This is a genomic window from Sphingobacterium sp. (assembly GCF_039596235.1).
Lineage (GTDB): Bacteria > Bacteroidota > Bacteroidia > Sphingobacteriales > Sphingobacteriaceae > Sphingobacterium.
The window spans coordinates 576,714-634,384 of record NZ_JBCNKE010000003.1 but is presented as its reverse complement, the minus strand read 5'-3'; the positions used below and the strand labels follow the sequence as shown (position 1 = coordinate 634,384).

General features: G+C 40.5%; 39 protein-coding genes (2 of these 39 cut by a window edge). 12 read left to right on the top strand and 27 right to left on the bottom strand.

What is annotated here, in order from left to right; genetic code table 11:
* On the bottom strand, nucleotides 1-1,790 hold the 5' portion of the coding sequence (locus ABDW32_RS09935) for a TonB-dependent receptor (protein ID WP_343561910.1). The gene continues 1,477 nt to the left of window position 1, outside the view; the window shows 1,790 of its 3,267 coding nt (coding positions 1-1,790); it begins with the start codon at nucleotides 1,788-1,790; the stop codon falls past the left edge of the window.
* Between the two features lie 392 nt (nucleotides 1,791-2,182).
* On the opposite strand from ABDW32_RS09935, the gene ABDW32_RS09930 reads away from it, so the two are divergent.
* Nucleotides 2,183-3,325 (top strand): TlpA disulfide reductase family protein, encoded by a 1,143-nt coding sequence (locus ABDW32_RS09930; protein ID WP_343561908.1) that lies wholly within the window; start codon nucleotides 2,183-2,185, stop codon nucleotides 3,323-3,325.
* A 53-nt stretch (nucleotides 3,326-3,378) separates the two neighbouring features.
* Here ABDW32_RS09930 and ABDW32_RS09925 read toward each other — a convergent pair whose 3' ends face one another.
* Complete coding sequence (locus ABDW32_RS09925; RefSeq protein WP_343561906.1) at nucleotides 3,379-4,263, bottom strand: radical SAM protein; 885 nt, start codon at nucleotides 4,261-4,263, stop codon at nucleotides 3,379-3,381.
* A gap of 656 nt (nucleotides 4,264-4,919) precedes the next feature.
* Here ABDW32_RS09925 and ABDW32_RS09920 point away from each other — a divergent pair.
* The gene (locus tag ABDW32_RS09920) at nucleotides 4,920-5,756 is read left to right on the top strand and encodes a hypothetical protein (protein ID WP_343561904.1); all 837 of its coding nucleotides are present in this window, start codon (nucleotides 4,920-4,922) and stop codon (nucleotides 5,754-5,756) included.
* Between the two features lie 162 nt (nucleotides 5,757-5,918).
* On the opposite strand, the gene ABDW32_RS09915 is transcribed toward ABDW32_RS09920, so the two are convergent.
* The 3 genes from ABDW32_RS09915 to ABDW32_RS09905 all read right to left on the bottom strand — a co-directional run bounded on the left by ABDW32_RS09915 (nucleotide 5,919) and on the right by ABDW32_RS09905 (nucleotide 10,849).
* Complete coding sequence (locus tag ABDW32_RS09915; protein WP_343561902.1) at nucleotides 5,919-7,685, bottom strand: alpha-L-fucosidase; 1,767 nt, start codon at nucleotides 7,683-7,685, stop codon at nucleotides 5,919-5,921.
* A 33-nt stretch (nucleotides 7,686-7,718) separates the two neighbouring features.
* A complete protein-coding gene (locus tag ABDW32_RS09910) occupies nucleotides 7,719-9,002 on the bottom strand; it encodes a Gfo/Idh/MocA family oxidoreductase (protein WP_343561900.1) in 1,284 nt (427 codons plus the stop codon).
* 176 nt (nucleotides 9,003-9,178) lie between these two features.
* Nucleotides 9,179-10,849: an FAD-binding dehydrogenase gene (locus tag ABDW32_RS09905; protein ID WP_343561899.1), complete on the bottom strand. Its 1,671-nt coding sequence runs from the start codon at nucleotides 10,847-10,849 to the stop codon at nucleotides 9,179-9,181.
* 302 nt (nucleotides 10,850-11,151) lie between these two features.
* Here ABDW32_RS09905 and ABDW32_RS09900 point away from each other — a divergent pair, with 302 nt between their 5' ends.
* Nucleotides 11,152-12,135 carry an aldo/keto reductase gene (locus tag ABDW32_RS09900; RefSeq protein ID WP_343561897.1) on the top strand — a complete coding sequence of 328 codons (984 nt, stop codon included), beginning with the start codon at nucleotides 11,152-11,154 and terminating at the stop codon, nucleotides 12,133-12,135.
* Complete coding sequence (locus ABDW32_RS09895; RefSeq protein WP_343561895.1) at nucleotides 12,135-13,112, top strand: cyclase family protein; 978 nt, start codon at nucleotides 12,135-12,137, stop codon at nucleotides 13,110-13,112. Before ABDW32_RS09900 ends, ABDW32_RS09895 begins: the two co-directional genes overlap by 1 nt.
* Before the next feature lie 14 nt (nucleotides 13,113-13,126).
* On the opposite strand, the gene ABDW32_RS09890 is transcribed toward ABDW32_RS09895, so the two are convergent.
* From ABDW32_RS09890 to ABDW32_RS09880, 3 genes are read right to left on the bottom strand one after another with little or no spacing between them, the layout of a single operon-like run.
* Entirely contained in the window at nucleotides 13,127-14,134 is a 1,008-nt protein-coding gene (locus tag ABDW32_RS09890; protein ID WP_343561893.1) for a Gfo/Idh/MocA family oxidoreductase, read from the bottom strand.
* Between the two features lie 41 nt (nucleotides 14,135-14,175).
* Nucleotides 14,176-14,658, bottom strand: a complete 483-nt coding sequence (locus tag ABDW32_RS09885) for a YdeI/OmpD-associated family protein (protein WP_343561891.1) — start codon at nucleotides 14,656-14,658, stop codon at nucleotides 14,176-14,178.
* Nucleotides 14,659-14,687: 29 nt separating this feature from the next.
* The gene (locus tag ABDW32_RS09880) at nucleotides 14,688-15,647 is read right to left on the bottom strand and encodes an aldo/keto reductase (protein ID WP_343561924.1); all 960 of its coding nucleotides are present in this window, start codon (nucleotides 15,645-15,647) and stop codon (nucleotides 14,688-14,690) included.
* 233 nt (nucleotides 15,648-15,880) lie between these two features.
* Between ABDW32_RS09880 and ABDW32_RS09875 the strand changes: the two genes are divergently transcribed.
* The 3 genes from ABDW32_RS09875 (at nucleotide 15,881) to ABDW32_RS09865 (ending at nucleotide 20,290) form a co-directional block, all read left to right on the top strand.
* Entirely contained in the window at nucleotides 15,881-16,921 is a 1,041-nt protein-coding gene (locus ABDW32_RS09875) for a histidine kinase (protein ID WP_343561889.1), read from the top strand.
* The gene (locus ABDW32_RS09870; RefSeq protein WP_343561886.1) at nucleotides 16,911-17,603 is read left to right on the top strand and encodes a LytTR family DNA-binding domain-containing protein; all 693 of its coding nucleotides are present in this window, start codon (nucleotides 16,911-16,913) and stop codon (nucleotides 17,601-17,603) included. Before ABDW32_RS09875 ends, ABDW32_RS09870 begins: the two co-directional genes overlap by 11 nt.
* Nucleotides 17,604-17,761: 158 nt before the next feature.
* Nucleotides 17,762-20,290 carry a TonB-dependent receptor gene (locus ABDW32_RS09865; protein WP_343561884.1) on the top strand — a complete coding sequence of 843 codons (2,529 nt, stop codon included), beginning with the start codon at nucleotides 17,762-17,764 and terminating at the stop codon, nucleotides 20,288-20,290.
* Between the two features lie 88 nt (nucleotides 20,291-20,378).
* Here the strand turns inward: ABDW32_RS09865 and ABDW32_RS09860 are convergent, their stop codons facing one another.
* The 3 genes from ABDW32_RS09860 to ABDW32_RS09850 form a co-directional block, all read right to left on the bottom strand.
* A complete protein-coding gene (locus ABDW32_RS09860) occupies nucleotides 20,379-21,089 on the bottom strand; it encodes an HAD-IA family hydrolase (protein WP_343561882.1) in 711 nt (236 codons plus the stop codon).
* Nucleotides 21,090-21,189: 100 nt separating this feature from the next.
* Complete coding sequence (locus ABDW32_RS09855; RefSeq protein ID WP_343561881.1) at nucleotides 21,190-21,639, bottom strand: hypothetical protein; 450 nt, start codon at nucleotides 21,637-21,639, stop codon at nucleotides 21,190-21,192.
* 54 nt (nucleotides 21,640-21,693) lie between these two features.
* Nucleotides 21,694-22,260 (bottom strand): cyclic nucleotide-binding domain-containing protein, encoded by a 567-nt coding sequence (locus tag ABDW32_RS09850; RefSeq protein ID WP_343561879.1) that lies wholly within the window; start codon nucleotides 22,258-22,260, stop codon nucleotides 21,694-21,696.
* A 229-nt stretch (nucleotides 22,261-22,489) separates the two neighbouring features.
* Between ABDW32_RS09850 and ABDW32_RS09845 the strand changes: the two genes are divergently transcribed.
* Complete coding sequence (locus ABDW32_RS09845; protein ID WP_343561877.1) at nucleotides 22,490-23,320, top strand: helix-turn-helix domain-containing protein; 831 nt, start codon at nucleotides 22,490-22,492, stop codon at nucleotides 23,318-23,320.
* An 86-nt stretch (nucleotides 23,321-23,406) separates the two neighbouring features.
* Here the strand turns inward: ABDW32_RS09845 and ABDW32_RS09840 are convergent, their stop codons facing one another.
* The 4 genes from ABDW32_RS09840 to ABDW32_RS09825 form a co-directional block, all read right to left on the bottom strand.
* Nucleotides 23,407-24,993, bottom strand: coding sequence for a glycoside hydrolase family 16 protein (locus ABDW32_RS09840; RefSeq protein WP_343561875.1), 1,587 nt, complete (start codon nucleotides 24,991-24,993; stop codon nucleotides 23,407-23,409).
* 160 nt (nucleotides 24,994-25,153) lie between these two features.
* Nucleotides 25,154-25,483: a hypothetical protein gene (locus ABDW32_RS09835; RefSeq protein WP_343561873.1), complete on the bottom strand. Its 330-nt coding sequence runs from the start codon at nucleotides 25,481-25,483 to the stop codon at nucleotides 25,154-25,156.
* 94 nt (nucleotides 25,484-25,577) lie between these two features.
* Entirely contained in the window at nucleotides 25,578-26,780 is a 1,203-nt protein-coding gene (locus ABDW32_RS09830) for a transglutaminase-like domain-containing protein (protein WP_343561871.1), read from the bottom strand.
* A 258-nt stretch (nucleotides 26,781-27,038) separates the two neighbouring features.
* The gene (locus tag ABDW32_RS09825) at nucleotides 27,039-28,037 is read right to left on the bottom strand and encodes a hypothetical protein (protein WP_343561869.1); all 999 of its coding nucleotides are present in this window, start codon (nucleotides 28,035-28,037) and stop codon (nucleotides 27,039-27,041) included.
* A gap of 582 nt (nucleotides 28,038-28,619) precedes the next feature.
* Here ABDW32_RS09825 and ABDW32_RS09820 point away from each other — a divergent pair.
* A complete protein-coding gene (locus ABDW32_RS09820) occupies nucleotides 28,620-31,157 on the top strand; it encodes a TonB-dependent receptor (RefSeq protein WP_343561867.1) in 2,538 nt (845 codons plus the stop codon).
* A gap of 98 nt (nucleotides 31,158-31,255) precedes the next feature.
* On the opposite strand, the gene ABDW32_RS09815 is transcribed toward ABDW32_RS09820, so the two are convergent.
* The gene (locus tag ABDW32_RS09815; protein WP_343561865.1) at nucleotides 31,256-31,444 is read right to left on the bottom strand and encodes a hypothetical protein; all 189 of its coding nucleotides are present in this window, start codon (nucleotides 31,442-31,444) and stop codon (nucleotides 31,256-31,258) included.
* Nucleotides 31,445-31,785: 341 nt separating this feature from the next.
* On the opposite strand from ABDW32_RS09815, the gene ABDW32_RS09810 reads away from it, so the two are divergent.
* Entirely contained in the window at nucleotides 31,786-32,526 is a 741-nt protein-coding gene (locus ABDW32_RS09810; protein ID WP_343561863.1) for a hypothetical protein, read from the top strand.
* Nucleotides 32,527-32,690: 164 nt separating this feature from the next.
* The gene (locus tag ABDW32_RS09805) at nucleotides 32,691-34,466 is read left to right on the top strand and encodes a family 43 glycosylhydrolase (protein WP_343561861.1); all 1,776 of its coding nucleotides are present in this window, start codon (nucleotides 32,691-32,693) and stop codon (nucleotides 34,464-34,466) included.
* A gap of 421 nt (nucleotides 34,467-34,887) precedes the next feature.
* On the opposite strand, the gene galB is transcribed toward ABDW32_RS09805, so the two are convergent.
* The 8 genes from galB to ABDW32_RS09765 all read right to left on the bottom strand — a co-directional run bounded on the left by galB (nucleotide 34,888) and on the right by ABDW32_RS09765 (nucleotide 54,261).
* Nucleotides 34,888-37,404 carry a beta-galactosidase GalB gene (gene galB / locus ABDW32_RS09800; RefSeq protein ID WP_343561859.1) on the bottom strand — a complete coding sequence of 839 codons (2,517 nt, stop codon included), beginning with the start codon at nucleotides 37,402-37,404 and terminating at the stop codon, nucleotides 34,888-34,890.
* A 65-nt stretch (nucleotides 37,405-37,469) separates the two neighbouring features.
* Nucleotides 37,470-39,701 (bottom strand): glycoside hydrolase family 3 C-terminal domain-containing protein, encoded by a 2,232-nt coding sequence (locus ABDW32_RS09795; RefSeq protein ID WP_343561857.1) that lies wholly within the window; start codon nucleotides 39,699-39,701, stop codon nucleotides 37,470-37,472.
* 73 nt (nucleotides 39,702-39,774) lie between these two features.
* Nucleotides 39,775-42,066 (bottom strand): glycoside hydrolase N-terminal domain-containing protein, encoded by a 2,292-nt coding sequence (locus ABDW32_RS09790; RefSeq protein ID WP_343561855.1) that lies wholly within the window; start codon nucleotides 42,064-42,066, stop codon nucleotides 39,775-39,777.
* A gap of 473 nt (nucleotides 42,067-42,539) precedes the next feature.
* Nucleotides 42,540-44,468 carry a right-handed parallel beta-helix repeat-containing protein gene (locus tag ABDW32_RS09785; protein WP_343561853.1) on the bottom strand — a complete coding sequence of 643 codons (1,929 nt, stop codon included), beginning with the start codon at nucleotides 44,466-44,468 and terminating at the stop codon, nucleotides 42,540-42,542.
* A 58-nt stretch (nucleotides 44,469-44,526) separates the two neighbouring features.
* Nucleotides 44,527-46,806 (bottom strand): hypothetical protein, encoded by a 2,280-nt coding sequence (locus tag ABDW32_RS09780; protein ID WP_343561851.1) that lies wholly within the window; start codon nucleotides 46,804-46,806, stop codon nucleotides 44,527-44,529.
* 37 nt (nucleotides 46,807-46,843) lie between these two features.
* Entirely contained in the window at nucleotides 46,844-49,072 is a 2,229-nt protein-coding gene (locus ABDW32_RS09775; protein ID WP_343561849.1) for a hypothetical protein, read from the bottom strand.
* 194 nt (nucleotides 49,073-49,266) lie between these two features.
* The gene (locus ABDW32_RS09770) at nucleotides 49,267-51,054 is read right to left on the bottom strand and encodes a RagB/SusD family nutrient uptake outer membrane protein (RefSeq protein ID WP_343561847.1); all 1,788 of its coding nucleotides are present in this window, start codon (nucleotides 51,052-51,054) and stop codon (nucleotides 49,267-49,269) included.
* A 12-nt stretch (nucleotides 51,055-51,066) separates the two neighbouring features.
* Nucleotides 51,067-54,261 (bottom strand): TonB-dependent receptor, encoded by a 3,195-nt coding sequence (locus ABDW32_RS09765; RefSeq protein WP_343561845.1) that lies wholly within the window; start codon nucleotides 54,259-54,261, stop codon nucleotides 51,067-51,069.
* A 285-nt stretch (nucleotides 54,262-54,546) separates the two neighbouring features.
* On the opposite strand from ABDW32_RS09765, the gene ABDW32_RS09760 reads away from it, so the two are divergent.
* Entirely contained in the window at nucleotides 54,547-55,428 is an 882-nt protein-coding gene (locus tag ABDW32_RS09760; protein WP_343561843.1) for an AraC family transcriptional regulator, read from the top strand.
* On the opposite strand, the gene ABDW32_RS09755 is transcribed toward ABDW32_RS09760, so the two are convergent.
* From ABDW32_RS09755 to ABDW32_RS09745, 3 genes are all read right to left on the bottom strand, one after another.
* Nucleotides 55,415-55,810 (bottom strand): L-rhamnose mutarotase, encoded by a 396-nt coding sequence (locus tag ABDW32_RS09755; protein WP_343561841.1) that lies wholly within the window; start codon nucleotides 55,808-55,810, stop codon nucleotides 55,415-55,417. The genes ABDW32_RS09760 and ABDW32_RS09755 overlap by 14 nt on opposite strands.
* A 139-nt stretch (nucleotides 55,811-55,949) precedes the next feature.
* Nucleotides 55,950-57,509, bottom strand: coding sequence for a sodium/solute symporter (locus ABDW32_RS09750; RefSeq protein ID WP_077436682.1), 1,560 nt, complete (start codon nucleotides 57,507-57,509; stop codon nucleotides 55,950-55,952).
* A gap of 23 nt (nucleotides 57,510-57,532) precedes the next feature.
* Nucleotides 57,533-57,671, bottom strand: the 3' end of a protein-coding gene (locus ABDW32_RS09745) for an enolase C-terminal domain-like protein (RefSeq protein WP_343561837.1). 1,034 nt of this gene lie beyond the right edge of the window; the window shows 139 of its 1,173 coding nt (coding positions 1,035-1,173); its start codon lies beyond the right edge, outside the window — the gene reads right to left on this strand; the stop codon is at nucleotides 57,533-57,535.

The following is a 57,671-nucleotide window of genomic DNA, read 5'->3' as shown; positions in this document are numbered from 1 at the left end:
TGCATTTGCCCAGTTCCCAACGCAAAATCATTCAAATCTTCCAAAAGCAAATTATTGTGCGTCCCACCAATTCGCTTATAACCGGTAGTCTCCTGATTAAAGCCCAATGTAGCACCCAACTGATGATCGCCCAATTGTTTATTATAATTGGCAAAAAGATTCAGCGAATGTTTGGGCTTGTTTATTATGGTTTCGGTATATGTATCATTACCCAAGTAATCAATTTTGCCGGGAAAAATTGACCATGGAGCCACTGTTCTCCTATTCCAATTATGAATGGGATTGTGGGTGAAGGTGTAGTTTCCTGTGACAGTCAAATCCCTTGTCAGCTGAAACACGGCTTCAAACATGTTGATAAATTCATATTTATCCTCTCCTCCTTTTGATTTCCCATGCAATAAGTCTGCATATATTCCATCACCGATATTATAATTATTCAACTCGGTCCGGTACGTTGCTGTACCATCCGGATTCATCGGTACATAGGATGGCAGCGCATGCACCGTCGTTGAAATAAAATTATTGTTATTATCCGGATTGGTAGCCCAGCCTGGATAAGTATAATTTTGATAATTAAGCTGTGTATTGGCGCTGACCTTTAACCAAGGTGTAACTTGTGCATTTATTCTCGACCGCACGTTGTAGGCATCGAATTTATCCTGATTGATTTTCATCAGCCCACCTTTTTCATAGAGCCGTCCGGAAATGTAATAATCTATTTTTTCGGTCCCACCTGAGAAGTTTAACGAATGCTCCATTGATGTCTGTGTCTTACGGTACATCTCGTTCCACCAGTCTGTATTTCCGTAGTATACATATTGATCTTTGCCCTTTCTGTTCTGAATCACAACAGAAGGCAAGGATGGATCGGTTTTTCTCTTTAACAGTTCCGCATAATCCTCTTCGGTATATCCAGTATAGCTATTACCTGTAGCCCGGATGAAAGCCTCGTCATTTAATCTGGCAGCGTCGTATCCACTAGTGATAAAATCGGTCCTGACAGTAAGTCCCGACCAACCGAAATTATTGCTATAATTGATATTCATTTTCCCAGCTTTTCCTCTTTTCGTTGTCACCAGCATGACACCGAATGCGCCTCTTGCACCGTAAATTGCCGCTGCGGATGCATCCTTTAAGACGGAAATTGATTCGATATCCCTGGGATTGATGGTATTGATGTTACCCGGCACCCCATCAATAAGAATAAGTGGCTGTGCATTCGCCGAATTGATCGAAGCGAAACCACGGATATTTACATTTCCTTCACCACCAGGTCTTCCGTTCGTAAATGTAATGTTCAAATTCGGAATTGCCCCCTGCAAGGCTTGCGTTGCATTCGCAACAGGTCGATTTTCAAGTATCTTTGAATCAATTTGTGTCACAGCACCTGTGAGGTTGACTTTCTTCTGTCTACCGTAGCCCACAACGATCACTTCCTCTAGCGATTGATCCGTCGATACCATTTTTATCGTCAATGCCGTTGATTCAATTTTCAGTTGCTGCGTTTCAAATCCGACGATTGATACTTTTAACAGTTGTCCAATTTTTCCTTGAATAATAAAGGCACCACTAGCGTCTGTCTGGGTAGATTTTCCTGTAGACGTGTTCAATATTGAAGCTCCAGCGATAGGTTCGCCCGCTCCATTTTGTACAAGCCCACGGATGGACTCTTGAAATTTAGTGGGAATTTCAGCCGGAGGAAAAGCTGTCAGGAGGAGAGGCCTGCTCTTCGCCCATCCACTCAAAGACATTCCGATCATTACCGGAAGTAATAAATGTTTCGTTTTCATGGTTTTGGTTTTGTTTTTCTTCGGTTACAAAGAAAGGTTATTTAATATTTGTAAATTATTAATAAAGTATTACTAAACAATTAAATGACAATTAGTTATATAAATGTTAAGATAATATATTTTTAACACAAAAAAGAGCACTGTTTTTTTTATTTATCTCGATAAAATTTACCTAAAACAGCTAATAAAAAACATAACCACCTTAAAAACAGATACATAATTAAAATAGAACTCATAACTTAATGACCTATATATTCAAAATAAAATGTAACATATTTGACACAAAAAGAAATAAATACAAATAAAAAACAAACAAATCCGAAGCTATTAAAAGTATTAACAAGGGACTTAATAAGACATTTATTTATTAACTTAGAATAAATAATCAAATTATGAACAAGCTCTTATTTGTTTTTACTCTCACCTTTCTGGCAATCAGCAATAATTATGGCCAAAATATTCGGTTAAAATTTAGAGTCTATGCTGATACCTTACCCATATATAGTTACCTATTGATGGATGAGGATGTCTTCAAAACGGAAATTAAAAATGGAACTGGCGAGTTTGTAATAAATAAGATTCTTGATAAAGGGCATTTCAATTTCGCACAACTAGCCCTCTCAGACAGCACATTCACAAACCGAGAGGATTTCTTCAGTTTTTTCCGTAGACATCAAATTTCTCCAACAAACTTCTTTTATTCTCTTATTATAGATTCCAGTGATCTAACGATGGATATAAATGTAAAGACACATCAATTAGACGTATATGGAAGCGATTTGAACAAGCAACGTATTGAATTTGAAACTATAGCGAAGAGTTTCGATTTAAGCCATATCCCAACCATGGAGGAACAGGTTGAAGGTGATAACAATAGAATGTCCCGATTCCTAAAAATTCTTGCAAAATATTCAGCAAATAAGCTCAGTGAAGAGTATCTAGCACATCTCTTAGGTAACCCCAGTTTTTATTTTTATAATTCTAGTACTGTATTTCAACATAAAGATTCAATTTATCAGCTTATTCAGCAATTAAAAAAAGAAAATTCACCTTATTTTGGTAGTGGACGGATCTTAAAAAAATATCAGGACATGGTTGCACTATACGAACCAAAAGAAAATGTGCCTGTCCCTAGTTTTCTTATAACAAATGCAAGTGGGCAATCAAAATATATGAAGGAACTTTACAGCAGTACCGATTACCTAATCATTGATTTTTGGGGTACATGGTGCGGCCCCTGTATAGCTCAGCACCCTGAACTACAGCGTATTGCCAATGAATATAAAGATAATGGAAAATTTAAATTTGTAGGGATAGCTGTTAATGACAAATTTGCAACATGGAAGCAGTATTTGGAAAAACATGCGTTTACCTATGAAAACTATATATTTGAAAACAAAGATTACCCCAACCTTCGAAAGGAATTGGGTATATATTCATTTCCACGATATGTTATCGTCAATACAAAGGAAAACAAGGTTGTACGATCCAATTTTCAGATTGATCAACTGCGTGCTATCTTAAATACGTTGTAGCAATAGTTATGGGAAGCAATAAAAATGGAAAGCAAACTATAATAAATAGATCATCAAGACAGACTATCCCGTAACCCATATTGCACACACAGCGATTTAGCTTTTTCTGCAAAAGCTTGCCGATAATAGTCCGGTAAATGGCCATCTGCGCCAAATAGTCGCTGATATTTTGGTAATAAATGTGGATAATGCTTTTCAATCGCCCGCAAGACCAAGGCTCTGTTGTCCGCCGGATCACTTCCATACAATGCAAGAGTGGCCGGAAAGACATAATTGGCTCCTATAGTCTGAAAAGTCTGAAACAACTGTTCCAGGCTCGCTCGGGTATCAGATATATACGGCAGCAGTGGCATCAGGCTGACTCCGCTATGGAGCCCCTGTTCACGTGCTTGCGCCAATGCATTCAATCGCAACGAGGGTGATGGAGCTCCAGGCTCAAAAATTCGCGCGACATAATCGTCTATTGTGGAAAATGAAAAGGTGACAAAGGTCTTATGTGTTAATTTTGACTGGAGATCTTCAGGAAGTATTGCTTCTGTATCAATCCGTTTTAACAAATCAAAATCTCGGGTAACTAAGTCCGATTTCGTAATAATATGTACTGGGAAACGATAATATAGGATTACTTCCAATAACTGCCTGGTGAGCAATTCAGTACGTTCCATTTGGAGATAAGGATCTGTTACAGAAGAAAGAACAATAATGCCATATTGCTTTTTGCGCGCACGTAATGACAACTGCTTTTCCAGTAATTCAACGGCATTGCTCTTCATACTTAACTTTTCAGCCATGTTGATCCCATACTTGCTTCCCCTGATATAACAATATAAACAATTAAAAGAGCAACCACTATAGGGATTCAAGGTATAATCATCAAGAAACCAAGGATCTCTTCGTTTTGTCTTATTGAGGATTGATTTCGCAGTGATACGGTGCATAATAGCCTATTCAATTTACAACTTTAGACCCATGCCCCTCGACATGGGCCACACTTTCTTAAAACCATTGCACGTAGCGTTGGAACGCAGGACCATCAGCGATCAAACTGACATAACAACTATCGGGCAAGTTTGAATTCATGTATTCATCCAGTTTTTGCACAATCAGTTATCCAAACCACCTATTCATACCCACTACTTCATTATTATTATCCCCGTCCAAAATAGCCACACAGCAAAGGGAATTTTCCATTCCTGGACGCGCAACCTATTCGTTTTTGGAGATAATCCTGACTATTCTCTCAAAAATTGATAGCGTTTATAATCTATCTTCTGAAATACGGCTGGATAATACATCGTAAAATGATGAGTTTATCCCGCATGAAATTATTCATAATAATACATTTTTCAAAACAGCATTAATTATACACGAACAAAAGCCACATAAATAGTCTTAAAATACAGATTCCAGTTAGGAATCAACATGCTATTGATCAATAAATCACTTCAATTGCCTGATTTCTCGTTGTATCTTAATAGTCAGAACATCATTTTATATTACCAAATATGCCAAACGGCCATTTTATCCATTGAATAATCGCAAATATTTAATTTTCAATGCCTAATAAATATTTTAATTCACTACCTTTATAACATTGAAACAAAAATTAACATCAGCCATGTTTATCGGCGCTGTCAAATGGTTCGACAATAACAAAGGATTTGGTACCCTTGCGTTACCTTCCGGAGAAGAACTCTTTGTGCATATACGCAGGTTTAAAATTCCTCCAGAGCATATTATCCAGCCCGGTGAGGTTATAGTCGGAGACAAAAAACCAGATCCCAAACGGAATGGTTACTTAGCCCATAACTGTAAAATCCTCAAAAGGACCGAAGATTGGAAATTTGTCATCTCCCTTCTTGAACAGGATCATATCGTACTCATCCCCGATAGCCACGGGCACGAACAAAAACACAACCTTACCTCTTTAGCAGCAAGACAATTACTACGAACCCAAGGCAAAGACAATGTAGTTTCTATGTTGACTTCTCACTTTGATTTCCGATTCAACTGTTCCGTTTTCATGGCTTACGCCGAATTACTTGACAAAAGTATTTCAGGTACCTTCGAAAAAGAAACAGCAACTATGCTTCTTTCTCAGGTATATAAATACTTCGGAGACCATGTCTCCCATCAAATTCTATTTCAGGTATGGAAGGAAAGAATGTTTAGATATATAGGATATCCAGCTGATGGGGACTATGAGATCCCAGAAGAAGTGTTGAATCTGAACGCAACAGAAATCAACTATGATGATTTAGCGCGAATCAAAGACTACAGTTTCGGCAAATCTTTCTGTAACGAATTTGTTGAAGCATTATTTGATGATTTAGAAACAATGGACAAAGAAGATATTGAGCCGCTGATTCCTTATATTGATTTCCTGGAAAACGAAGACTCTATTGAGAAAATCAATCTGATCTTGCAATAGTAAAATTGAATTGGGGCAGCAATAATATGGCTATTCTAGCTGGTATTGGCCTAGGGATTATTTTTGGTACAGGTTTAGGTTTACTTGCCTTTAAAGCAACGGCTGGACTTATCCGTTTTTTGACGAGCAAGTACAAAAAAGAATAGCTAAAGTAATGTCTTCCTATTCCACATATTTAAACCGAAGAGCAGTCAGGCTCGCCTTATCACCATTGCCTTCGATCAACGAAACGGTTATTTTATATCGTCCGGCATGTTCAAATTTCATCCAGCCCCAGGGATACCAGTTATAGACATGGGCCGACTCTTGTTGGTTTTGAACAAACGCGCCAGCTGAATTTTCAATACGCCATACCATCCTTCCTTCGCCTGCATAATTCATGTCTATCTGATAATAACCAGGCTTTTTGACAGCAATTTCATAGGAGAACTTACTTTTTTCTGTCCATTTACTGACCTGAGCAACATGCTTCCATTCCCCAAATTTCTCCATCCACGATTTCCCTTCTTTATTACAGCTCTCCACCGCTCCAAAATCAACTGGGATAACGGTTTCCAGTGCTGGATCAACCCCCAGCATTTTTTCGACCTGAGGTGTACCATTTAACTTAATCTCGATGACAGATACCATCTTTTCGGGTGCGATCTTCGGAATGTCAATTTTAAGCCAGTCCTTTTCAAGCGTATAGTTCAATTTTCCTTGTCCTTTCGAACCCCGGAGTTTAACGGACTGAATTCCTGTTGTCAACCCCGGAACATATAAGGCACCATCAGTAGGCCAATGATAGACCAGTAAGGAAATTCGATTCCCTTGTACGGTAGCATCTCCCCAAGGCAAAGCATGCTTCCAGGGTGATGCCTGCGCGCCGTAAACCGTTTCGGGATAACGCTTGATCCAAGCACCTGCATTGCGCAGGGCCAATCCTGCCTGATCCGGAATAGAACCATCCGGCTTAGGTCCCACATTCAGCATATATGTCCCTCCACGTGCAACAGTTGATAACGTACGCTGCAGTATCTCCTGGCTACTCTTCCAATTATTTTCATACCAGGCATAACCCCAGGAATCATTGGTTACATCAACAGTTTCCCAAATGCCATCCACATTCTCCCGAGGTACTTCCATGTCCCCGAGTGTAGAATAATCTCCCAACCCATGCCCTACCCTTCCAGATACATATGCTCCCGGTTGATTTTTATGCACCAGTTCAACAAGCTTCTGTGCATACTTTTTATCCATTCCACCCGGTGTATCAAACCACACCAGTTCTATAGGACCATAACCTGTTGTAATTTGCTGTACCTCAGGATAGCATTTCTCCCAAAAGTAATCGTCAAAAGATTTCTCTTTGCCCTGAGCATCCACCTTTGGCCCACCCTTTCCACCGGGATAAGTCCAATCCTGATTTTGAGAATAATAAAACCCAAAACCGATACCACCTTCTTTACAAGCTTGTGCCAATTCGGTCATTGGATCGCGTTTAAAATCTGTCGCATCGACAATATTGAACGGGTTGACTTTCGAATGAAACATTGAAAATCCGTCATGGTGTTTACTGGTAATAACGATATAACGCATTCCGGCATCTTTTGCCAGCTGCACGATCGCTTTGGCATCAAAGTGATCCGGATGAAAGGAAGCTGCTGCTAACTTATATTCTGCCGGCGGAATATTCGCCATGCTCTTGTTCATAAGCCATTCTCCGATTCCATAAAAGGTTTTTCCCTTCCATTTATTTGCTAATTGGGAATAGATACCCCAATGTATAAATAGCGCGTATTTCCCCTCTCGAAACAACCTTCCTCTATTTTGTGAGACAGCACTTTTCCCGCCTGCACCATCCCACATCTCTTCCATACGTTGCGCAAGAGCCTCATGCGCGCATAGCGCACTGACCAATACCCCCAATACAACCGTTTTAAAACTCATCTACAAAAACTTTTGATACATCCAGTTATGAGGTTATACTTTAGGCATGCTATACCCATTTTGATAACTTTTGGCCAGATAGCGGTCTGCATCCCTATCGTTGAAAGTTCGTTTATCTTTATCCCAAAATAATTTTTTCTTGCTGCGATAAGCAATATTACCCATTTGGGAGAAAATGGCAATATGGGCACCTGCTTCGATCGGCGCATGCAGCCCTTCACTTGATTTATTCCGAACTGCTGTTATAAAATTGACCATATGTTTATCGAGCCCATTATCTTTTGAAGGTTGAAAAGCAACAGCTTCCATCCGTCCTTTTTCAGGAATGACTTCCCAGCCTTCACGATTGACGACCAGAGTGCCGTTATTACCGATAAAAGCGACACCATGTGTTTTTCGATAAGGGCCAAGATCGATTCCTGTTGCCTGTTCCCATTGCACATTGAATCCGTCAAACTCATACACTGTTGTTAAACTATCTGGTGTTTCGGCTGCATCGTCAGGATAAGCAAATTTTCCTCCGGCAGCCATAATGGATACCGGATCAGAAACCTTCATCCCGATTAAGGCATAATCCAGCATATGGACTCCCCAATCCGTCATCAAGCCACCCGCATAGTCCCAATACCACCTAAAATTGAAATGAAAACGATTGGGATTAAAAGACCGCTTTGGAGCAGGTCCGAGCCACTTATCATAATGAACCCCTGCAGGCACCGGTGCATCCGTCAGCACAGGAATACTTTTCATCCAACCTTGATAAGCCCAAGCTTTAACCAAACGGATTTTACCAAGTTTCCCCCCATGCACAAAATCCATTGCATCTCTAAAATGCTGTTGGCTACGTTGCCACTGTCCCACCTGCACAACACGTTTATATTTTTTTGCAGCGGCAACCATCACTTCACATTCCCGGATGGAATTTCCGATAGGTTTTTCAACATAAACATCCTTGCCTGCTGCAACCGCATCTACCATCTGCAAGCAATGCCAATGATCGGGTGTGGCTATGATAACAACATCCACATCTGCTGCTTTGAGCAAATCTTTATAATCAATATAGGTTTTGACGGTAATATTTCGTTTTTTTAATTCCTCTACCCGGCTGCTGAGTATATTTTCATCGACATCGCAAAGTGCTGTACATTGGACACCGGGGACTTTCAATAGCGCATTTAGATTGGACCAGCCCATACCGTTTACACCAATCAGTCCAACACGGATAAGTTCAGATTGAAAACCGAAAACACGCGTATTGGCAAATAATGTTGAGGCAGTAAGAATCCCTGCATTACGGATAAAATCTTTTCTTTTCATTGCTTAGTTTTGGTTTATTTTGATTTTGCTCTACTATCTTTTTAGTAAAGACGATTCATGCAGCACTTTCCCTAGAAATAACTAATATAAGATTTAATCTTGAAGATTAGGCAAAATAATGACAATCCATATTTCAACTTTTAAGGTTTTGGGAGCATTAACGAGAAATTATTGGATTATGGTCGATGGGCTTTTCCAGCAATATGCCTTCCCGCTTTCATGCCGGAAAAAATGCAACCACCCAGAAAAGTTCCCTCCAATGCACGATAGCCATGCATACCCCCACCTCCAAAACCTGCCACCTCGCCAACCGCATACAATCCTTCGATAGTTTCATCGTTCGTCGTTAAGACCTGCCCATCAAGATTGGTCTTAAGCCCGCCCAATGTTTTACGTGTCAATATATGTAGCCGCACAGCGATCAATGGCCCATTTTTCGGATCCAATATTTTATGTGGAGACGAAACCCTTCCGAGCCTATCACCAAGATATTTCCTTGTGCTGCGTATATAATTGACCTGCGTATCTTTAGCGAAATTATTATCCAATTCCCGATCGCGCGCGATGATCTGCGATTCAATAGACTCGTAATTTAACAGATTATCTCCGGTCAAAAGGTTCATTTTGTGCACCAATTCCGATAATGTATCCGAAACGATAAAATCCACTCCATTTTCTTTGAACGCTTCCACAGGGCCCGGAGCCTTTTTACCAAAAATTCGTTTGAGGAAGAGTTTATAATCCCTATTGGTAATATCTGGGTTTTGTTCGGAACCGGAAAGTGCAAATTCTTTTTTAATGATTTTTTGTGTCAGAATAAACCAAGAATAGGAATATCCGCTATCTTGTATATGCTTTAGGGTACCCAAGGTATCAAACCCCGGTAAAAATGGTGCTGGAAGTCTATTGCCTTTCGCATCAAACCAAAGTGAGGATGGACCGGGCAAGATACGGATACCATGATTTGGCCAAATCGGATTCCAGTTCTGAATCCCCTCTGTATAATGCCACATGCGATCTTTATTGATCATGTGTGCTCCGACTGCTTCAGCTATACCGATCATGCTTCCATCGACATAGGCTGGAACGCCTGAAATCATATGTGCAGGTGCTTTCCCCAATCGTTCCGGCCAGTTCTTCCGAACTAGCTCGTGATTGGCACCAAGTCCACCGGAAGCAATAATAACATCCGGGGCGTGGTATGCAAATGTATCGATAACATTTCTATTGGTCTCAGCCCCACGTTCCTGATCATCATCTTCGAGAATATCACCCGACACTCCTGTTACAGTGTTATTTTTCGTTATTAGCTTCGTAACACGATGCCTAAATTTAAACTGTAATAGCCCGTTTTTTTCTGCTGCATAAGCTTTCTCTATAAATGGTTGAACCACACCTGTACCTGTTCCCCAACTCACATGAAATCTAGGTACCGAATTACCATGACCATGAGCACTACCGTCTCCACGCTCAGCCCAACCAACCATAAACATGAATTTAATCCCCAACTTGGTAACATAGGCGTATTTCTCATCGGCTGCGAATTTCAAATAAGCTTCGGCCCATTGGCGGGGCCAAGAATCTTCGGCTCGATCAAATTCAGCAGTACCAAACCAATCTTGTCGCGCTAACTCAAAAGAATCCTTGATTCCCATACGGCGTTGCTGCGGTGAATTGATCAAAAATAGACCTCCAAAGGACCAGAAGGCCTGTCCACCAATATTTTCTTTGGTTTCCTGATCCAGCAAAAGCACCTTCTTCCCTGCATTGGTAATTTCCATTGCTGCTGTTAATCCCGCCAGACCGGTTCCGATAATGATGGCATCAGGTTTAAATTGTTCTTCCATAGACATATTTTTCACGAGTCAAGTGTCCTATTTTATTTTGCGGCTTATATATCCACTGCAATCCAGTTTACTTGGCTCTTCTAAATTTACCTTTTCTTATCTGTTGTACAAAGGAAATAAAGATCAACTTATGAAAAGGCTTCTATATATAACTACAATAATACATTGCCCTAATTTAAATTATTTTAATAATACAAAATACCCCATTACCTTTGTAGCGTCATCATTCAAATAATCATATTGAGCGGTTTACACCACTGCTATTGATGTACATTTTCAGGAAATAAAATTAAAATAACAAGATGGAATACAGAAAATTAGGAAAAACGGATTTAACATTATCGGCAATCACTTACGGTGCTTTCGCCATTGGTGGAAATATGTGGGGTGGCAATGAGAAAAAAGACTCTATCGAATCGGTACGCGCCTCTATTGATCATGGTGTTACTACCCTTGATACAGCGCCCTTCTACGGCTTTGGTCTGAGTGAGGAGATGATAGGCGAAGCGATAAAGGGTTACGATCGATCTAAAATTCAGTTATTAACCAAATTCGGGTTAGTATGGGATGGCAGCAATCAAGGTAGAGGTGAATTTTTCTTTGATGCAGAAGAAAATGGTAAAACTATTCCCGTTTACAAGTATGCCTCCAAAGCTAGTGTGATCAAAGAAGTCGAAGACAGCCTAAAACGCCTACAAACGGACTATATAGACCTATTGCAAATCCATTGGCCAGACAATACTACAGCTATTTCGGAAACAATGGAAGCCTTAGATCTGCTTTTACAACAGGGAAAAATTCGTGCAGCGGGTGTCAGCAACTATAGTGTTGAACAAGTTTCGGAAGCCCAGCATTCGATCCAAATCGCAAGCAATCAGGTCGGCTACAGCATGCTAAACCGTGGCATTGAGCAAGACCTTGTCCCTTATGCACTTCAGCATGATTTGGGCCTTATTGTGTATAGCCCAATGGAGCGTGGTCTGCTTACAGGTAAGTATTTTGAAAAAGGGAAATTAAAAGAAAATGATCATCGCAATGGTTACTTCCAGCAATTTGATCTCGCCAAAGTAAAAACATTCTTAGATACCATTAGCCCGATTGCTGCCGACAAAGGTGTCACTCTTTCACAGCTTGTATTACGATGGACTAGCCTGCAGCCAGCAATTACCGTTGTATTAGCCGGTGCCAGAAATGCAGAACAGGCCATAGCAAATGCACAGGCTACGGCAATCGATCTGGCTCCAGATGAATTATCATTGATCAACGACGCCTTATCGAAAATATAATGAAAAAAATAAATCCGATCACAGCATTCCTTTTAGGAATGCTGTCCCTAGCAGCCTTGCAAGGCAAAGCTCAAAAACACTCACTTCTCGTAGATCCCAGTGATCATAGCTGGCAGACATCTTCCTATGGCAAAAGCGATGAAATAGGTGCGGCAAATTTAATCAGTAACGCTTCCGTTCTTCAAGCGGTTAAACTCGTCAAAAAAGGGATTACAGTACCTCTAGCTGTACCTGTTAGTAAACAACTACCCGCTTTTCGTCACCGCAGTTTTAACTTGTACAACATTCAACCCGGAGAACAGGCCGGCACAACATTGGGTCCCAATAAATTCAGTTTCAATGATGAATTGGTTAATGCCTGGACGGGAGTAGGAACCCAGCTGAACGGCATCGGACATATCGGCATCGACAATGTTTACTACAATGGAAATAAAGCCCAGGATTTTGTTTCGGTAGAAGGAGTAAAAAAACTAGGTATTGAAAAAGTTCCACCACTGGTAACCCGTGCAGTTGTATTGGATATGACGAGCTATTATGGAAAGAAAATTGTGCCGGGTGGTACTGAATTTACTGTTTCTGATATTCAGTCCGTATTAAAAAAACAGGGAATCCGTATCGAAAGAGGTGATGTTGTGCTATTCAATACCGGTTGGCTCGAGCTCATCGGACATGACAATAAACAATTTTTAGAGACTGAACCGGGTATTGGCATGGAGGCCGCAAAATGGTTAGCGGATCAAGGCATAATAGCATTCGGCGGAGACACTTGGGCATCGGAAGTATACCCTAACCCAAAAACCAATGAAGAATTTCCAATCAATCAATTCTTACTGGCCAAGTGCGGAATATACAATCTCGAATTGATCGATACGAGGCCATTGGTAAAAGAAGGCGTATGGGAATTTTTATTTGTACTGGGTCAACCTCTTTATGTTGGTTCTACACAGGTAAACGTAAATCCCGTAGCCATCTACTAATAGTGTCCTTACATTTATTTTCGGGTATGAAATGACTTAATTTCTTTCTTTGAGAAACAATCCATTATTTTCATTAGGGTCAAAGCCTCCTCCATCGGAGCAGGGTTTGGCCCTTTACCTTCAAAAAAGTCTACTGTACTCGCGATCATGGGGTATTGTATATGCTCAGGATGGTCAAATACGAATTCTTTTTCCCCCTGATCAGATCTTAATAAGATGGAATTGCCAAATATCGAAAAGCTGATTTTTCCTTCGCTCCCTACAATTTCACAACTGTCCATATTATCTTGCGGTTGGACATTAAAAGCCCAGCTTCCGTTAAAGATGATCTGATTCTCAAACAAGATGGTCCCAGTCGTGTGATCAACAACATCACTCGTCCCGTCCTGAACTTGGCTAAATCCATTGTAATAAAGAGGGGTACCAAAGAAATACAGCATCAGATCCAATTGATGTGGTGCAAGATCAAAAAAATATCCGCCTCCAGAGATTGTTGGATCTGTACGCCAATCTGCAGCGCGTTTAGTCACCAATTCTGGTGATCGGCTCTGCCATAGTCGAAGCTGAACGGTTCGGATAGCTCCAATTTGTCCGACCTTCAGCAATTCTTTTACTTTAAGGAACATAGGCAATTGTCTGCGGTAATGCGCAACGACGAGTTTGCCATTTGTTTTTTTAACAGCCTCCAACAGCAATGTAGCCTCATCCGCATTTAATGTAACAGGTTTCTCAACATAGACATTTTTCCCAGCTTTTAGCGCCTTCAACGCATAATCTAAATGCGAAGACGGTGGGGTCGCAATATAAATCGTATTCAACGATGGATTGTCCAACAAGTCCTCAACCTTCGAATACCAATCAGGAACCTGATGTCTCCGGGCATAATCGGCAGCTTTAGCGGCGTCTCTGCGCATGACAGCAAGCAATTGACTATCTTTAACTTTATTGAACGCAGGTCCGCTCTTTTTCTCTGTAACATCCCCACAACCAATGATCCCCCATCTTACCTTTGCATTTTCCATTCTATTTTTTTTAACTACTCCGTCAACATATCCCTTTTTTATCAAGGTTTTTCCCGCCCAATAAATCGGTTGTTACCAAGCAAAAATCCGATCGCCTTTTCAATATTTTTACGCCGGCTGTCATCGGTCTTTAAAAAAGAAATATAACGGATAATCTCTTTTCTTTTGGATGGTGCCAAACGGTCAAAGATTGTTTTAGCTTCTTCATTTTCTGCCAATGCCCGCTCTAGTTCGGGATGCGGGAGCAGACTTCGGTCTTGCGGATCAAAAACAACAGATAATTCCAATATTTCACCGATTCGTTTAGGTGAATTTGGCAATATCTCCGTATTGATGTACAATCGCCAAGCTCCTTGATAACGCAATAAAGTCTGTTTATAATCTTTTCCATTTACTTTCCCCTTAATAGGGATATACCCTTTATTTATACCGGACTCTTCAAAAAGTAGTTCCAACACATTCTCAGGAACGAAAACAAAGGGATTAATTCCTATGAGCTCTAATTTGGCTTTGAAGACCGACATGCACATTGCTATTTATTATTCATTAAAAATTAAGCTTTATCAAGTATATGCGCTATCCTGTTGAGTTCCTCTACACTAAAGTTCAAATTATCGAGCGCCTTTAACGAATCTGTCAGTTGTTCACTGTTGCGTGCGCCAACCAAAACCGAAGTCAGGCGTTCATCCTTCAATAGCCATGCAATAGCCATCTGCGCCAGCGATTGGCCTCGTTGCACTGCGATTTCATCCAAAGCAGACAATTTTGAGATCAGATCAGATGTAATGGTAGTACTCTTCAAGAAATGTTCTTTTGAAGCCCGGGAATCGGTTGGAATATTGCCTTGTAAATATTTATTGGTCAATAATCCCTGTGCCAGCGGAGAAAAAGCTATAATGCCCACCCCCTCTTCATCCAAAACATCTAACAGTCCCTGCTCCGGCGTACGCACCAACATGGAATACTTGGGTTGATGGATCAAACAAGGACACCTCAGATCACGTAATAGTGCAATTGCCCTCCTCGCTAAATCCGCAGGATAGTTTGATAAACCGACATACAGGGCTTTTCCCTGCCGCACAATATCACTTAAGGCAGTCATCGTTTCTTCTAAAGGCGTCTGCGGATCAGGTCGGTGATGATAGAAAATATCAATGTAATCAAGTTTTAGCCGCTTTAAGCTCTGATGAAGGCTTGCCATTAAATATTTACGGCTTCCCCAATCGCCATAGGGACCATCCCACATGGTATACCCCGCTTTAGTCGATAACAAAAGTTCGTCCCGATGCCGGACGAAATCGGCGTTCAAAATAGCACCAAAATTTTGTTCTGCACTCCCGGGAGGAGGGCCGTAATTATTGGCCAGGTCAAAATGTGTGATACCATTGTCAAAAGCCGTACGTAAGGTCTGCCTAAACACTTCTTTTTGATCGATATCCCCAAAATTTTGCCACAGTCCCAGGGAAATAGCCGGTAATAAGATCCCGCTTTTCCCACATCGCCTATAAGGCATTTTATTATATCGATTTGGATTGAATGTCACCTGATCAAGTTTATGTATGCAAAATACAAAACTATTTTGAAGAGTCTATACAAACGCAATAACCTATGTCCCGAAATATTTCGAAACATAACAATGTAAACTAAAATTTATACTATTCCGTGCCATAGATGCCGTACTACAATCGCAAATATTTTTATACTTTTGATTACATTCCAATAATAGCACAACTTAAAGAACGCATCATGATCAGTAAATTCCTTAGAAAATTCTATTTACACCTAGTGATATGGACCATCCTGCTATTACTCCCTTTTATTACTTACCTCTATCAGCCCGATAAAATCGCAGATTTCAAAATCTACTCCGCGCTATCACATCTCAGCAATATCGTTTTCCTCGCAAGCAACTTTTATCTGCATTGTTATGTTGTTGCACCCAAGTACTTCTTTGGTCACCGAAAGATTTTTATCCTCTTCATCGCACTAGGTTTTGTGGCCTATGTCATGCTCAATTATGCAATCGTTTATTTCAACCCAAATGGAGAATTAGCACATTTTAAAAAAGAGAATATACTATCTGTACGACTCGTTGTAGGCCCAGGGATTATCTACTCACTTTGTATGATCACCTCGTCCATGATCTTTCTTTATAATGAACAGGCCAGACAAAAGGAACTTAATAAACAAATTGCGTTAGAAAAAACAACAGCTGAACTGACTATTTTGAAACTTCAGATCAGTCCACATTTTTTATTCAATACGCTCAACAATATTCGCTGGCTGATCCGCAAACAGTCACCCGACTCCGAGGGGACAATAGTCAAGCTGTCTGAAATGCTGCGCTACATACTTTATGAAGTTGATGGACCAAAAGTTGAACTATTCAAAGAAATTGATCATATGCGCAATTTCGTTGCTTTACAGACATTAAGACTTCCCATTGCTGGTGAAGTTGACCTACAAATTGAAAGTTCCCTCAAGAATAGAATGATCCCCCCGCTATTATTTATTCATTTTGTAGAAAATGCGTTCAAATATGGAGTGGATAGCAAAAATAGCCCTTACATTCAGTTTCAATTCGTAGATATTCAAGGTGGACTTGTCTTTAAATCCGTTAATAAAATACTACAGTATACCGAGCCCCCAACCAATGAAGGCATTGGATTGGCGAATGTGAAACGTCGATTACAGCTGCTTTATCCCAATCGTCATGATCTCTCTATTAATAGGATAATGGATGATTATTTTGAAGTTTCACTCAGACTAATGACAGATGAAGATTAGATGTATACTTATTGATGACGAACCATTCGCGCTTAATTTGCTGGAGGACGATCTGTTGAGTTTTGATCAAATTGAAATTCTAAAGAAATTTCATGCCCCTGTGGATGTTGCTGACTACCTAAAAAATCATTCGGTGGATCTCATTTTTCTGGACATCCAGATGCCGGAACAATTAGGAACGCAGTTTGTCCGGGACCTCGCAGAGCCTCCATTAATTATTTTCACAACAGCCTATCATCAATATGCAGTTGAGGGATTTGAATTAAATGCGGTAGATTACCTTTTGAAGCCTATTTCAAAAGAACGGCTCAAGGCTGCGATTCGAAAAGTAGAAGATATCATTACCTTACGCAAAAGACAGGTTATTGAAAAAGACCATATTATGGTTCATGTGGAATATAAAAAAACCAAGATTTTTCTCAACGAAATCAGTTATATCGAGGGGTTAAAAGATTATGTAAAAATCTATTTGGTCGACCGGCCGGCACCACTGTTAACCCGGAGCAATTTACGTGGTATGGAAAAATTGTTGCCACCCGGTGATTTTATACGGATACACAATTCCTTTATCGTTAACAAAAATAGGATCGAACATTGCACGCTTGCAAAACTTACTTTACCGGAGGTGGCCCTGCCTATCGGCAAAAAATACGTCAAAAACATGGAACAATTTCTGACATAAGGCGAAGCAGATAAAGATAAATTTCCGATAACAGCCATTTGTCTACACATTCAGTTCGTCGGTCTACAGATAATTGTAAAGTATAAAAATCATTTTCAAATTTGATTGATATTAAATAGCCATATACCGGCTAGTTGTTAATAATGCTAAAGAAAAAAATGAAAAAAATCATAACTGTACTTTTAATGGCGACAGCAGTTGCTACATTACATGCCCAATCTGCTTCAGGAATTCATCCTGGTAGTTTCTCCGTTGCTGAAGGTAAACTCTCGGGGCAACTGATAGACCTCCAGGGCAAGCCAATTGCGCAGGCTTCCGTCAATTTACTACGCGTGATCCAGGATCAGTCTACGGGCAAAGAGCGGGAGATTTTGTTCAAAAGCACAAGTTCACTGGAAAATGGAAAGTTTAACTTTACAGCGCTCTCCACCAAAGATAAATGGATACTAAAAATAAGCTCAGTGGGTTACGTTGCCAAAGATATCCCCGTCGAATTTGGATCCGACAGCAAAATGCTGGATAAGAACCTTGGCGCAATCACCTTGGAGAATGATAATCGAAAGCTAGCTGAGGTGACGGTTACCGGCCGTAAAGCTTTACTTGAAATGGATATCGACAAAAAGGTATATAATGTAGAAAAGAATATTGTAGCGGCGGGCGGTACAGCTATTGATGTCATGCGTAATATGCCTTCTGTACAAGTCGATATTGACGGGAATGTCAAACTCCGTAATGCTGCTCCGACAATTTTTGTAGATGGTAAGCCAACAACACTAACACCAGACCAGATCCCTGCAGACGTCATCGAAAAGATTGAAATCATCACCAATCCTTCTGCCAAATACGATGCCTCGGGAAGTATGGCCGGAATTTTAAATATTATCCTGAAAAAGAATAAAAAAACAGGTTACAATGGTATGGTTACGCTTGGAGCAGATCGCTTTGGCGGAACCAATTTTATGGGAAGTCTCAACTTGCGCCAGAACAAATTCAACATATCCCTTACGGGAATGAATATGCGTATGCGGACAAATACCGAAGGTGATAGCTATCGGGAAAGCACAATTGATGGCGTTAGGTCTACCGTTAACCAGGATATCGAAGGCAAAACAAAGGGAATGATCAGCTTCGGAAGGCTCGGATTAGACTATGACCTTAGTCCCCGTACAACTGTGTCTGTTGCTGGTGTCCTAGTTCAGGGCAAATTTCGCCCCAATGAAAACACCATGATAAAGACGGAATCACAAGGCAATAGCAATAGAATTTCCGAATCCGAACGCAGTTTCAAACCAAGGGGATTACAGGCAGGCCTTGTTCAGAAATTCAAGACCCAAGGTGAAGAGTTGACCGTAGACTTTAATTATTTCGGTGGAACAAACAAATCTAATGGGACCTACACCACCAATTATTTAGAAGATAATAATGGAATCATTGGTTCTCAAATTCAAAAGAACATTGGATCTGGCGACAATAAATTTATGACCATACAGGCAGATTATGTTAAACCCTTCAAAAATGGGATGAAACTTGAGACCGGAGTTCGTGCACAGATTAATAAGCTCAAAAACCTGAATAGCAACAGCCTAAAAGCCCGCGATGAAGATGAGTATAAAGATATCAGTGCTGCGTCAGCCAATTACGATAATAAAAATTCAGTTTATGCGGCTTATGCCTCACTTGGTGGCGACCTCAAGGACTGGGTATCTTATAAAGTCGGTTTACGTGTAGAAAATTCTACCTATGACGGTGAATTAATCAACACTAACCAAAAATTTCATAATAAATACCCACTTAGTCTCTTCCCCTCTCTATTCCTGAGTAAGAAACTAACAGAGAAAGATCAGCTACAGATGAGCGTCACCCGTCGTGTCAATCGCCCTAACTTCTTTCAGTTAATTCCGTTTGTAGACTATACAGACAGCTTAAATATCACACGTGGTAATCCTGACCTCGTTCCAGAGTTTACAACTTCGGGCGAATTGTCTTATAGCCGGACACAGGGTAAAGGTACCTTCCTCGCCTCGTTTTATTATAAAAAAACCACAAACCTGATCACCAGGTACCTGACACAGGAACTCAATCCCATTACAGATAAAATGGATTTCATCAACACCTATATTAATGCAAATTCTAGCAGAAACTATGGTGCAGAGTTTACCTATACCAATAATTTAAAAACATGGTGGGACCTAACAGCAGATCTCAATTTCTACAATTCAAAAATTGAAATCGATGACAAGACAGCGACAGAAGGTATGTGGACCGTATTTGGAAAATTGAATAATACATTCAATCTGAAAAAGAACTGGAATCTTCAACTTGCTTTTGAATACCAAGGGAAAACAAATATGCCGGTCACACAAAATCAAACCTTTGGTCCACCAATGAACCAGGCCCAAAGTTCCTCACAGGGATATATTAAACCTTTTTATGGAGTCGATTTTGCGATCAAAAAGAGTTTCCTGAAAAACCAGGCCGCTTCTGTGACGTTGGCAATAAACGATATCTTTAGAACACGTGGGAATACCATAGTATCTTCAGGTGATGGTTTCTTCCAAGAATATTATCGTCTCTCCAATCCGCAGCTTGTCAAACTGAATCTATCTTACCGTTTTGGCAAAATGGATATGAATATGTTCAAGAAAAATAAAAACCAAAATTCCATGGAAGGTATGCAGATGCAATAGATGTTTATTTAGACAATATAATAAAGTAGAAAGAGACCACCCAATCGGTCTCTTTCTGCTTTATTTCATGTTGTATTATCCCATATCTTTAAAGCACCTGACTTGGGATATTATATTTTTCTATAATCGGTAGGATTTCCAAAAGATCGTCAATAACATAATCCGGATTCGCTGACTTCAATTGATCAGCATGATGGGCCCCTGTCGTAATGCCAATGCTTAACGCACAGCCGGCATTCTGACCTTCTTGAATATCAATAATTGAGTCTCCAACTTTCACTACCTGCGCAGGATCTGTTATTGCAAAATTTTCTCTTGCCCGGTCAATCATATCTGGATAAGGTCTATTGTTAGGCACATCAGATGCTGTAATCAATGCATCAATGTCCGCGCCGACAACCCAGTTAAGCTTTTTCAAAAGAGATTCGGCCGTTTTCCGGTCGTAGCCTGTATTTAATACCCGGAGTATGTTCATCTCCTTCAAACTTGTAAAAAGTTCATTGGCATGTGAGCTCGGATAGATGTCAGCCACTTCATAGGCCCTTTCAAGCAAGTTCAAAAAGGATTGGAACATCCGCTCGGCCAATTGATCGTCAGTTAAATCCAAACAACTTTTTAGAACGGTTTTAATAGCCTGTAACTTCTCTTTACCCGCTCCATGCTCCAACACTTCCGTCAAGGTAAGTTGATAACCACCGACCTGATTTATCGCCTGCTGGAGGGTTTTATAAACTATATTATCCTCATTTACAGTAGTACCTGCCATATCAAATACTACCATCTTAATCGCTTCTCTCATTTATTCACCTTTAAATGTTTAGCAAAAATAAAATATTGTTAAATAAAACTAAACAATCCAATATTAACTTATTGCTATCTTTAGGTTAAGAGCAGCATACTTAACGTAGCACAAAATAAAAAGTCCAGCCGATCAATAGCAATTGAAAAGGAATTCTAAACCATAGATAACCCAGACCTTTCCCATCAAAAGTCGCAGTTTCATAGTTCAGGTGCCTTATACTTGCATATATATTTGTTGGTAGGATCAATATAAAAAAGACAATTAAAAGAATCCCGGTAAGGCGACTTACCGATGGTATAAATAAACCAAAGGCTGCCATGACCTCCAATAGCCCTGTTGCATAGATTATTTCCTTCTTTAACGGTAAAAACTCAGGAAGCATCAACACCATGCCTTTGGTGTAAATGAAGTGCCCAAGTGAAGTGAATAGTAATGTTATGGCAAGGGCTATTTTTCCAGCCAAATGGTAATCCATATCGCCCTTATACTGTCTTATAACTAAATTGCTGATGAGAAATACTGTAAGCAAAACAAAAAGTGGTTTCATAATCTTTTTTATTCAAAGTTATGGGCCTTTCGATCTTCAATCAATGAACAATTGTTAAGAAATTTCCCTCCGTATTCTGCTTAGCGATTGTGGTCTAATTCCAATATAGGACGCCAGGTATTTAAGGGGGATATTTTTAATTAACTCAGGCTGTTCCCGCATCAGATTGACATATCTTGTTTTAGCAGAATCCTCCAATAAGGAAAATTCGCGTTTCATTTTTTTCAGAAAGATATCTTCGATTGCCTTCCGTCCGATAAAATTCCCCACCTTTGTCGTGTTATAAACAATATTTAGATCATCATAGGATATCCGCCACAAGACACAATCTGTAATAGCTTCAAGATTATAGGACGATGCTGTTTGGGTGAGGAATGAATCATAGGCACTCACAAAAGAGTTCTCAAAAGCGAAACCAAAAGTAAAATCATAATCCAATTTTGGAATATTGAACCGCACAATACCACGCTCAATAAAGGACAGATAACGCTCTGTTTTACCCATTTCTAAAATTAATGAACGTTTTGGAAAAACTACTTTGGTAAGTTTTGAAGAAAAAATATCCCAGTCCTTCTCCTCCATCACAATAAGCGAAGCGAAGTACGCCCTGATTTTATCCATGCTGTTCATATTTCAAAACAAGACAAAAATTTCCGACGAGACAAGAAAAACAACTTCGAAATAACCGTTCAAATTACAACGCATCAAATCAGTATTCAAACTTTGATAACAATCAACTTTTTTATAGCACTAAAGTTAGAAAAAATAGTACAAAAGATATATTCTCATTTTCGTTATTCAACTTTTTTATATACTTGAACAACACATAACCATATTTAACCTCAAAATAATGTTTGATAAAGGTATCATCAGAAAATGTGGAGATCCAATAAAGGATAACGAAACCTGCTATACCGAATGGGAGGGTGTATGCCATAGTACGAAAAAACTCCAGAGCAATGACTTTATTATCACGCTTTCCAAATCAAGAAGAGGTGCTCACTGTATCGATTCAGATAATTATGTCATGCAGGGATATCAACTACATCTTGTTTTTCCGGGACAGCAAAGTCATTTCAGTATTTTGGATTATACAGTTATCTATCAACTACGAATTTCCAAAGTAAATTTTGACAAGATTTGTTATGCTTTGCGTTTTGGCCAACATTTATACCGAAAATATCCCATACAGGATCTGACAAAAACGGAATTTGAAATATTTCGCTATGAGTTAACAACTATTGGGAATGAATTAGGAATGGATCGACCGTTACTTGAAATTATTTGTTCAAGGGCAAGAATTGTTTTACAGGAAATCAGTAGGATTATAGAAAAGCGTGTTCGCGATATTAGCTTATTTAGAATACCCACTGTTTTAGCTGATTTTTTGCGACTTGTCGAACTCAAATACAACCAGGAGCATACTGTTACATATTATGCAAAAAAATTAAATGTGTCTTCAGATTATCTGGCTATTTTGACGCGATGCCATCTAAATGTGACGCCAAAACAAATCATCAGAGATCACATATTGGTAGAATCCATGCGCCTACTGGCTGTTGTCCCCATGACAATCAAAGAAGCCACCTATCAACTTGGATTTCAAGATCAGGTCGCTTTTACTCATTTCTTTAAAAGCTTAACAGGCATGTCACCGAGTGAGTTTCAAAAGAGGCAATAATATTTTAACAAAAAAGCCCCTTGTAGCGATTTCTATTCACCTAAAGGAGCCTTTTTATTATCCAGTATAATAAGCCACTGTCGCTCTTATTTTCTCTTTAAGGTAATATTGTCTAAATATGCCATTTCTTTACCTGTGTTTGTAAAGGCGATTCGCAGTATTTTTTTATTCGGTTTGATTTTCTGGCCGGTCACAAAGCTTATTTCGTGCTTTTTACCCTGCTTACCTAAATACTGGCTCTGTTGCTTTAGAGTTGACAGTTTCCCAGTCACGACCGTCACATCGTCCACTGCTACCGCTATACGATCACCTTTCCCCCAATAGGAAAGGTTAAATTGTTGCTGTGGATCTAGATAAACATATTGTTCTACCTTTTTTCCCGGAGCGAGCACGAGGGCTTTGCTTCCCTTTTCACCTAAGCCGTCTCCAATCGTCCCTTCACCTTCCCAGGGCATAAGACCAGACTTTCCTTCAAAATCCGGGTTCGGGAGTTCATTCCCTTCACGCAAAGGCCAGTTGTAGGCGCGAATATAATCGACCTCCATATTCACCCCACCTTCCGATCCATATGCACCTAAAAACACATTCATAAAGTGATTGGGTGAGTAAATCTGGTTTTTATTGTTGTATTCTTTAATTAAATCACCATTGATATAATGCTTAATACTCGTTGGAGTCCACAGCACCCCATGGGTCACCCACTGACCGACATGTTCATAGCCCTCAGCAATATGAGTGGCTAGATTCCGTTGAAATACACCTTTCGCATCAACATGACCATGAATGACAAATTGTGCCGTGATATATTCAAACACATCTATTTCAAACAATTGCCCTTTTGGGCGTATTCCTTTTATTCCGTCAACCTCGGTTCCTTCTTGAAGATAGTAACGAATATCTGGCCCAGGGGAGTCGAACCAAAATGCAGTATTTGTCCCCTTCGGATTACCTTGGCGGTTACGCCGTACTTTTACCTCAAAGTATCCTCCTTTACTATTGTCCAGCAAATTTTCATTCGTTTTCCAGTCATAAGTCTGAATGGATGAAATCTTCTGGTTTCCACCTTCCGTAAAAATTCGCTTTGGAATGGTATCGTTCACGTAAAGATTAATTGCTGATCCATTAAGCGTATAGGCAGGTTGGGGTAATTTATCCTGCAACATCTCCTGCTTTGATTTCTCGTTTAAATAATTAAGCGATGAAAAATAATTAGTGGTCCATTTATTCCTGTTCAGCAACTGATCATTAAACTCATCCTGCCAAAAAATTTCCATGCCGGGAGGAACAACTCCTGAACTAGGATTTCTTTTTACTTCTTGGAGCTCGGTCTCATCTAATACCCAACTTTTGGAGGTATATGACTTTCCTTGAGCCAAAGGCTTACCTGCTGCTGATTCTACCCAAACGTAATAGGTAGTTTCAGGATCCACATGCTGTATATAATAGCGCTCAGCGCCGTCGTTCAACACCTCATTGGCTACAGCAGGCTTTTTATTTGTTTTTGACCAAAAAATCCTCGCCCCCGAAAGACCCTTGTCACCATCTTTCATATCAAGCCGGATCCAACTTCTGGTGCCCAACAATTGCAGGGATACATTGGATTTCGTCGTTTGTGCGGACAAGAATAGAACGGACAGCATTTGAGCCGCCGTAATTGATATATATCTTTTCACAGTTTATCTTGTTTAATTACTCATTTACTATAGTATACGATAATAATGAGAATTATTAGCATTGACAACTCTGATCAAAACGCAACCGTTTGTTCAATTTATTACTATGTACCGGTTTACCCTTGTTTCAAAAACAGGTTTGATTTTCATGCTTTTCGCTTCATTGGGTCGCAACAGTATACTGTTGCCCAGTCGTAATTTTTAAGTCGATATAGCTATAAACGACACCATTTTTTTCTAAAATGCTGCTTTTTACTTTCCTACCATTAAAATAAAGATAGGGATGAGAACCAACAAATCCTGCACGCCAGGATGACATCTGCTTTCGTCCTGTATAGGATAAAATAGATCTATGTCTGCCCTGTTGTTCCAGCTCATAAACCAAATTACCAATTTTGACATTTGACACTATAATATGGCCTATCTCCTCTGGTAAATGAGAATAGGTCTCAATTCCGTCCCGGTCTGTTATCGGATTTATACCAGCCATATCCTGTATGAATAAAAAAACTCGCTCTCTTATCGGATGAGCTATTGATCTGATAAGAGAGCGAGTGCAATAAATACTTAAAAAGACGTTGTCTTTAGTCAAGGAAAATAGTTACCGTCGTAGGCTCATTATCTACTTTCACCTGCTTTTCCACAGTTCCTTGTTTATTATTATATTTAAGCGTATATATTTTGTTTTTTTCCACTGCAAACTGTAACCTGTCATTTGCATCCTGTCTTGCATCTTTGGTTGAACCTCCCCCTACTTGATCCTTCCCTTGAAAAATATCGACATTACACTTTTTCCTATCTTCCGGCGTCGTTTTGTTCTTACTCTCATAAGCAATAACATAAATTGCCGTATGTTTATTATCTATATTGATTTGTTGCTGTTGCTCCTTATACAAAGCGGTATAAGTCTGGGTTACATTCACCCCGTTCACATATTTTAAATCCGTATCCCAAGCTAATGGAAAGTAGGTTTCTGCCGCTTTGAAAGAAGAAGCATAAATAGCATGCTCCCGGTTACTTGCATCCGCTTTGCCCGCATCCGCCAAGAACCAAGAACGATTCAATTCTTTGTCGGGGTAATACTCTGTAAAATACCATTTCCCATCGATCCAGACCTCACACCAGTTATGATTTCCACGATTGTCAAACCAATTTAGGGTTCCCGCCACCCGGGAAGGGATACCGACTGCGCGAAAGGCGTCAGTCAATAGAATTGACAAGCCACTACAGGAAGCCATCCCCTGGTCAATGGATTCGGAAGGAGATTGATCAGGTCGTTTTCTTTGTGTATTATAATCCACCCTGACTTCGTCCCGAATATTTTTATTAACGGCGGCAATAGCCTCACGGAGCGTCTTACAAGATTCCACATACTTCGAAAACCTATTAAAGAGTTCTTCACGCCATTCATCCCGGTTTTCGTTAAGTACGGCATAAGGCAATACCTCATTTAAAAAAATCGAATCCGGCAGTTGTTTCGTCCAGGGGAACTTCTCCTTTGCCCGATAAGCTAATTCGATATTGCGCAATAAGAAATCACTACTCAAAGACTCCAAATCACGTTGTGGCATATAGGAAATTAAAAAAGCTGCTCCTTCCTTCATATTTCCGGGCGCATCGTTGAGCACCTTTTCCAGGGAGGCCCTATTTTTTCCTGCTTTAGCAAGGGCTATTTCAAGTTTTTTCTCATATTGCTTTGCAAAGACTCCAGTAGAACTAGATTGTGCTAGACATAAATTCAAAAACGATACCGATAAGGCAAAAAATAAAGCGTGTAGTTTCATCATGATTCAAAAAATAAAGCTACTAATTTTTACGGAGCTATTGTAATTCACAAACGATTTAAAAATAGAGCGAAATTTAAGTATGTTGTTGCAATAATCATACGGAAATAGTTTAACATACTCAAGGAATGAGCATAGTAGCAAAGCTGTCCAATAAATTATAAAAAATAGATTCTGAAAAACAAGTAGCAGTACTCCAAATCAAAAGGATAACTTTATGGAAAACAGGGTGAAATAAACTTTTTTTTTGGACTTTGCTTATTAATTGCCTTTTTCCTCACGAACAAGAAAATCATAGGAATACCAAAATTTCAAAATTGAAAAATCCGTTAAACTTCTGAGCGAATAGCTAATGGGGAAATCAAATGAATTACTTTGTTTTTCAAATTCTTTTTTAAATTCTGTTATCAGATTCTTTATTCCTTGCAATCCACTTTCACGTTTGATAAAACTTTCCCTTTTACCACCACGGAGGTAGACAAGCAGATCCGAGGCGCTCAAGATAGACTCTTCCTTTTCAGTCAATAGCTTACCGTCCAACAATTTATCGAGCGCATTCTTGAACTCGATCCGGGGATAATCGCTTTCTCCCATCATAATCAAATGCGTACCGTAATTCACGATATTGGTATAATAGGGATTAAAACCAGCTTGTTTTAGCTGGGCCAAATCTTTGCCGTCAAAGGCGGAAGAAAACTCATTAAATTGTGCTGTCAATGAAAATGCTATATTTTCACTACGCATCAAACAGCTATATGTCCTTTTGATTGTTGTTGAATCATGGTGTTCAACAAGCTTTAAAACACTATCTACGTCCGAGCTATTATTAAGATGATAACGGATAGATTCATAATCAAAGAAATCAGTTATGGAAAAACCTGACATCGTGCGCTCAGTACTTTTATTTTTACGGGCATACGAACGAATACCGTCAAAACTTGGAAGGATCTTCGCATTTGAAACTGAGGAAGTCGTCGGTACAATTGTAATTTTAAACGGCTTATAATGGCTACGTAACGGCATTAATTGTACAGTAGGTAAAGTATCTTTTAATCCCCATACTGTCCCTAGATAGAAACTTTTGTCTATAGTTTGATCCACATAGATCTGATTTACCGAAAAACCTACGGAACGACCAATAAATTGAAACTTCTTCGCTGCTGCAGAACTATCAATCTCCAAAGCATCAGGATCAGCTTCTTCCTTGTCACAACTGGACAATAAGAGCAAACCGAGCAATAGTACAAAAAGATATTTCATAATTCAATAATTACCCGTTCCCCAAAAGTCGAAATATCTCCATGTTAACAGCGGAAAGGCTAAAGGCTTTTGGTTCTTTATCAAAGATAAAGAAAAATACCTTTTCAAACTATATAAAATTCAGAATAACAACGCGATAAAATAAAACGATCATTATTTTGAGAAATCGGGACAGTACCGTGTACACATTGCCCGATAATAGAAAGGGGCATTAGGTTATAAATTGATAAAAAATAAAAGCCGTTGGAATGGGGAATTCCTAACGGCTTTATTCTAACCTAATGAAAAACAGCTATACCCTGATTGGTACATATGTTGATCTCCTAATTCCAAATATATAAAGTCAATTTCTACCAGTATATCATCCATTTACAATCCGTACTTATAATTTACGATTCGTAAATATAAAAGCTATAAAAGCCCCAACCATATGCTCAAAATAACCTCATCTTGCAGTGATCTTACTTCAACAATGATCCTATAAAATCAAAGCATTATTTTTTTATTTTAAATGAGTCTAAATAACTGAAAATAATTGTATGTTTGCACCGATAAATAATTTAGACTAATTCAATATTAACAATGAAAAGATCTTTTCTGGGACTTATTTTAAGTCTGGGATTGGTAGGAGCGGTACATTTAGATGTTTCAGCTCAAAGTAAAGGGATATATGGTCGTGTCAAAACTAAAGATGGCGCAGCAATCGAGTCAGCTACAGTAACGATTCCCACTCTTGGCAGATCAACGTCAACTTCCCGCGATGGCAGTTTTCATTTTTCTAACCTTCCGGACGGCACCTATACCATCCGCATCAAGAGCATAGGCAACGCTGTTGAAGAACAAACAATAACCATTAAGGATGGTAAAGCCCAAACAGTGAATGTTGCGATGAATATTTCAGAGTCGCAATTGGAGCAGGTTGAAGTATTCGGGTATAATTCCCATAACAATAAAACGGTCAATGTTGGCAAAGCTGGCATTATAGATAAAGACTTGCCACAAAGCGTACAAATTATTAATAAACAGATTATCACCGATCAACAAGTCAACAGATTGAGCGATGCCCTCAAAAATGCGAACGGTGTGGCGATGGGCGCAAATCGTGGTGGTGTAAATGAAAACTTCTATGCAAGAGGTTACAGCTTGGGGGCAAACAATATTTTTAAGAATGGTGCACGCACAAACAATGGTGGTTCTATAGAAGCCAGTACCTTGGAATCCGTTGAAATTCTTAAGGGAAGTGCTGCTTTACTATACGGTGGTGTTTCCGGCGGTGCAGTCGTTAATCTGGTTACTAAAAAGCCAAAGTTCTACTACGGTGGAGAAGCTTCAATGCGTGTAGGAAGTTATGACTTTTACAAACCTACAGTCGATGTTTATGGACCGATTTCAAATAAAGTCGCATTTCGCATGATAGGCACTTATGAAAAAGCTGGAAGCTTTAGAGATCAGGTAAAGTCAAAACGAACTTATGTAAACCCATCGGTATTGTACAAGATTTCTGAGCAAACAGATCTAAACTTTACATTTGATTACCTGAAAAGTTATTTTACACCAGACTTTGGCATAGGCACCGTAGACGGCAAATTAAATCAATCTGTCGGAAGAAGTACGTTCTTAAATGTACCTTGGGCTTATAATAATACAAATACTTCAAATGGGCAAGTCAATTTCAACCATAAATTTAACGAATCCTGGAATTTAAATGCGATCGCAAGTTATCAAACCTATGACCGTGACTATTATGGATCTGATCGGATCCAGGCTGACAAAAATGGTATTGCGCCAAGAAATTTGACTAGATCCAAATCAAACGAATTTACGGCCAACCAGCAGTTAAATTTAACAGGTACTGTAAAAACAGGTGCTATTAAACATAAAATTCTGGTCGGTGCCGATGCAGACCAATCACATGCAAATGTGTACGCATTTTTTATGGAAGGGATCAATTATTACGATAACAAAAATGTATTAAAGGCGAATCCCTACGACTCGATTTATGTTTTCAATCCGGGTCAAACAGCACAGCATATGACTACAGGTCGTGGATTGAGATCTGATATCCCTGGAGCTGATTTGTTGACAAAAACCACAACAGACATCTATAGGTACGGTGTATTTTTGCAGGATTTAATCGAACTGAATGAGAAGTTTAAAGTTTTGGCCGGAATACGGTATTCATATCAACGCACGCCTTATTCCGAGCTATTTACTTATAAGGACAATAAAACGGATGAAATTATTACAAAAGATGGTCAAGGGAATCCAATGGGAGCCAAAATTGATAAAGCATGGTCACCTAAATTCGGCTTGATTTATCAACCAATCCCCACATCAAGTATATATGTAACCTATGCAAATAATTTCACCTCAAACTCCGGTTACGATAGCAACTATCAACCTTTGGCGCCATCCATAATCGACCAATATGAAGCCGGTATCAAGAATGATTTTTTCAATGGTCGTCTATCGGCGAATCTAGCTTGGTATAGAATCAATAACAATAAATTCGCTCAGCAGCTGCTATTGAAACCAGATGGCACCGAAAACGGTGATGCCAACATGAAGGAGTTCTCGGGAAAAACAGCTTCTGATGGTGTCGAAGCTGAGCTAACGGGAACATTATTACCTGGCCTAAATGTAACAGCCGGTTATTCATATAACTATATGCGCTATACACATACAAATCCCATTTCAAGCTATACAACAACAACTGGAAATGAAACAAAAGTTGTTGAAATTTCAGGAAATGAGGAAAACGTACGCTTGGTCGGAACCACGGCACATACCGCAAATGGAACAGTATTTTATACCTTTCAACATGGAACTGTCAAAGGATTAAAACTGGGCTTTTCTACCTTTTATACGGGCAGACGTAATGCTGGATGGAACAATACGAAATTAAATATCCGCGACGGCGTAAATCGTTTGATTTCTGTCAGTCCATTTACCACAATTGATTTTTCTGCTGGATACAGCTATAAAAATTGGAGTATACTTGGAAAACTGTCCAATATCAACAATGCATTTAATTATTACATCCACGAAAACTATAGTGTAAACCCTATCCCACCCCGCAGTTTTATGGCAACACTTTCGTATAAATTCGAAAAAAGATAAGGTGAATTGTTCTATTTATACACAAAAAGGGAGCTTTTGGAGAAGAAAGCTCCCTTTTTCGTTCCCTCTAAAACGATCTAATTTACATCTATAGCGTATTAAGCTTCATTTTTTTTGTTTTTCGTCAGATCAGCGGCAAGTAAAGCGGTAATAGTTGCGGCAATTAATGCCGAAATCCCCATATTCATCGTGCTAATTAACAGGTTGTCAGCAAGGGAATGCTTGATGCTATAATAAGTAATCAGGTAGGTGACCAGATAAGTGATAAATGTTTTAATAATTTCCATAAATTAATACATGGGATACAGCTAAAATAATTTCTCCGTACAAATATAAAGTACCGCTTATAGCTGTCTTTCTTCCGCTTACAATTCGTCACAACTGATTTATGATTCGTTGTTCCGGTAGCGTTTATTGCATATAATTTTAACCTTACGAGTAAATAATATAAATATAATACCTATTTTCAAGTTAAATTAGAAACAGAACGATGAGGTCCTTCAAATATCAATATTCTCTTTTGTTATTGCTGTTAGCATTTGGTATGACTGCACTTTCTCAGAGCCGTTAGAGACAGTCCTATTTGTTGGCTGGCCAGAGAAAAAGGAAGGGAAATAAATTAATGAAAATGATACGAAAAAAGTTACTTCTGCTTGCGCTGATATCATTGACAACTTTCTGCTATTGTCAACGACAGCTTGAAGATGGGGGATTAGATGTGGAAAAGGTTAATTTTAATAGCTTTAACACAAAAAGTTTTTATGGAACAGCGTTAAAAGCCGAATGGTCGGATTATCATAAAAAGAGAAATGCTGGTGTAAAACCTATCTATTTTTTTAAGGCAGAAACGGATACCATAGACCGGACAGGCCAAAACTTTAACATTGACACGGCATTTGCTATTCAATATCGGCAAACTGGTGTTGGAAGAAATGGTTGGGAAAAGGATTATACTGTGGGTTTTTTCCGAAATTTAAAGTTCAAGGAAATAAATGCCATTACTGACCTCGACAATAAACTGCTGCTTTTGTCCGGGGCAACAGACAGGATAGAACCCGAAAAATTGAACAGCTTTATTGGCGAATTAAATAAAGCATTTGGAAACGCACATTTAACAGATTTATCAAAGGGCCTTTCTTCTTATCAACTACGAAAATGGGAGCTTGAAGATCGCATCATCTTATTGGCCTCTGCTGGTGTAGTGGATTACAAAGGACTTGTCTTAACAGAAAAAGAGAAGGAATTTATAAAAAGTATCGAAAATGACAACTTACAATCCGCTACCCTTTTCAGCTGTAGAAAAGATGTCTACGATACTTTCAAACAGATGAGTATGCGTACGGGGTTTATGACATCCTTTGAAAAATGAAGAAGATTAGCAAATACGTCTTTTATATTTTCGTTTGATCGTTTTGATAAAAAGACTTTAGGGATAAAATACCAAAGATAGCCATCTTAAGAGATGGCTATCTTTGGTATTGGGAGATTTAGGGAAAGCCCCCTTTCAATCGACTTTATTAGAAAAGGAAAATTATGCGAAAGCCAGAATATCTTCCCATGCAATATCTAATTGCATCTCAGAATAAAAATAAGTTCAACAAGATTATCAGATCAGTACTTCTCCTTCTATTCTTTTGGTCTGGGCTTATCTACGGGCAACAATCCTCAAAAATCACCATCAATCCCCTAGCGCTCGAGTACCGTTTCATGCCAGAAAGTCCAAGCCGACGTGAAGCAGCAGACCCTGTCGTCCAACTCTATAAAGGTCAATACTATCTATTTGCTTCCAAATCTGGTGGATATTGGCGCTCTTCAGACCTAAAAGACTGGATTTACATTTCATGTAAAACTATCAAAAGCATAGAAGCTTATGCACCAACGGTACTGAGTTATGATGGTGCACTTTACTTTCTAGCATCAGGAGGAAAACCTCAGATCTATAAAACAGTCAATCCGGATGAGGATCAATGGGTACCTGTACCCACCAAATTTACCATAGGAATGACTGATCCCGCCTTTTTCATGGATGACAACAAAAAAGTCTACCTATACTGGGGATGTTCCAACGTAGATCCCATTATGGGTGTGGAGGTCGATCCAAAAGATGGGTTCAACCCCATTGGTGAGCCAAAAGCATTGATCCAACATCATGAAAAACAATATGGATGGGAAGTACAGGGGGAGCACAACGAACTAGGGGCTCCAGGCTGGAATGAAGGTCCCTCAGTAATTAAATACAAAGGCATATACTATCTCCAATATGCATCTCCTGGGACTCAATTCAGGAGTTATGCCGATGGAGTATATACGTCGACATCACCCTTAGGACCTTTTCGCTACGAAACGAATAGTCCCTTCTCCTATAAACCGGGAGGATTTATTGCTGGAGCAGGTCACGGTCATACATTTCAAGACAAACTTGGCAATTTTTGGCACGTTGCAACCATGAAAATTTCGGTACGGGACTGGTTCGAACGTCGCATCGGTCTTTTTCCGGCATTTTTTGACAAGGAAGGTAAACTTTACGCACAAACAGTATATACTGATCTCCCCTTTCAGATTCCCATTACTAAAGTTAATCTCGAAAAGAAGAACCTTTCTCTTCCGTATAATCTGTTATCTCGCAATAAGCCCATTATCGTATCCAGTGCATTAAGTAAATTTCCACAAGGCAATGCGAATGATGAGCGTGTAGAGAGTTGGTGGTCAGCAAGATCAGGAGCCATCGGTGAGTACCTTCAAATCGACCTCGAGAAGAAAATGGCCATCAACGCCCTTCAGGTTAATTTTGCCGATCAGGACTTCGAACTTAAAGCTCCACAATCTTATAGTTATCAATATTTGATCGAATACTCCCTAGATGGAAAAAAATGGTCTCCCCTCATTGACCAGCGAAAAAACACACAAGATCACCCACATGAATTGTTCTGCTTGGATCACAAAATTCTTGCACGTTACGTACGTATCACCAATAAGAAAAAGATCCCCGGAAAATTTTCACTCTATGATTTCCGCATTTTTGGCAATGGCCTTGGACAAAAAACAACAGCGATCAATGGTTTAGAAGGACAACGGGATACAAAGGATCCTCGTCGGATAACCTTACAATGGCAAGCAAGCCCAAATGCTAAAGGCTATATCCTACGTTGGGGCGTTACTGCCGAAAAATTATATAATGCCACCGTGATCTACGACAACAGATTTGAAGGACGTATTTTCAATAGCGCTCAGGACTACTATTTTTCAGTCGAGGCTTTCAATGAAAATGGGCATTCAAAGCAGAGTAAAAAATTGCTCCATATTGAATAACATATAGACCAAAATATCCCATTAAGTAGACGTCAAAAGAAATCCGAGAAGATAGGTGCTGGAATCTTTTCAATCATGCACAGGTACACCACAAGCAGCAAATAAGGCTGGGGGCAAAACAGAGGAGTCTTCTCACCAGCATGACGAGAAGACTCCTTAAAAATTAAAATCTCGATCCGAGACCTTTACCAGACGGCTTACTTAATCACAAGCCAAGTTTGACTCTTCACCGGTATATGACCTCAAAATTGCTTCTGATGTGGCATTTAATGCTACTGTCCTACTATTTTGATCCTGTTCCAGCACTTCCCCATTTCCTTTCGGGCTGCTATAGTATAAGTTGGGCTTGATTTTTCACTTTATCTGTCCTACCATCGGCTAGGCACAGGAAATAGATCTTCTTTTTAAGTATTTTGTCTTTTTATTTTGACAATACATTTACGGACGCGACTTTCAACCCCTTGCTTGATGCCTTGATCCGGATTGCACCCTGCTCTCCTTTTTTTGCCTTTACGATGACCAATGCCATTCCATTATATGCTTTACGCGAATGACTTTGGAACGAAGTAAAATCAATCGCATTCCCATTATCGGTAGAAACAATTTCACCCGCACCTTCGACCGAAAAATCAATCAACGCGTCCGATTGAGGCACTAAGGTTCCTTTTTTATCAGTCACTTTTACCGAGACAAAAACTAGCTCCGACCGTCCGCCATCGATTGTAGCACGATCCGCTTCCATCTGGAGCTTTTCGGCCTTTCCAGCGGTTTGAATTTCTGCTTTGGACCATTCCTTGCCGTCCTTATAAGCAATTACCTTTACCGTTCCCGGTTCGTAGCGCACACTATCCCATTGCAATCGAAAATCCTGTCCCGCAACCTTCTTCTTACGTCCTTGACTTTTTCCATTGACGAACAGTTCTGCTTCTGTACCCGAAGTATACACATGCACCGGTGTAATCTCCCCTTTTCTGCTTGCCCAGGTCCAATGTGGCAGGATATGCGTCATTGGCAATTCAGGTCGCCAATGGGATTGATATAGGTAGAACCGATCTTTTGGAAAACCGGCAAGGTCGATAATACCAAAATAGCTGCTTCTTGAAGGCGGATTCTTCTTCTTCAATTCTTCCAATGCAGCTTCCAGTTCAGCACGTTTTGCGGGATCCGTTCTAAAATTCAACAAATTGGTCTCCGCTGAATTATACGGTGTCGGTTCGCCCAGATAATCAAAACCTGTCCAAACGTATTCTCCCAGCAGATTTGGATATTGAGCCAATATCCGGAACTGTGCATCCGGTGAGCAGCCCCATCCCGGAGCAGCACGATCGTAAGAGGTGACCTGCCAGCCATCGTAATCGGTTCCAAAAAAATATTCTCCACGGGAAGAAACACAGGAAGAAGTTTCGCTACCAATCGTCGGCATGTTCCGATAACGCGCATCTTTATCCCAACGACCTTGTTGACTGAAGAAATAATTTACACCCATGATATCCAAAGCAGTTGCAGCCCCCGATTCGCGGCCGCCATCCGGGTCATTATAACCATTGGAAACTGGTCGTGTTGGATCTGCCCGGCGAATAATATCGGCCAGATGCCGAGTCATGTTGACATCCTGTTGTTCAAGCACCTCATTACCAATGGAACAAATGAATACCGACGGATGATTTCGGTCGCGATGCACCATAGCCAATAGATCGCGCTCATGCCACTCATCGTATAATTTATTGTAATCTTTTGCGCGCTTACCTGTTTGCCAAGCGTCAAAAGCCTCGTCCCAAATCAAAATCCCCATTTTATCAGCCAACTCCAATAATTCCGGTGCTGGTGGATTATGTGATGTACGCAGGGAATTCATCCCCATGGTCTGTAACATTTTGAGCTGACGTTCCAAGGCTGTTTTATTAAAAGCAGCCCCCAATGATCCTAAATCATGATGGTTACATACCCCCTTTATATCTACACGACGGCCGTTTAACTTGAAGCCCTCGTTCGCTGTAAACTCGATTGTACGAACACCGAAAGGACTATAATAAGTATCGCTAAGTTGACCGTCAACGATGACTTCAATTTTTTCTACATAACGGTTGGGCGATAGAATATCCCAGTGCTTCGGTTGATTGATACGCGTTTCAAGATTGAGTTTGCCACTTGCATTGGCGTGCAGATCAACAAATCCACGGGCAGTAGCCACCTGTTTTCCAGGCTTATCTTGCGCATCCACCTCGAAATAAGTAGCTTTAACCTCAGCGTGTACCGGAAGAAAACGGAAGTTATCCAATGTTACTTCATTCTTAATCGTTGCGTATTGGTCGTTGATCACCGGAGTTGTAATCGAGGTTCCCCAATGTGCGACATGTACTGCAGAAGTACGAACCATCCATACATGACGATAAATTCCGGCTCCGCTATACCATCTTGATTCCCAATTTTCCGTATCCAAACGTACCGCCAAAACATTCTCAGCATCTTTTTTTAGATGGGGCGTCAAGTCCATACGAAAGGAACTATACCCATATGGCCAAGTGCCCACATAGCGGCCATTTAACCAAATTTTGGCATTCGCCATGGCGCCATCAAAATCCAGATAAACCCGTTCTCCGGCTTGAAGATTTTCCAGTTTAAAATGCTTTCTATACCAACCTATCCCTTTATAGGGCAGCTTTCCAGATTCACTGGCCAATTCAATACGGAATGGTCCCTCAATAGCCCAATCATGCGGCAGATCTAATTTACGCCAGGAATCATCAGTAAACTCGGTCTTATACACGTCATTCGGTTCAGCCAATTGATTACCGTCCGCTTGCAAACCAAAGCGGAAAAACTTCCAATCCCGATCAAAAAGTTCAACACGCGCATTTCCCATGCGTGTAATTTCCTGCTGTTGTCCAAATAAAGAGAGGGATAACATGGCTAGGATCATTCCAAAAAGTACTTTCATTTAGTATTGTTTATTCATTGATTAAATAAAGTTATGAATCTATACAAGCCTTTTTCTATTTTGTCTTAATAAGGTCGATACGCTGTTCCATGCATTGTAATTTCACGCTCGACACCCACAGATTTCCCTGGCTGACCACCACCAACATATATTTTGACAGTCCCACCTTTTTGTATCAGCTCCCCCTTTTCACTCACTAGGGCAAGATCTTCAGGTGTCAGTGTAAAAGTTATCTTTTGAGAATGTCCTTTTTTAAAAAATACGCGCTGAAAACCTTTTAATGCACTATTAGGCACCTTATAGTTTCCTTCTTTTGGATGAACAACATACAATTGAACGACCTCATCACCATCACGCTCGCCGCTATTTGTCACCTGTACCGTGACCTCAAAGTCAGTGCCTGTTTCGACGGTCGTAGGTGCCTGCAATTGTTTATATTCAAAATTTGTATAGCTTAGTCCATAACCAAATGGATAACGTACCTCACCCGTAAAATAACGATAAGTCCGGTTTGCCATGGAGTAATCCTCAAAATCGGGTAAGTCTGCATCCCGTTTATACGTTGTCAACGGCATACGTCCTGCAGGATTATAGCGACCAAATAGCACATCTGTAATAGCATCTCCAGCCGCCTGTCCGCCATACCATGCCTGTAATAGGGCATCTACATGCTGGGATTCCCAGTCGAAACTCATCACCGACCCCGACATATTGATCAAAACAAGTGGTTTCCCTACTTTTTTCAACTCTTTCAGCAATGCGGTCTGTACTTCCGGAGAGGCCATCGTCGAACGGTCGCCATTGACAAACGCACCATAACCTGCCGCTCCGGCATCGCCCGCTTCACCTTCATAGTCGGCGGTTATACCACCAACGAAAACAATAACATCTGCAGCAGCAGCCTTTTTAACAATTTCTTCAAATGAAGGGCCGCCATCAATTTTTTTCATAATTTCGGTTCCCGCAAGATAGTCAATCGCGATTTGCTTTCCATAACGTTTCTGTAAGCTGCTCAGCGGTGTGACAATTTCTGAGGGCGTACCAAAATAATTTGCTAACTGCGCATGTCCATTATTGGCATTGGGGCCGATCAAAGCAATTCTTTTTATTTTATTGGGATCCAGGGGTAGAATGCCATGCTCATTTTTCAACAGCACCATAGATTCCTGCGCCATTTTATAAGCATGGGCCTTATGCGATTTACTTTCGATCGCTTCGCGACCTATCTTTGCATAAGGTACCAGTTGTTGTGGATCGAACATGCCCAATTGAAACCAAATCTGCAAAAGTCGGGCTAGTGAAACATCTATTTCCTTTTCGGATAATGTCCCTTGTTTTACCCCCTGTTCCAGCAATTGATAGAGATTACCACATTCCAGATCTGTTCCGGCCAAAACTGCCGCACCGACGGCCGCTGTATTATCCGGATGTGTATTATGTCCGCTAGCAAAATCATTGATACCCCCGCAGTCCGAAGTTACATAGCCTTTAAACCCCCATTGCTGCCTCAAAATATTATTAAGTAGCACATTATTCCCACAACATGGCATCCCTTCCAAACGGTTGTAGGCACACATGATCCCATGCACTTTAGCCTTGGTTACCAATTGCCGAAATGCAGGGAGATAGGTATCCCAAAGGTCATAAGCTGATACTTCCGCGTTAAAAGAATGTCGATTATGCTCGGGACCACTGTGCACAGCGTAGTGCTTGGCTGCTGCTACTGCTTTCAAATACTGCGGATCATCACCTTCTAGTCCGCGTACGATAGCTGTTCCAATCTGACCTGTCAAATAAGGGTCTTCACCATAAGTCTCCTGCCCCCTTCCCCAACGTGGATCGCGAAAGATATTGACATTCGGAGTCCAATAGGTCAGGCCCCGGTAACGTTTACCTGTTTTTCCAGCTTTGAGATCTTCATTGAATAATGCGCGACCTTCTGTTGCCGTGAAGTCCCCCATCTGTCTGACCGCAGCCGTATTAAAAGTAGCCGCCATTCCTATTGCCTGTGGATATACCGTGACTTTTTCTTCTGTCCTTGCAACACCATGCAGCGCTTCATTCCACCAATCGTATGCCGGAATGCCCAATCGTGGAATGCCCTTAAACTCGTGCTTCATCATCTGCACTTTCTCCGATAAGGTCAATCGCGCAATCAAATCTTGAATACGTTCTTCCCGGCTTCTTTTCACATCGCGAAAAGCGTAATCTTTATTTTGAGCTGTCCCCTGTTTTCCTCCACAAACAAACAGCAGAAGAAGAACATTCAGCCTCAAAAAACATCGGTTAACTTTCATTTCTATATTTATTTTTATCAGGTATATTTTCTATATCCAAACTTCATCTTGGCCAATAGCCTGTTATAATCTTTTAAACGCCAGCAACCAAGTAAACACGGTCGCCCTTTGTTGTCTTGATATGCAGACGATTTCCCTGCATTGTTTCCTTCATTTTACCATTCTTACGACAAGATACCTTTTGTCCAGGCCAAGGATTATCCAAGATCAAATTGCGGCCCTGTTCGCTTAAAATTTCAACATAAGCAACAGCTCCATTTTCAAGTTTTGAGGAGACTAAAAAAGCACCATCTACACGCAGATTGGCGAATTGTGCAGCTTGCTGTTTGTTCCATACCGGAAATAATTTTATCACCTGATGATGGACACCACACAGCATCTGGTTGATGGTTGTCGGTACAGTACTACAATTTTCAATACCATGTGGGTTATTCAGTTGAAATCCATTCGGGTAAGTATGCCGACTATATTGGTTCAAATGATACAAAATACTATCTACGTTATAACCTACGCGAACCGCTGCCGGGAAAAAACTATTGGTACCATTATTATCAGTCCAGCGCCCCATTTGACTGATCGTATTACGCGCAATGTCAATCCAATATTGGTCACTGCCGAGGTCAAGCTGCATCGCCGGAAAGATATGTTGTATACCCAGTGAATTATCGTTCCACCAAGCAGGCCCCTTTTCAGTATAACGGAAGACTGGTTGACCATCTCTTTCCTGAACCGGAAAAGTGGCAAGATTCTCCTTTACCTGTATCCAATTCGCCGCCAACTGACGGTCCAAATCCAAATAGTCACTCAAATCGGCAGCCAGCTGCAGTGTCTGCCTTACCAGTCCAAGACTTAGAATTGGATTACTATCCCCAACAGTACCTTCATGAATTGCATCGTTAAAAATCACATAACGCCCTTTTGCGTCTTTCTTTACATAATTGCTCCAAAACACAGCTGCGCCGCGCACATAAGGGTATATTTTTTGTGCATAATTGCGATCATAAGTCGTGTAAAACGCCGTTGCCATATTGGTTACACCATAAGACACATTACTTTTTTGACCAAAGAACAAACCTTTATGCTCCACCTGTCCTCCTTGGATATAACCACCAAATGCACTTTCCATGATGGCATTTTGACGGGTTGTTTCCATTCCTTTCGGACCTATTCCCACTGGATACAGCAATCCATCCGAAATCCCAGTTATTTCTTTTGAATAGAACTTTCCGCGTTCCATGAAATCGAGCAAAGGTTGCTCATACGAACCTGCTGCACCAAGATGATTGGAAGAGTAAAGTCCATAGTAAGGCGCCATATAGTTATAATTCAAATGATAATCACCATTCCAATTGGGAATCTCCTGGGTAATCCATGTTCCAAAAATGGGTGGGGCAAATTGCGGATCGCGGCTACAGGATCCCATCACATAGTGAGACAGGTAATATTGTTTTTCGATCACTTTATCAGGAATTTCAATATAAGACTCGGCCCAAAAATCTGCCCACCATTTTTTATGTTCGCGTTCGAGCAGTTTTACATTTTTTAGATCTAAACTAGCTATGGTCTTAAGCACCTTTTCTACACAATCTTTATTTTTGAAATTGGAAGATAAAGCACATACATAGGTTAGCAATTCGCCTGCATCTAAGTTGAAAGCAGGTTGCTGCTGTGTGATTATTTTTCCAGCGGCAGCAGCCTTTGTCGGAATATCTACCAACTCCTCAAAGCCCCTACTGATCAATATTGTTCCATTTCCTCTCGTCTCCTGCTGAGTGACAGCTGGAAACAGTGATTCAGCTGGTGGATTATTTTTAAATTGTTCATCGGCTGGGAGAAGCAGATTTATCTGCCCACTGATTTGTTGCTTCCCTTTGTTTTGAAATTGTAAAATCAAGCAGTCATCTTTCTCGGAAACAAATGATCGGATCTCCAGCGCCTTATCTCCCGTCTGAAAGGTTGAGGTTGCAACTGCTGTATAGAGATCTAAATCAACCTTGTAACTAGCCGTCTTTAACATTGGAATGGCGACTTCCACCTTACCCAATACAGCAGGATAAGATTCATTAAATCCAGATTTTAAACGCCAAAAATCATTTCTTGCCAGGTAGTAGGTCTGCCTATCGGAAGTACCACCAATGGCAACTCCTGTACTGCCGTTCCCCAACAAAGGGGCATCCACAGCTACTTGGGATGGTATCCGTACCGCTGGTCGATCGAATTTAGCCACATATTGCGACACAATAGCTTTACTTTTTTGCAATAATACTTGTTGTACGGCGTTTTGCTGAGCCTGACCTGGTAAATAAGAACTTAAACCAAGGAAACAAGTAAAAAAAACTAGCTTAAGATTTGGCGATTTCATCATGATGCTTTTATTAAAAGACGACTCACTACCACCGTTCCCTAGAACAATTGTAAGAAAATGATTCGGCCAGCTTTTTAGAAGAAATAAAAGTAATTCGGCTTAATCTACTACCGCACAACAGTTATTTTTTTGTTACATAAACGCAGTTCCTCCCTATTTCTCTTTTTAATTTTTAGTGGCAGCAAATTGAAATCAAAGAATAACCAAATTCGTCTTCTTGACATTACTTATTCAGTGCTTGTTCAGTGATGACTCAGTAACAACTGAATAACTAGTGACTGATTACTGTCTAATAATTGATTGAAAATTGTAATTAGATCAAAATTGGTATTAGGATGTTTCCCTTTTAATGTTTATCTTGATTATTTGTTATCTTCTGTTGGCCTATCTAACTGTCTTGCCCATATCCGGACAAAACGCAAAAAAGGATGCTCAACAGCATCCCACACGACTTTAATTGTATTATTAGATTTCTATTCATAAATCAACCTTATTTTTTTATTCTTTTTCCCAGTATATTCAAACGGACCTGGCGACGGATTGGATTTTTTTCGAGCATGACCGAAATAGTCCCGGTCAATCCGGAAAGGTTGCCCATTTCGATCTTCAAATGGCAGACTTGGTATAGCAGTAGCTTGCAATGATCGTGATGTCACCAAATCTCTACTATGTTGCAACCAATTTGCTTGAAACGGAAAGTCCAAATAGACCTTACCTAGCTTTTCCACTAAATTGACTAGAACCGCTTCATTTGTGTCGATCAATGCATTTTTTTCAACCGCACCTTTACTGGTATATGCTTTCATGCGCTGTTCGGCATCAGCATGCACCTCACCCATACGCGCATTCTCCTTGTGTGCTGAAATGCCGACACTACCTTTTAAGTAAACATTGCCATTCAACAATACTGGTAAATAAGCCTTACTATAATCACTAACATCCCCCCCTTTTGCAAAAATATTATTGATAAATTGTACATCTCCACCCGGATTATCCTTTAATGCCGTAATCCTCGTTCCATGCGGTTTCAAATAGGGTGTCAATCGGCTATCGTAGGCAACCACATCTATTTTTCCGGCAAAAAGGTTATGGGCAAAAGCAGCCCCCTGCGCGTTCATTAACAAACTTTTAGGAGAAAGCATAATATTATTGGCAACGAATGCCGGCCCATGTGTCACTTCAAGAAATACATCAAGATCGTTCTGATACAATAAGTTGCCCATAACCTCTGCTCCCTGAGCCATCCAGTCCAACCAGATTGCCTTATCTGTGCGAAAGATTCGATTATTTCGAATGCTAACATCTACAGCGCCATGAAATTTAATCCCTGCCATTTCCGCTCCTGTAAACAGGCGCTCGATATGGATATCATGGATGGTATTCTTGTCTATCGTACTGAAAGAACAGCCCATACTGCCCACAATACCGGCCTGCTCACAATAAGCAACCTTATTGTTGCCCACATAATGACTACCGACACTGTCCTTGTTCCATCCGAAAGCCAAGGCTCTTTTTATCGTACCGACATAACCTTCAGCCGACTCGGTATCTTTATTATCATAGGCATCACCATATTTTCCTAGCGCAATCCCGACACATTTGGAATATTGTATGGTATTATTAATAATTCGCCAGCCCTTACTCCAATGTGTTCCTAAGAGTCCTTCCTGCTCTGCAGTCGGTGGAGCCCAATTGGTAGCGGCCTGTTCCATGACGAAACCATCGACCGTGATAAAATTGACAAATGGACGATCGGGATAGAAAACCCTGCGCCGTACATTGATTTCGACATTTTCCTGATTGGGGTTGACCTGTGGAAATCGCGCCCATATAACGGTATTTTCTTTGTCTACCGAAGCCCACCACCCTCCTTTTGGGGAACGGTCGGCCAACAACTGCTCTTTAGATGCAGCTTCCATTAGCCAATGACCATTTAGATAGACCGCGCCACGATGATATTTCCTTTCTTTAGGAGTCGGCCAAAACCAATCCCCACGGATCTCCTCAGCAAAGGGATTAAATGTACCAAAAAATGTATTGGGTAAGTCCAATTGCCAAATATCGTCATGCACTAACTTCCAGCCCCTCACTTCTTCGGAGCCTTTAATAATTACTTTCTCACCCTTTGCTGCACGATAGGTAATGGGCTGTTTTACCGAAACGCCACCGCGTGGCGGAACAACACTTTCCCGGTATACCCCCTCATGGACTGTAATAATATCACCGGGCATCGCAAGCTTTGCTGCAGCCATAATGCTGCGGAGGGGTTTTGCTGGAGTGCCGGCCTGCGTATCACTTCCAGTGATCGCAACATGGTATTCCCTAGGCTTCGATTTAATCTGTGCCGACAAGGTTCCAAATCCCAAAAAGAAAATACAGGTTAGAAAAAAAGTAATTTTCATTTTAATCAATTTAATGCCATAAAAACTATATCCGGCCTAAATGGGCCGGATATAGTTTTTAATATCCTTTTGCTCTTGTCAATTTTGTTAATAGTTGCTTACCCGAACCATCTTTGTTGATCCGATAAAGATTCCAATGATCTTTATCCAATTCTTCGAGTCTAAAACTCTGCGTAGGATCCACTAGATATTCTTTCACCCATCGCGGGAATGCATTTGCCGCACGGGCATTTTCCCAGGTGCGAATCACCTTGAAAATAGCGTCTTTCTGCGGACAGCTTTCCACCTGTTTTTGATTCAGTTTTAAACTGTAGGTCGATCCCGTCCCCACGGACATGGCCTGGATATGCTCATATTCTTCTACAGTAGACTTTTCTGTAATAGGGAAATTCCCACCCATTCCTACAGGAAAGAAATTGGCTTGGCACACATCCCTTAGATCCTTCCCTTGACTTGTTGTACTACCCCATTCTCTTGTTTGCGCATCATATAAATTTTTTCCCCCACCTACATTCCAGATACTTTGATAATGCCATGACCCCTCGGACAAAGTAGCCCCTGTAAATCGAATGTCAGCTAGGCCATGCTGCTTCGCGCGATCAAACATCTTACGGAAAAAGCGTTTGGCCGAATAGTAACCATGACCATTATTGAACAAGAATTCCTGACCGTCAAAATCATAGTATCCCAAACCATTGATTGCGCACACATCGGCATAATATTCGGCTATTTTATCTTGCAACTGAATATTCGGAATCAGACCATCATAACCATAGTCAATGGTAACCTGTAGTTTGTACAAAGTATCCTGTGCTTTATGCGCAGTAGCTGTTGTTTTCCAGTAGCCTCGTTTCACATTGAGTAAACGATAAGGTTTGGTATCGCTCACACCTAAATAATGGATAAGCTCTTTCCCGATTTTAATAATATTCAGGCTTTTAACGTGTCCTTCCCAACTGCCTATTTCATCCAAATGCGTCGGATCATCCACATAGATGAGTGTATCTGTAGCACTAATAGCCTTTGCTAGCGGACGTTTTTGTTGATACCAGATACTATCGCTTGGAACCGGACTTGCATCTTTCGTGCCCGGAGCCAGGGCATTCGTTATCGGGGTACGACCGATAACAAGATTGTGCTTGGCTGCCAGCACCGCATATTCCTTATGAGAAAGTGCTTTCCCATCGGAGAATTTCAGCGGCTTATGCTCAAAGTTTTTACCGTCAATATAGCCTGCATTTCCGCGATCAGGCCGTAAAAATCCTTGATCATACAAGCTGATAGCCTTAAATCCCAACCGGTCAGCATATCCTATCATATTGTCATATTGTCCACCCTCGGTCAATACATCAGGTACAAAGACTGCTGGATCTTTGATCCATTTTCCATTGACGGTCGGATATGGCAAGCCCTCTTTTAGGACAATATCTTGAATCACATCCATCAAAGCCGTACTATCGGGACTTCCCCAAAGGGCTATCGACGAACCGATATAATCGACACCGGGCAAGGGTTGAACCTGCAAATGGTTGGGCTTGTTTGAAGGCATATTGGGAATCAACGAATAATACACCTCACGCGGACTTCTACGGTCCCGAGATTGGTAGGTAATGGATATCCGTCCATTTTTATCCACCTCAGCTGCATTGCCGTACATAATCCGATAATAAGGTTCTTTGTGCGCATAGAAGGCAACATCGCTGATACCATTTCCACCTAAAGTAAATATTTGACCTTCATGCAGGTCATTTGGCAATGGAAAACGCGCAGCGTCCGGTGAATGGATAATATACTGAAATGGTGCTGCATCGCCTTGAATATCTGCTGTTCCGCCCAATGTATTGTCATTGAGTGCCAGCATACCAATCGCGTAGTTGACTGCCTTGCTCGTATCCCGGCTGACACCAATAATCTCGCCCAGTAAATTGGTTATATTGGTATGATATGATCCCCATTGTATAGCCTCAATTTCTTTCGAGTTTGTCAAAGAAAGAAGTTTCATCTTGAAGTACTTCGACTGCGGTAAGATGCTGATGCGTGCGGTGGAACCGTTAGGATAAGCCAGAGTCATGATTTTATCGCTTGCAGAGTAGTTCGCCCGATTTGGATAGGTATAAAGCCTTTTCTTCGCATTATATAGTACCATCAACGGGGATGGTTTATCAGCGGGACTAAATTCCGGACTCGATTTTTTTGTAATGTTCTGCATGCTCGTGATGTAACCTTTTTGGTCGATCACAATTTTAAAATAATTGGTCTTTAATGTCGTTTGGCCATACCCCACCGTTGACAAGGCAGTCAATCCGAGACATAGCAGTTTAGCTTTTAGAAATTTCATTCCCTTTAATTTTAAACGTATCGTATTTAGTTCTCATTTATAGGTCAACAGCCAGGGATTCCCCTGCTTTTATGTTGACCTTGTTCTTCCAATCCCAAAAAGCATTCTCTCCCAGAGGCCGAGCCGCTTGGGCAGCATCTTCTGCCAATATTGTGATATGAGCGTCGTAGGCAGTTGGATTTTGAAGTGTCAAAGACAAGCCCCGAGCTGTTTTCTTTATCGTCTTGATAACAATATGATCAAAGGCATAAGCTGTCCCTTTGTCCTTGCGGACGTAAAGTCCTGGTATCTCTAGCGCCATCAATGCGCCATTGGTTTCATTCCATCCTGTTTTACCACCATCGCCACGTGATCCCCGACTATCTGCGTCACAGTAGGTTAGACGTTCGGTGATCTTACCATTGGGTTGTACACCTTCGGCATGCGCATGGATAACGTCACGCATCAGGTCAGCATACAAGCTTACGCCGGTTTCCCGGAACAACTTGAAGAGGACGTCGCCAGACTGCGTACAGAATCCCGGGGCACCATGTTTGTTTTGTGTACTCGCCCAAACTGCCCCTGTGAGGTTGGCACCCAATTTTGCCAAGGCTGTATTTTCAGGCAGCCGATACGGAAAAGAGACTGTCCAGGACGCCGTATAATTCGCTAGATTTCTAGCCTGTTCCAAGTATTCGCGTTGGCCTGTTTGTTCAAAAAGTGTCATTAACGAAGTCGTCAATGCAATTGCAGTTTCGGAATCTGCATTCTGCAAAATATCGCCACAGGCTCCCGAAGTAAATCCGACAAGCGCAAACTCATCGTAATATTTTTTTGCAGCCTGCTTTGCAATTGCTAGATAATTATCATTATGAAAATAGGAAGCGGCCAATGTCAAACCAGCAACAGCCATCGCTCCGCCTGTTGTATTATAAGCTGCAACTTTACCTGATTCAACAGCCAAATAATTACCCCAGGTTCCTTCTTCTTGCCAAGTCTTTACAAATGCATCCGCAAGTTGCCGGGTTGAGTTTTCCCATTCTTGCGAAATCAAAGAAGATTTGCCCTGTTTTTTTAATAACATAAACTGTTTCACCATCCAGTACAGTACATCAGCATTTTTACGCGTCAATCCGATCCCTGGATTTAGTTTGGCACCATCACGGTAAATAACCTGGCCATCTGCTCCCAATACATCATAGTAGTATCCGCTTGCTCCGCGCCCCTGTGGCAAAGCAAAGTTAAACGTATGACTTACGCGATTGAAATGGGCAGTATCTGCCAAAGCCAACATAGGATAGGTATTGATCAATCCGCCTACCCAACCATAAGACATCCAATCGGCATTTTCAGGACAGTAAAACCCAACCCCATCTTTTGCATAATAGCGTTCATCAATATTTTTTGCCATACGCTTAAAAACCTCGCTCATGGGCATCAGATTACGCGGAGCTGTTTCCATGACATGCGATTTTCGTTCTTGCATAAAACGTGCGTACAACTTTGAAACATCATCTGCTGGAAACACAATTCTTGTCACTCGGATCTGTAATTCATCACCTGGAGCTACACTTATCCCACGGTCAGGACTTTCACTAAAGCCAATAAACTCGGGCTTACGTGACCTTACTCCGGGAGCGCTAATGACAAAGCTTGCAAGACTCCGATCTCTGCTCTCTTCAATAATGAGTGCATGATCTTTCACTTCATCCTTCCATGTAATCCCTTGATCGGTAAAAAGAAAAACTCCCTTTTGTTGCTTCCGATCCAAATAGGCCATCAGTGGTGTGCTGGTATTACTGATGTTTACTTCTAATCGAGAATTAGCACCAAATTCCGGAGAAAGCTGTGGTATGGGGTTAGACGTAAGGGCCAGATCTTTGCGGTAATAATCTGTTTTGTCCAAACCCGTTGCATATTCCCGATTAACGATCCGTTGGCGATTGCCATTATAAACAACCGCGGGAATCATCACGAAATTGTCGCTCGACCAATCATAAGCATCAAACGCAACCGCCGCCCCCACATCTTTCATGGCCTTTTTCGCCTTAAAGGTAAATCGATAGGTCACCACATTGGTCCCCTTCTTTTTTAGGACCTCCTGCTTAATATCCCAATTGTCCGAATACGATCCTATAGCTGAACTCCGTACCAATTTCGCGCCCTCGTATTGGCAATCCAACAGACGGAATAGAGATTTCCTATCCCGACGCTCTGGGAGCCAATCCTGCGAAAAGCTATTCAAAGCCAGTACACAAAGTAGAAAACTTCCTACTATTTTTTTCATTCCTTTTATTTATTTAGTTTGACAAACGATTCTTTTTTTAAACTCGAAAAAATCTGTTCTCAAATATTTTACTTACCCCTGTCCTTCAAATGTAATTACTTTATAGAGCAAAAGAGTTGGACTGGCTATGCAGTCCAACTAAAAAACATTAATGGATACACCTAAACCACGCTATGTTAATTTTCAAATTATAGTTATTTTAAAGGGTCAAAAGTTCCACCCCATTCTGTATTTTGTTCAATTTTTGAGTTTCTATCGATAACTTCTTTATGGATTGGATAAAACCAATGCTGTAGATCCACTTTAAATTGATACTGGTTATCACCATCTAAATTTTCGACATATTCGAAACGGAATAGCTTACGCACCGCCGGATCATACATATCTTTGGTCCAATCGAAACCTACTAAACTGCTTTCATTTTTAATCACAGCATTTAATCCTGAGCGATATTTCAGATTATTTAAAATATCATACCGCTTCCACCGACGTAAATCTGCGAACCGCTTCCCCTCGTAAGCGAATTCAATAAAACGTTCATCCATATAGGCTTGACGAATATTTGCCTGCGAGCTAGCTGTTATACCATAATTTCCGCTGCCTGCTTCGATTCCGGCCCTTTTACGGATATCATACAGAACACCCAGCGCCTCCGCTGACTTTCCTGTTTCATTGGCACATTCACCATAATTCATTAGCACCTCCGCAAAACGAATTTCAATCCAGTCGGTTTTCCCTTCATAAACTGTAGGAATTGTCAAATCTCTATCCACTCCTTTTAATTGAAAATAACCTGATGAACTGCCGCCAACACCTTTTCCAAGCTCATTAAAGATCAAGGTTGAATACTTAAATCCAGTAGGTGAAGTTGGGTCTGCTATTTTTTTCCAGGCATTCCAATATTTCATTCCACCAGTCAATACATCTTTTGCGGGATATGCGGTACCTGGACTAAAAATAGTTGCGTAGAACCGTGGATCACGTCCAACGTAAAAATCAGTCATAAATTGCTCATTATATACTGGATCATTAACCAAGCGATTGAGATCCAATTTTAACGGCGTTCCGTCCTTTTTAGGATAGGCCATTAACAGAGGAAAAATCGTTTGATTATCATTTGCACCATCCTTCGTCAGTGGTTCGGGACGAATATTTTTTTGATCAAGCTTATGATCAGGCATATAATATTGGTTTAGCATAATCACTTCTTTATTGCGTTCATTATACCAAATATCTTCAAATTTACCTTCATACAAGCCCTTACCCATTCTCTTTAAGAAATCAACAGCATCCTTATTCGCCTTATAGGCGGCTTCCCATCTCTTTTGATCGTTATTCGGGTTGAACAAAGGACTAGCATAACGTAATAGTACCCTGCCCTTAAATGCCATTGCCGTCCCTTTATCTATGCGACCATAGTCATTTCCCGTCCAAACATCAGGAAGATTTGCGATGGCATCATCAAGGTCCTTCAAAATCTGTGTCATACATTCCGTTGTTGAATTACGGCTTACAAATAACGAGGGTACATTCGTTACATCCTGAAAATGTAGAATTAAAGGAACTCCCCCTACGTTCCAAACTTTACCCCAATAATCCCAGGCTCGCCAAAAGAGGGCCTGACCGACCATTTGCTTCTTTTCAGCATCGGAAAGTACGCTTACAGTTTCCATTTTATCCAAGAAAAAGTTGATCCGGTCTATATTGGCATAATCCAATTTTTGACCTTGGTTATCGATAGTAATCAATCCCCGTGCAAAGTCTCCCATACTTGTCGGTCCATTCATACCTTCATCGGTACCGTTGGCCGAAGGAGACCATCCCGGCATCATTTTTCCATAAACATCTGTCAAATAGGAATTAATCATGGTCTTATCCATCCAGACATTGTCCGGATTGATTGCACCCGTATTTTTATAATCTAAACTACAGCTGGTCAAAAACGCCAGACAGATTCCGTATATTAGTTTTTTAGATTTCATTTCTCAAAACATTTAAAATTTAACATCGATACCAAAATTGTAGGAGCGCAGTACAGGGAACGCATTTCCACCACCAATCTCCGGATCATAGTATTTATTAAAAGGACTGATCACAAAAAGATTCGTTCCCGTTGCGAAAATCCTTACGTTATCAAAAACTTTGCTGTAAAATTTTCCCTTCGGTAAATCATAGCTCAAAGTCAGGTACTTCATTCGCATAAAACTGCCATTTTTCAACCAGTAGGAACTATTTGTTTGATAAGTATTGGAATTATTGGCACTTACGCGTTTTGGCAATGTCGCATTCGGATTTTCTGGTGTCCAGCTGTCCGAATACCATTGATCCCACATGCGGTTCCACTCTACCCCTCCAGCAAGATCGTTCATCCACTTTTTCTCGCCTAAACGTCCAGAAAGCATCATATCAAGATGAAATCCCTTCCAACTTCCGCCTAAATTAAGTCCATAGACAATGGGATAATTATTTGGTTTTAACATTACACGATCCCAATCATCAATATTTCCATCAGGTTTGCCATTGGGCCCACTTAGATCCTTATAAACCATCATACCCAATGCGGGTGATAAACCATTGTGTTTATAATTCGGATTGGCCTCAACAAACGCATCCACATCAGCCTGGGTACGCAAAATACGATCGAATTCCCAACCTTTGATTGTGCTTAGCGTCTTGCCCACCGGAATATCGATCCATTGCGCATTTTGCGCATAATCTTGTGTAATTACTTTATTCCAACCATAGGACATCGTTAAATTAGCATGATAAGAAAAGTCCGGCCGATCTTTACGGTACCCTAACTGCAGATCGAAACCTTGGGCCTTAACTTTTGCATAGTTTTCGGCTGGCATAGATAAACTAAATGTTGATGGTAAAGTCGTTTGACGATTCCTTAAAATGTCATAGGAGTTGCGATACCAATAATCCAGTGAAATATTCCAATTTTTCAAGAAGTTCATATCAACACCCGCATTGTAGCTCAATGCTTTTTCCCATGTCAGATTAGGATTAACTACGCTACCATAGCCAAGCCCTACGGATTGTGAAGGACTTGTACCAAAATAAGCCGAACTTCCAGCTTGATAAGATTCTTGCCATTGCCAGCCGCCAACAGCATCATTACCTGTTAAACCGACTGAGCCCCTAAATTTTAAAAATTGGATCAATGATTTATTGAAGAATTTTTCTTCTGACGCTACCCAGCCCACTGATCCAGCAGGGAAGAATCCCCATCGCTTGTCGGGAGCAAAATTCATCGAACCATCTTCACGGAACGAGAAATTAAATAAGTATTTATTTGCATATGTGTAGTTAAACTGTCCAATATAAGACATCCGACCACTGACCCAATCAGTATCTCCATTGGCCCATCCATCGGCACGCGCGCTGCTGGCTGCCCAGAACTGGTCGGTTAAGTAAACTGGAAAAGTTTCTCTTCCTCCAGTAATACCAGATCCCGCGCCTTCATACCATTCTGTCACCAAAGCCGCAGAGACGCTATGCACATCATTAAATACATGGTCATAATTTAACTGGACATTGAATTGTTTGTCATCACTATAGGTTGATTTTCGCTCAATATAATCCTTCCCAACCCAGCTTGACTTTCTCATGCTAATGATGTCCGCGTCCGCTGTAGAAATAATACGGTTATTCGGACCGCTTCTTTTCATTGAAAACACGGGGTAATTCTTGTAAAACTTCCTATTTAGTTCGTTCGCCCAACTTCTTGCATAAGATACTTTAGCTTTTAATCCTTCCAAAAATGGGGCTTTATAGGTTCCGCTCAAGATTAATTGTGGTTTCAACATTTGAGATCTATTGTAACCTGCTGTACCGTCCACACTCGCTCCCATATTAGCGATCCATCCATAATCCACATATTGACCGTTATCTGTATACACTGGCTGATCGGGCTGCCAAACTCTCAACTTACCATAATTAGCCTGAGCATCTTCAAAGACAGCATTGCCCGTAAAATTATTATACAATGCAAACCCCGAAAAGATTTCCAGATCTTTGGTAATATCTGCAGTTACGTTCATCCGAATATTATACTTATCGTACTTCAACGGATCCAAAAATCCCGTTTGCTTAACATAGGATGCCGCACCGAAATACCGAACCTTATCGCTACCACCATTTACACTGAGGTTATGTGTCTGTGTGGATGGATTACGCCAGACTGTTTCCAGTTGATCGTACCCCCAGCCATTATTAATCGTTTTATAATGATCTAACTCCTCCTGTGACCATGCCCACCCAGCAGGGTCAGCTGCCCCATTAATACGATTATAAAGTTCACCGGCCTGTACAGCACTCGTCAGGTTTACATTTTTAGTTCGCGTATCAACGCTATAGCCGGTAGAGTAATTAAATACTGGTTTGCCTTGATTCCCCTTTTTTGTAGTTACCAGGATTACCCCTCCAGCAGAACGTGAACCGTAGATCGCTGCCGATGCAGCATCCTTTAATACCGAGATCTCATCGATTTCATTTGGACTTAGGTTATTAAAATCGCCTGCACCTCGAACGACGCCATCAATCACATAAGTAACATTCTGGTCATTGAGTGAGGACCTAGTACGAATGCTAATACTTGGTTGTGATCCCGGAATAGCATTTACTGTACTCACATTCACTCCTGGCAATCTACCGATAAGAAGATTTCCAGCAGAAGTTGTTGGAATAGCATTCATCCGCTCATCGACCTTCATTGTCGAAATCGCCCCTGTGAGCAGTGATTTTTTCTGCGTGGTATATCCGACTACTACAACCTCATTCAGATCGCTCCTTCCTTCTTTCATTGAAACATCGTGCGTCCGTTGTCCTCCAACAGCTCGCTCCACTGTTTCATGTCCAACATAGGTAAAAACCAATACTCCGGATGAAGATACTTTGATCTGATAACGACCATTTTTATCCGTAGTCTGTTGATTTCGCTTCCCCTTTTCAGAAACGGATACACCGATCATAGGTTGTCCATCCTTGTCAACTACGCGACCATTTACAATGATGTCTTCTTGAGCATGATCAGATGCAACTATTTCCTGATGCTCACCCTCCATTAAAATTGCTCTTGCTTCCGCTTCCATGGGACTGGAGGCGACAGCCAAAGCACAAAAGAGCACGACATTCTTTGTGCTTTTGTGCCAATTTTGAAACTGTGTTAATTTCGCTTTTTTCATAATTATCTGTATTCAGGGTCCCCTAGTCTCAAAAGAAAAGACAATAGTGAACTTGGTTATTTATAAGTCTTTATTTTTCATAATTGATGACAGGAATAAATCTCAGGATAATAAATAGCGAGAACCACCAGTAATTTGCTCTTTTGTAATGTTTTTTTGCATTAAACATTTTACATACAAGATGCGCTAATTTTATACTTTCATATTTTTTTTTCTTACCTTTAACTACATTATGCAACCGGTTGCTACAAATTATGATTTTTAAACCTATTTGAGGCTTTTATTATGATGCAGCATATTTATGAAAACTTTACTTTCCCCCCGGATCAGTCGTTTACTGTCCGTAGTGAAGAACTGGAAATCAAAAAATACACTTCATTAAAGTCACATCTCAACTTTGAGATTGTCTTACTGGGCAACTGTATGGGGAAACGGTTTATAGGCGATCACATTGAGGATTTTGAAGGTGATGAATTGGTATTGTTAGGAAGCTATCTTCCGCATTGCTGGCAATATTACAATACAATCGATAAGGATAAACCCGCTACGGCATCCATCGTGCATTTTTATCCTGATTTTTTGGGTAAAGATTTTCTGACCAAGCCCGAAGCAATTCTTCTGAATCAATTGTTTATCAATGCTGCAAAAGGAGTGCTATTTTCTGGACCAATAGTTAGACAGGCAAAAGATATTCTCAATGAGATGTTGGTTGCCACAGGGCTGTCCCGCGCAGTATTGATGCTACAGCTCCTAGACAAACTTGCCTTATCCAATTCCTATAAGACATTATCTTCACCATCTTTCAATATCATTGAAAATTCGACAGATGCCAATCGTATTAACCGGGTTTTCGAGTATATATTCAAGCATTTTAGAGAGGATATAACGCTACAAGATGTAGCCTCTATAGTGCCCATGTCTTCCTCAGCCTTTTGTAGGTTCTTCAAAATGCAAACCAACAGAACCTTAGTGGATTTTATCAAAGAAATACGCATTGGTCATGCGGCAAAATTATTGATGGAAGGAAAGTACAATATTACGGAGACCTGCTACAAAAGTGGGTACAATAATATTTCAAATTTCAACAAACATTTTAAAGATGTTAAGGGGAGTTCACCCCGGGATTTTCTAAAGCAATATCGCACACCAGAAGCTATTTATGTTTAAATTCATAAAATAGATTCGTTGCGGCCCATTTTTGTCCGGCTGCGGTACCGCTGACACCTTGTTGATAGGCATCCATCAACGCGTTCCATTCGGCGCATTTAGGACTGTAGGATTCAGCAAGCTTACCCATCTGATCAAGGTTGGCACCCACTGGGACACGAACTGTCATGACAATGAGCTTATCGAAACGATATAATGCGATCCGTTCATAGCCTGCTTTCTTAAAACCTGCCTCTACTTCTGGCCAAACATGACTGTGGTAAGTTAGATATTCCTTTAATTTTTCTGGATTGTCGACAATATTGACAACAAAGACATGCTCTTCATATTGCGGCGGTACATTGGGTTTTGACCCCTCCCCTTTGCACCTAACAAATGCCATTGAAGTGCATAATATAATTAAGCGAACCAACATTTTCATCTTCACTTTCGTTTAATATTTTTACTAAATGAGCTTTCTTCCATTCAATCTTTACTTCGCCATGTTATTCATTGGCTAGTGATATTTTCCACGAATAAGGTCAATTAAAATAAATATAAATCATGATCATGACGAAGGCCAATCCAGCCCAAGTCAACCAAACTGAGCGAGATTGACCAGACTCTTTTGCATTCGATCCATCGAATAAGGTCGGCAGCTCCGAATTTACAGTGGATTTGGTCAAGAAAGATACCACCACAATGATCAGACTCAAAGCTACAAAAATATAAAAAGAAAGCATCAGAAAATGTGGCCAGAAGCCTCGGTATGGATAATTTAGGACATGACAAACACCCAGAATCAAACAAATTAGACCACCTCCGTATAAGACAACTTCGGCTGCTGTCCCGTTAATTCCACGCCAGATCACTCCCCATAAAAAAACGACGGCCAAGGGTGGTGCCAAAATGGAAACCAAACCTTGCGTTAAGTCAAAAAAACCTTTTCCAGAATAAGAAAATAGCATCGCTATGCCAATTCCCACCAGCGCAACTAGGACCGTCACCCATTTTCCCATACGCCGCTGCTGATTATTATCCAACACTTTAAATTGCGGAACAACATCTAACGTAAACACGGTACAAAATGAATTCAGGCTTGATGATACCGTATCGACTAAAGACGCAATCAGCGCGGCTATGCTCAATCCCAAAAGACCATGTGGCATCAATTGTTTGATCATAGTAATGTAGGCATTATCCGGAGCAGTATCCTTAAATAATACGAAACACATGATACCAGGCAAAATAAATATAATCGGCATGATAATCTTAAGTGCACCGATAAATAAAGCGCCATATTGCCCCTCTTTTAAATCTTTCGCAGCTAAAACCTTCTGTACGATCGTCTGGTCAGCACACCAATAATATATGGCTACGACAGGATAGCCCAACACGATGCCAACCCATGAATATTCGGGATTTGAAGCAGGTAGAAATAATTTCCAATACGATGCTGGAGTTTGGTTGATCAACGCATCGAGATGACCAATCTTCTGAAAACCAAGGAAGGTCAAAATAATCGACGATACAATAATGATAATGGACTGGAAGACACCTGTACGGACAACAGCTTTCAATCCGCCTATGGCAGTAAAACTTGTTGCGACAATACCAATAATGACGATTGCCGTAAATAACTGACAGCCGAAAATACCTGAGATAAGCAGCCCTCCAGCATACAGGGCGCTGCCCAGCCACACGACTAAAATGGAAATCAGGCTATAGACGATTAGAAAATTATAAGACCTTTTGCCAAAACGAATCAGCAAAAATTGCGGTATAGTACTAATCTTGGTTTTTAGATAATAAGGCAAGAAAACCATGGCCAATAACATCAGAAAGATCCAAGCCAATAATTCGAAGTTACTCGCAACAATACCATGCGAAAAACCAATGCTGGCAAATCCGATTAACATCGTTGGTCCGGCATTAGCTCCAAAAATAGAGAATCCAATCTGCCACCATTTTAAGGAACGCCCCCCCAGAAATATATCCTGTTGATTTTTCTCTTTTCTTGAAAAACGAAAACCTACATATAAAAGAACTAAAGCATATATTGTTAAAACCAGGTAATCAATATAATTAAATGTTAAATTCATAATCAGGTCCGCTTTTTATTGTATTACATACTGACCAAAGGATTGTACCCCGGGACATCCTGCTTTAACCAGACCTGCTCCCTAAGTACCTTATTTTCCTTTAGGCAATAATCCCAATTGATACGTACGGGCAATCCATCCGATTCTGGTAAATGGAACTGT

Excerpts from the sequence above, each read along its gene's own strand:
- ABDW32_RS09930 (WP_343561908.1), top strand. The coding sequence starts at position 2,183 with ATGAACAAGCTCTTATTTGTTTTTACTCTCACCTTTCTGGCAATCAGC.
- ABDW32_RS09925 (WP_343561906.1), bottom strand. The coding sequence starts at position 4,263 with ATGCACCGTATCACTGCGAAATCAATCCTCAATAAGACAAAACGAAGA.
- ABDW32_RS09915 (WP_343561902.1), bottom strand. The coding sequence starts at position 7,685 with ATGAGTTTTAAAACGGTTGTATTGGGGGTATTGGTCAGTGCGCTATGC.
- ABDW32_RS09910 (WP_343561900.1), bottom strand. The coding sequence starts at position 9,002 with ATGAAAAGAAAAGATTTTATCCGTAATGCAGGGATTCTTACTGCCTCA.
- ABDW32_RS09905 (WP_343561899.1), bottom strand. The coding sequence starts at position 10,849 with ATGGAAGAACAATTTAAACCTGATGCCATCATTATCGGAACCGGTCTG.
- ABDW32_RS09900 (WP_343561897.1), top strand. The coding sequence starts at position 11,152 with ATGGAATACAGAAAATTAGGAAAAACGGATTTAACATTATCGGCAATC.
- ABDW32_RS09895 (WP_343561895.1), top strand. The coding sequence starts at position 12,135 with ATGAAAAAAATAAATCCGATCACAGCATTCCTTTTAGGAATGCTGTCC.
- ABDW32_RS09890 (WP_343561893.1), bottom strand. The coding sequence starts at position 14,134 with ATGGAAAATGCAAAGGTAAGATGGGGGATCATTGGTTGTGGGGATGTT.
- ABDW32_RS09885 (WP_343561891.1), bottom strand. The coding sequence starts at position 14,658 with ATGTCGGTCTTCAAAGCCAAATTAGAGCTCATAGGAATTAATCCCTTT.
- ABDW32_RS09880 (WP_343561924.1), bottom strand. The coding sequence starts at position 15,647 with ATGCCTTATAGGCGATGTGGGAAAAGCGGGATCTTATTACCGGCTATT.
- ABDW32_RS09875 (WP_343561889.1), top strand. The coding sequence starts at position 15,881 with ATGATCAGTAAATTCCTTAGAAAATTCTATTTACACCTAGTGATATGG.
- ABDW32_RS09870 (WP_343561886.1), top strand. The coding sequence starts at position 16,911 with ATGAAGATTAGATGTATACTTATTGATGACGAACCATTCGCGCTTAAT.
- ABDW32_RS09865 (WP_343561884.1), top strand. The coding sequence starts at position 17,762 with ATGAAAAAAATCATAACTGTACTTTTAATGGCGACAGCAGTTGCTACA.
- ABDW32_RS09860 (WP_343561882.1), bottom strand. The coding sequence starts at position 21,089 with ATGAGAGAAGCGATTAAGATGGTAGTATTTGATATGGCAGGTACTACT.
- ABDW32_RS09855 (WP_343561881.1), bottom strand. The coding sequence starts at position 21,639 with ATGAAACCACTTTTTGTTTTGCTTACAGTATTTCTCATCAGCAATTTA.
- ABDW32_RS09850 (WP_343561879.1), bottom strand. The coding sequence starts at position 22,260 with ATGGATAAAATCAGGGCGTACTTCGCTTCGCTTATTGTGATGGAGGAG.
- ABDW32_RS09845 (WP_343561877.1), top strand. The coding sequence starts at position 22,490 with ATGTTTGATAAAGGTATCATCAGAAAATGTGGAGATCCAATAAAGGAT.
- ABDW32_RS09835 (WP_343561873.1), bottom strand. The coding sequence starts at position 25,483 with ATGGCTGGTATAAATCCGATAACAGACCGGGACGGAATTGAGACCTAT.
- ABDW32_RS09830 (WP_343561871.1), bottom strand. The coding sequence starts at position 26,780 with ATGATGAAACTACACGCTTTATTTTTTGCCTTATCGGTATCGTTTTTG.
- ABDW32_RS09825 (WP_343561869.1), bottom strand. The coding sequence starts at position 28,037 with ATGAAATATCTTTTTGTACTATTGCTCGGTTTGCTCTTATTGTCCAGT.
- ABDW32_RS09820 (WP_343561867.1), top strand. The coding sequence starts at position 28,620 with ATGAAAAGATCTTTTCTGGGACTTATTTTAAGTCTGGGATTGGTAGGA.
- ABDW32_RS09815 (WP_343561865.1), bottom strand. The coding sequence starts at position 31,444 with ATGGAAATTATTAAAACATTTATCACTTATCTGGTCACCTACCTGATT.
- ABDW32_RS09810 (WP_343561863.1), top strand. The coding sequence starts at position 31,786 with ATGATACGAAAAAAGTTACTTCTGCTTGCGCTGATATCATTGACAACT.
- ABDW32_RS09805 (WP_343561861.1), top strand. The coding sequence starts at position 32,691 with ATGCGAAAGCCAGAATATCTTCCCATGCAATATCTAATTGCATCTCAG.
- galB (WP_343561859.1), bottom strand. The coding sequence starts at position 37,404 with ATGAAAGTACTTTTTGGAATGATCCTAGCCATGTTATCCCTCTCTTTA.
- ABDW32_RS09795 (WP_343561857.1), bottom strand. The coding sequence starts at position 39,701 with ATGAAAGTTAACCGATGTTTTTTGAGGCTGAATGTTCTTCTTCTGCTG.
- ABDW32_RS09790 (WP_343561855.1), bottom strand. The coding sequence starts at position 42,066 with ATGATGAAATCGCCAAATCTTAAGCTAGTTTTTTTTACTTGTTTCCTT.
- ABDW32_RS09785 (WP_343561853.1), bottom strand. The coding sequence starts at position 44,468 with ATGAAAATTACTTTTTTTCTAACCTGTATTTTCTTTTTGGGATTTGGA.
- ABDW32_RS09780 (WP_343561851.1), bottom strand. The coding sequence starts at position 46,806 with ATGAAATTTCTAAAAGCTAAACTGCTATGTCTCGGATTGACTGCCTTG.
- ABDW32_RS09775 (WP_343561849.1), bottom strand. The coding sequence starts at position 49,072 with ATGAAAAAAATAGTAGGAAGTTTTCTACTTTGTGTACTGGCTTTGAAT.
- ABDW32_RS09770 (WP_343561847.1), bottom strand. The coding sequence starts at position 51,054 with ATGAAATCTAAAAAACTAATATACGGAATCTGTCTGGCGTTTTTGACC.
- ABDW32_RS09765 (WP_343561845.1), bottom strand. The coding sequence starts at position 54,261 with ATGAAAAAAGCGAAATTAACACAGTTTCAAAATTGGCACAAAAGCACA.
- ABDW32_RS09760 (WP_343561843.1), top strand. The coding sequence starts at position 54,547 with ATGATGCAGCATATTTATGAAAACTTTACTTTCCCCCCGGATCAGTCG.
- ABDW32_RS09755 (WP_343561841.1), bottom strand. The coding sequence starts at position 55,810 with ATGGCATTTGTTAGGTGCAAAGGGGAGGGGTCAAAACCCAATGTACCG.
- ABDW32_RS09750 (WP_077436682.1), bottom strand. The coding sequence starts at position 57,509 with ATGAATTTAACATTTAATTATATTGATTACCTGGTTTTAACAATATAT.